Origin of the sequence: Mycobacterium sp. B14F4 (assembly GCF_039871645.1) — a bacterium.
Classification (GTDB): Bacteria; Actinomycetota; Actinomycetes; order Mycobacteriales; family Mycobacteriaceae; genus Mycobacterium.
On record NZ_JBDPMF010000004.1, the window covers coordinates 451216 to 508133 of the forward strand.

The window sequence follows — 56918 nt, forward strand, 5'->3', positions numbered from 1 at the left end:
GCAGTAGTCGATCAGCTCGGTGGCGAGTGCAGGTCCCGGCGTCACGCCGTCGCGCGGTTGCACCACCGCCTTGACCTCCTCGCCGAATTCGTCGTTCGGCACACCGAACACGGCCGCGTCGACCAGTTCTGGGTGCATGACCAGGAGGTTCTCCACCTCCTGCGGGTAGATGTTCACCCCACCCGAGACGATCATGTACGTCGACCGGTCGGTTAGGTACAGGTAGCCGTCCGCGTCGAGATACCCCACGTCGCCCAGCGATCGCCACCCCCGCGCGTTGGCCACCGACGCCGTCTTCTGCGGATCCTTGAAATACTCGAACTCGGGTCCGCCTTCGAAGAACAACTCGCCGGCCTCTCCGGTGGGCAGCTCCCTGCCGTCCTCACCCAGCACATGCACCGGCGTGTACGGCTTACCCACCGAACCCGGATGCGCCAGCCATTCCTGAGGGCCGATCGTCGATCCGGCGAAACCCTCGGTGCCGCCGTAGTACTCGTGGACGACCGGCCCGAGCCAGTCCATCATGCGGTGCTTGACGTCGACCGGGCACGGCGCGGCTGCGTGGATCACGCACTGCAGGCTGGAGACGTCGTAGGACTCCCGCACCTCCTCGGGCAGCTTGAGCATGCGCACGAACATGGTCGGCACGAACTGGGCGTGCGTGACGCGGTGCGTCTCGATCAGCCGCAGCACGGTCTCGGCGTCGAACTTGCGCATCAACACCGTCGCCGCACCGACCCGCTGCACCGCCATCGTGTAGTTGACGCCCGCCGCGTGATAGAGCGGGGCCGGCGAGAGGTACACGCTGTCGCTCGTCATTGCATAACGTTGGCGCAGAGCGTTTTCCAGAACGCTCTGCCCCCACGACCCTTCGCCGCCCGCCGGCAGCGGCCGGCGCACCGCCTTGGGCCGCCCCGTGGTTCCCGACGAGTACAGCATCTCCGACCCGTCGCAGCGCGGTGGCGGCGTACCCGCCGAGGCGAGCGCATCGCCGTAGGCGCACCACCCGGAAATCTCGCCGCCGACACAGATCCGGAGGTCGACGGCGCCGACGCGCTCGGCCAGCCCGGCCAGCGAGGCGTCGACGAACACCGCCTTGGCCTCGGAGTCGCCGACGACGTACGCGACGTCCTCCGCGGTGGAGTGGGTATTCACCGCCGAGTAGTACAGCCCGGACAGTTGGCAGCCCCAGGTGATCTCGAGGAATTCGCGGCGGTTCGGCAGCACCAGTGCGACGCCGTCACCGCGGCGCAGTCCCGCGTCGTGTAGCAGTGCGGCAACGCGTTGGCAGCGTTCGTACAGTTCGCCGTAGCTGACGATGTCGCCGTCGGCCTCGATCAGTGCGGGCGCATCCGGCGCGGCGGTGTACACCTACGTGGCGGCGCCATCGGTCGACGCGGCGGCCTGCCGCTGTGCCATCTCCGAGGGCAGGATCTTGTCCCGGAACACGGTCTGGATCAGCTCCTGGACGTCCTTGCTGATCGAGGCCAGCGCGACCAGGTCGTTGGAGCTCTGCCAGTGCACCCGCATGCCCATCAACTCCCATGCCCGTTTCAGGTTGGCCTTCGTCGCCAGCAGTGTCGTCATCGGCGCACGGGCGATGTGACGGGCGATCGCCTCGACGCGGTCGTCGAGATCCTCGCGCTTGACGACCTCGTTGACCAGACCCACCTCCAGCGCCTTGCGCGCATCGATAACCTCGGCCAGGAAGAGGTAGTAGGCCGCCCGGCGCCAGTTCATGAAAACCCATGGCTCGATGGAGCATTCGCCGGACGGCATCCCGAAGCCCTGCAGCGGCGGATAGGAGAAGTAGGCGTCCTCGGAGGCGATCACGATGTCAGTGATCAGCCCCATGTGCGTGCCGCCGCCGACGCAGTAGCCGTGCACCTGCGCGATCGTCGGCTTGGAGAACTCCCACAGGTTCAGCGTCGGCTTGACGAACAGGTCGGACTGCGGTTTCCACGGGTGGCCCATCCTCATCGCGCCCTCGACGAACGCCGGGTAGTCGACGGCGTTGTTGCCGATGGCGTGTCCGGAGCAGAAGCCCTTTCCGTTGGCCTTCAGCACCAGAACCTTGATGTCGTAGTCCCGGTCGGCGTCGAGCAGGGCCGCATCGACCTCCTCGGCGAGCTTCTGGTCCTGCGCGTTGGCCTTCTCGGGCCAGTTGAGGATGATGCGCGCGATCGGCCCGTCCTTCTGGTAGATGATTCTCTCGCGTGTCTCGTTGAGGTCCACTCGTCTCCTTCTTTCGTTATGTGGTGATCACACCGATCTCGGCGCCGATGTCGTAGGTGGTGCCGACCTCGCCCGTCCAGTGCACGGTGCCGGAGGCCCCGGCCTCGATCTCCTGTTCGGTCTTCTCGGTGGCGATCGTGTAGAGGGGCGTGCCCTCTTCGACGTGCTGGCCCGCCTCCACGAGGAACTCGGTGAGTTCGGCTTCGGAGACGGCCACGGACACGCGCGGGATTCGAATGACGAAGTCAGGCACGCAGACCCACCTTGTCGAGGGTGCGCTGCGCGGCAGCGACGATGCGCGCCGCCGACGGGTAGAGCTGGGCTTCCAGCGCCGGGGCCGCCGGCGTGGGAACGAACCGCGCCGCGACCCGTTCGACGGGGGCGGCGAGTTCGTCGAAGCACTCGGCCTGCAGCGTCGCGACGATCTCGGCGCCCGGCCCGGCGAACTGCACCGCGTCGTGGACGACCACGGCGCGTCGGGTCCGGCGCACCGATTCGGCGATCGTGTCGACGTCGAGTGGCACGAGCGTGCGCAGATCGATCACCTCGGCGCTGACGCCCCGCTCGTCGAGCACCGCCGCGGCGCCCAGCGCCTCATGCACGCTGCGCCCGTAACTTATCAGCGTGACGTCGGAGCCGGCGCGCTTGACGTCTGCCACACCGAGCGGGATCGAGAACCCGGGATCGGTTGGCACCAAGCCCTTCTGGGCCTGCAGGCGGATGGTCTCGACGAACAGGCACGGGTCCTCGTCGAAGATCGCCGACGTCAGCAGTCCCTTGCCGTCACGTGGCGTGGACGGCACGATCACCTTCATCCCGGGAATATGCATGAACCACGCTTCCAGGCTCTGCGAATGCGTCGCGCCCGTCGCGAGGCCGCCGTACACCTGGGTGCGCACGGTGATCGGTGCGGTGGTCCGGCCCGCCGTCATGAACCGCAGCTTGGCCGCATTGTTGATGAGTTGGTCGGCGGCGATGCCGATGAAGTCCATGATCATGATCTCGGCGACGGGGAGCAGCCCGTCGATCGCGGCCCCGATCGCGGCGCCGACGATCGCGGCTTCGGAGATCGGGGTGTCGAGCACACGTTCGTGGCCGTACTTCGTCGACAGGCCGGCGGTCGGCCCGGACGCGCCGGGGTCGGCGATGTCCTCCCCCAGCAGGAACACCCGCTCGTCGGCCGCCATCGCCTGATCGAGCGCGAGGTGCAACGCCTCGCGCATCGACATCTCTCGTTCGTCCATGTGTCGTCCTCAGACCGGATAGCGGATCGGGGTCGCGTAGACGTCGCGGTCGAGTTCGTCGGCCGACGGCGGACCGGCTTCCAGTACCGCTGCGAGCGCACGCTCGACCTCGTCGACCGCCTCGCGTTCGAGGCTTTCGAGGTCGTTCTCGGTGCAGACCCCCGAGTCGAGGAGGTGGCGACGGAACCGCGGCACCGGGTCGGCCGCCAAGGCCGCCTCGAGCTGCTCGGCCGGGATGTAGGGCATCCGGTCGCCGAAGTAGTGGCCGCGGAACCGGAACGTCACACACTCGAGCAGTGTGGGACCCTCACCGCCTCTTGCCTTTTCGACGGCGTCCTGCAGTGCGGCGGTGACGGCGAGCGGATCGTTGCCGTCGACGCGGACGCCGGGCATGCCGTAGCCGGCGGCCCGGTCGGCCACCCGGTCGAGCTTCATGGTGTCGGCGGTGGGGGTCATCTCCGCGTACAGGTTGTTCTGGCAGAGGAAGACCACAGGCAGGTTCCATAGCGCCGCCATGTTCGCGGCCTCGTGGAACGAACCGGTGTTGGTGGCGCCGTCGCCGAAGCTCACCACGGTGACGCGGTTCAGGCCCTTGCGCCGCGCCGCCATCGCCAGGCCGACCGCGACGGGCGGCCCGGCGCCGACGATGCCGGTCGACAGCATCACACCCCGGTCCGGCTTGGCGATGTGCATGGTCCCGCCCTTGCCGCGGCCGGCGCCGACGGTGCGCCCCATCATCTCGCCGTAGATTTCGGTGAGCGGAACGCCTTTGCCGATGAGATCGTGCAGCCCCCGATACGTCGTCACCAGTTGGTCGTCGACGCGCAGCACGACACCCATCGCGGCGGCGATCGCCTCCTGGCCGCGCGACGGCCAGTACACGCACATGAACTCGCCGGTGCCGATGCCCTTGCTCAGCCGGTCGTCGGCGGCCTTCATCAGCGTCATCGACGCATACAGGCGCCGCTGGACGTCATCTGGCTGAGTCATGGCCCGAGCGAACCGATCTCGCGATACACCCGAGGCACTGGCGGCGGGTCCATACCCAGGTTCTCCATCCCGGTCAGCTCACCGCGGGCGCCCAGCTCGCCCAGTCGGGCCACCGTCGCCTCGAGGTCGTCGCAGTCGAGTTCGTAGATCGCGATGAACGGGCCGGTGCCGTCCGTCGGCGCGAACCGCCGCGCCGACACGATGCCCTCGACCGAGAGGATCTGCGCCAGATGCGTCTCGTTGTACCAGGTGTGGTAGTCGGCTTCCCTGTCCGGTGACGGCGGCATGGTCTCGACATACATGATCCCTCTCGGCACGCTCATCCCTTCCTACGCGCCCGACCACGGCTTGACTTTGAGGAACCCGCCCGCGTCGACACGCAGCTGCTGCCCGGTGATGTAGCGGGCCGCATCCGAGGCGAGGAACAGCACCGCTTCGCTGATGTCCTCGGGCTCGACGTAGGGAATCGGCATTCCCTGGATCACCGGGAAGACGACTTCGGCATCTTCGCGGGTGGGGTTCGGCAGGTCCGGCCGGAACGCGCGGTACATGGGCGGGCTGTGCAGCATGTCGGTGTTGCAGTTCGTCGGGTGAATGGCGTTGACGCGAATGCTGTTCGGCGCCAGTACGTGCGCGAGATCGTTGACGTAGTGCGCGATCACCTGTTTGGCGAACGCGTAGCCGGCCCCTCCCGGTCCCCCGTCGATGCCGCTGGTGTTCATCGATGCCATGAACGCCGCCACCGATCCCGTCGCGATGATCGAGGCGCCGGCCTGCAGGTGCTTCATGCTCGCGTGGACGAGGTTGAGGACGCCGACCAGGTCGACGTCGACCGCGTCGACGAACGCCTGCGGCGGCAGGCCCGCGGTCAGCGGACAGATGCCCGCGTTGGCCACGACGATGTCGAGGTGCCCGAGTTCGGTGACCCCGCGATCGATCGCCGCCGCCAGCGCCGCCCGGTCGCGGACGTCGGCGATCTCGGTGTAGGCGCGCTGCCCCTCCTTCTCGACGAGGCGCGCGGTCTCGTCGAGGTCCTCCGGTCGTGCGAGCGGGTATTCGTTCGTCTCGATGTCGGCGCAGATGTCGACGGCGATGATGTCGGCGCCCTCGGCCGCCAACGTCCTGGCGTGCGAGCGGCCCTGCCCTCGCGCAGCGCCGCTGACCAGCGCCACTTTGCCGGCGACCCTGCCCATCGTTGCCTCCTGTGGTTCCCGCCAACTCTAAGGCCTCAACTAGCTATACTCATAAAAATAGATAAAAAGCCCGTATGATCCGACAGGACCCCGGTGGACTTCTCCGACCCTCCCGACGTGGAGCGGTTCCGCAAGGAACTGCGCGCCTGGTTGGCCGCGCACCTCGCCGACGAGGTGGTGACCGCCGGTCGTCGACGCGCCCGCGACGCCGATGCGTTCGACATCCTGCGGGCGTGGGACGCCTGCGTCGCGGATGCGGGTTGGGGCGCTGTCTCCTGGCCCGCCGAGTACGGCGGCCGCGGTGCGACGGTGCTCGAGCAGCTGGCCTACGCCGAGGAAACCACGCGTGCGCGAGCTCCCGTGCCGCTCAACGTGATCGGCTTGAACAACATCGCACCGGCGATCATGCAGTACGGCACCGAGGCGCAGAAGCGCGAGCTGCTGCCCAGAATGGTCCGTGCCGATGACATCTGGTGCCAGGGCATGTCGGAGCCGGATGCCGGATCCGACCTGGCCGCGCTGCGCACCCGCGCGGTGCGCGAGGGTGAGCACTTCGTGGTCAACGGGCAGAAGATCTGGACGTCGCTGGGCCATCGCGCCGACTGGTGCCAGTTGTATGTTCGCACCGATCCGGACGCACCCAAGCACAAGGGCATCTCGTGCCTGATCGTCGACATGACGCTGCCCGGAATCGAGGCGCGTCCGCTGGTCACCCTGAACGGGTCCGCCGACTTCGCCGAAGTCTTCTTCTATGACGTCCGCGTCCCGGCCGACTCGCTGCTCGGCCCTCTCAACGGTGGCTGGGCGGTCGCGACCACGACGTTGAGTCACGAACGGGCCGGTGCGGCACGGCTGTACGCCCAACTGCAACTGCAGTTGCGGGACCTGGTGGCCGACCTGGCCGGGGTGACCGTCGCAGGTCGCCCGGTGGTCGAGGACCCGTCGGTGCTGCGCCGCCTGGGTGAGCTGTCGGTACGCATCGATTTTCTCGAAATGCTCTGCAAGAGGGCGATCTCCACGACGCTGCACGGCGGCGACGGGCTGAGCTCGGCCAGCCTCGCCAAGAGCGTCTGGGCCGAGGCGGGGCAGGAACTCGCCGCGCTCGCCTACGACATCCTCGGACCGCTGGGCCCAGGCGCGAGCAGCGGATGCAGCAACCGGTGGGCCGACCAGCGGCTGTCGTCGCGCTCGCTGACGATCGCGGGCGGAACCACGCAGATCAACAAGGGCATCATCGCCACCCGCGTGTTGGGGTTGCCGCGGCGATGAGCGCTTGCGCGAAGTGGGGGCACCACCCGCCCGAAGGGCAGGGAGACGGATTATCCGGATGAACCTGGAACTCACCGCCGAGCAGCTCAGCCTGCGCGACACGGTCAAGCGCTACCTGAGCGAGAAGGCCTCCATCGCAACACATGTGCGTCCGATGCTCGACGACGAGACCGGCACCACCGATGCGGTGTGGAAGGGACTGGTCGATCTCGGTGTCGTCGGCCTCCTGGTTCCGCAGGACCACGGCGGTGCGGGTGCGACGATGGTCGAGGCCGGCATCGTCGCCGAACAACTCGGAGCGGCGCTGAACCCGGGTCCATGGCTCTCCTCGGCCGTCGCGGCGCCGCGCGCGCTGCTGCGGATGGGCGCCGAACGCGACGCGGCCCACCTTCTGCGAGCGATCGCCGATGGTTCGACGATCGCGACGGTCGCCGGGCTCGAGGGCACCCGCCCGCAAGCCCTGTCCGCCGCGGGGGGAACCGTATTGCGGGGCTCTGCCGCCGCGGTGCCGGCCGCCGCCGCGGCCGACGTATTGCTCGTGTTGGCCGAAAAGGCCGACGGTGCAGCGCTTTATGCAGTCGATTCACCGTCCGACGCCGTCACCGTCACGGCCCGCACGCACATCGACCCGACCCGCAAGCTGTTCGACATCGACTTCGACGACGCGCAGGCGCAGCCCGTCGCCGCCACGGCCGACGACGCGGTTCAGGCGTTACGCGACGACGTGCTCACCGCCTGTGCCGCCGATGCGCTCGGCGCGGCACACGCGGTGACGAACCTGGCCGTCGACCACGCAAAGGTACGCAGGCAGTTCGGCAAGCCCATCGGCAGCTTCCAGGCGGTGCAGCACCTCTGTGTCGACATGTACGAGACCGTCGAACTCGCCCGCAGCGGAGTCGTGTACGCCATGTGGGCCGCCGACGCGGCCGGGCCCGCCGAACGCCATCTGGCCGCCATCGGCGCCAAAGCCTTCGCGGGTCGACTCGCGACCGTCGGCGACACCGCCATCCAGGTGTTCGGTGGCATCGGGTTCACCTGGGAGCACGACGCACACCTTTACCTCAAGCGGTTGCTGAGCTTCGACGCCATGGCCGGAGGCACCGACCGCCACCTCGAGGAAGTGGGCAGGCGGCTGGTGTCGTCGGCCACCGGGCGCGACGAAAGAGGAGATGCGCTATGACAGGGGTACTCAACGGCATTCGCGTCGTCGAACTGGCGTCCTGGACCTACGTGCCGTCCGCCGGCGCGGCGTTGGCGGACTGGGGAGCCGACGTCATCAAGGTCGAGGACGTGAAGGCCGGCGATCCCGGGCGGGCGTTGGTGATCGGCGGATTCACCAAAGAGGCCGCCCGCGCCAAGGTGGATTTCATCCTGGAGATCGGCAACCGCGGGAAGCGCAGCATCGCCATCGACCTCAAGTCCGACACCGGGCGCGAGTACTTCGGCCGGCTGCTCGCGACCGCGGACGTGTTCCTGACCAACTGGCTGCCCGGCCCACTCGAACGCGCCCGGCTCACCGTGGACGACATCCGCTCGTTCAATCCGGACATCATCATCGCCCGCGGCACCGGCACCGGAGTCCGCGGGCCGGATCGCAACAAGGGCGGCTTCGACGCCGCGACGTACCTGTCGCGGGGCGGGGTGTCCTACACCATGACGCCATTCGGTACCGAGACACCCGCGGTGCAGGGCCCCGGATTCGGAGATCTGCAGGGCGGCATCACCCTTGCGGGCGGTGTCTGCGCCGCGCTGTTCCACCGCGAACGCACCGGCGAACCGTCGATCGTCGATTCATCGCTGCTGGCGCAGGCGATGTGGAGCATCGCGCCGTCGATCTCCGTGGCCGACCTCTTCGACATCGACGGCATCCCGGGCGCCCCACCCGGCCTCGCGATCAACCCGCTGGTGAACCGCTACAAGACCCGTGACGAGCGGTGGATCCAACTGGTCTTCCTGCAGCCGGACCGGTTCTGGGCCGGCTTCTGCGAACGCATCGGACTGCCCGAACTCGCCACCGATGAGCGGTTCGTCCCGTCGGCCAACCTCATCGCCAACGCCGAGCAGGCGTGCAAGCTCGTCGGCGACCGCATCGCCGCCGAGGATCTCGCCCACTGGAAGGAGGCGCTCGCCGGCGAGCCCGGGGTGTGGGCGGCGCTCGCGACGCCGAGGGAAACCCTCAACGATCCGCAGGTCCGGCCCAACGGCTACGTCGTCGGCAACGTCGACGACCACGGCAACGACTACCAGATCGTCGCGGCGCCAGTGCAGTTCGACGAGACGCCCCCCACGCCGGCACGGGCGCCCGAGCACGGCCAGCACACCGAGGAGATCCTGCTGGAGCTCGATCTGGACTGGGACGACATCTCGGCGGCCAAGGACCGCGGCGCGATCCTATGACTGAGCGACGCGAGCTGGGCGCGGTGATCTACGAGCGCGAGCCACCGGTCGCGCGGATCATCCTGAATCGGCCCGAAAAGGCCAACACCAAGGATGCCGCCCTGGTCCAGGAGGTCGACCAGTGCCTGCGGGAGGCCGACCGCGACAAGGACATCAAGGTCGTCATCCTCAAGGCCAACGGAAAGGGGTTCTGCGGTGGGCACGTCGCGCGCTGGGGCCCCGACGAGAACCCCTACCCCGACTTCGGGACCACCTTCGAGGATCTCTACAAGGGCACCGCCGATCTGTTCCTGTGGCCGACGCTGTACCTGTGGGAGTTCCCCAAGCCCACCATCTCTGCGATCCACGGCTACTGCATGGGCGGCGGCATCTATCTGGGCCTGCTGACGGATTTCTGCGTCGCCTCCGACGACGCGTACTTCCAGATGCCGCTCGCGCAGAGCCTGGGCGAGCCCGGCGGCCACACCATGATCGAGCCGTGGCTGCTGATGAACTGGCACCGGACGATGGACTGGCTGTTGTTGGCGCCGACGCTGTCCGCGCAGGAGGCGCTGGAGTGGGGTCTGCTCAACAAGGTCGTGCCCCGCGACGAGTTGGAGGACACGGTCGAGGACATGGCCCGCAGGATCGGCCAGATCCCCCTGACCACGCTGATGGCCGTCAAGAACAACGTCAAACGGGCCTACGAGCTGATGGGCATGCGGGTGCACCTTCAGGTCAGCCACATCCTGACGAACATGGTCGGCGCGGCGACCGACGTCCAGGAACGTCGCGCCCAGCTCATCCAATCCGGCCGCACGCCACGCGATTTCATCGAGGACAGCCCACCTTCTTCCCGCGAGCAGACGTAAAACCGCCGGCCCGAAAAGGTCAGCGTTGCGTCTGCTCGCTTAGAGAAATGTCAGCGGCAGGCCGCGTGGCGCGCCGCGACGTAGCCGAAGATCATCGTGTTGGCGATGCTGCCCCCGGCCCCGAGATAGTTGCGGCCCATCACCGTCGCGGTGATGTTGCCGGTCGCGTAGAGGCCGTCGATCACCCGGTCGTGCTCGTCCAGCACCCGCGCGTGCTCGTCGGTGATCAGTCCTCCGCACGTCCCGACGTCGGCGGGAAACACCCGCGTCGCGTAGTACGGCGCCGAATCCAGCGGACCCAGCGCAGGATTCGGCCGGAAACCGGGGTCGCCGAGGCAACGGTTGTACGCGGACTGGCCGCGGCCGAAGTCCGGGTCGAGGCCCTCGACCGCGAACTGGTTGAAGCGCGCGACCGTGCGCTCGAGATCGCCGGCGGGCACGTCGATCTGGTGTGCGAGGCCGGCGACGGTGTCGGCCCGTTTGACCGCGCCTTGCCTGATCAACTCGTCGGACAGCGTGCGCTTCCTCAACGGGTTGGCGCCCGACACGTAGCGACCGACGTACCCGTGGTCGAAGATCTGCCAGCACGGTACGGCCTTGTTGGCGTACATCGCCTTGCCGACTTCCACATACGAATTCGACTCGTTGCAGAAGCGCCTGCCCCTCTGGTCGACGTAGATGGCGCCCGGTCTTTGCCGTCCGGACCCGAGCGACGCCGCGCCCGGGTCGGCGAGGAAAACCATGGGAAGCCACCATGCCTCGTCGAGCAGATCGGTCTTCGCGCCGAGAGCCATCGCGGTCTGCAGCACCTCACCGGTGTCACCGGCGTTGGCGATCGACCACTTCCCGTCGTTCGGCTGATCGGCACTGTAACGCCGACGCATGTCCGCGTTGCGGCTGAAACCGCCCGCGGCGAGCAGCACTCCCCTGCGGGCCTGGACGTTCACCGTGGCGCCGTCGCGGCTGATCCGTGCGCCGACGACGCGGCCGTCCTCGACGATGAGGTCTTCCATCGCAGCATTCGCCCACACCGGCGGCTCGCCGGCGCCATCGAGGAGGACCTTCAGCATCTGACCGATCAGCGATGCGCCATTGGTCATCAGCTCGCGGCGCCGCAACTTGGCGATCCTTGTGCGCGCGAACACCCGCATCGCGACGGCGAACGCGCGTGGGGAACGGTTGAAGTACTGCACCGCACGCAACTCGTTGGTCATGACGACGAAACCGTAGTTCTTGGCCATCGACGGCTGGACCCTGTCAGCCCAGGCGCCCAGCGCGGCGGCGTCGAACGGAACCCCCTCGACCGAGCGGCCGGTCTCGTTGCCGCCCTTGTGGTTCGGGTAGTAGTCACTCCAGCCGGGGCACCTCACCAACCGGACACCCTTGCGGAGCAGGAAGTCGACCATGTCGTAGCCCGCGGAGAGGAACATCTCACGGCGGGCGGGTGTGGAGACCTCACCGATGTCTCCCACGACCGCGTCGAAGTACGCGAGCCCGTCCTCGCGGGAATCCGGGATGCCCTCGGCGCGCATCAGCGGGTTGTCCGGCAACCAGATCATGCCGCCCGACATGCCGGTGGATCCCCCGATCAGCGCCTGCTTCTCCACCACCAGTGGTTCGATGCCCGCGTCCAGTGCCGCGAGTGCCGCGACCATCCCCCCGCCGCCGCTGCCCGCGATGAGCAGGTCGACGGACTCGTCCCAGGTCACCACGCCGGAACCCGTTCCGTCAGACCGAGGTCGACGATCGGCACGTCGATGGTGGTGTTGGTCTTCTGGATGGCAGGTGTCAGCCGCTCGTACGGCAGGCCCGCCAAGAAGCCGTCGATGACGCGTTCGAAGTTGGAGATCAGGCCCTCGATCTGGTTGGACAGCCGCATGTACTCGAATCCCCTTGCGTGCAGCCCTTTCTGCTGACGGGGCAGGTTCGCGAAGTCCTGGCCGGGGATCGTCGGCCAATTCGGATCGTCGGGCGCCAACGGCTCGGGAGGTGTCGGCCGGCCCGGTGACCGGTCACCGGGATATCGGGTGAGCGACCAGATCTCGAACAACGTCTCCTCCGGCCCCAGCGGACGGATTCGGTACGACGACGCGCTGCTGTACTGCGGCAGCAGGAAATAGTGCGGGAAGCAGAAGCCGATCGGATCGATCACGCCGCGGCGATCGAGATCGTTCAGGTCGGGAAAATCGCAGCCGCGCGCCCGGTGCCACCGGGTGACGGCGTCGTTGACGGCGCCGCGCCACGCCGCCATCGCCTCGGCCGGATCGTCGGGCAGCGCGATGTCCTGCAGGCCCTCGGCGACGCGCACGTCGTTCTCGTGCGTCATGCCGCCCATCCCCGAGCCCAGCGTCCGCATGAAGTGCAGGCTGGCCTGGACGACGGGATGCACCGACTCCGACTCCGGGCTGAACGACGACGGAAGCAGTTGCGGATGCGTCTGCGGAACGTGGTAGCCCTCCATGAATGCCGCTGTCGCGAGCTTCCAGTTCACCGGCAGCAGGCACGACTTCCACCATTCGGTGCGCAGTGCCTCCACCTTCCACTCGTCGTGGCGGGACGCGAACGGCTCCACGCAGTCCCGCAGCGGCGGCGCGGCGTCGTCGAGGTTGATCCAGGCGCAGCCGCCCCATGTTTCGCACCGCACCGAGGCGAGCGCGAGATCCTCTGCGCACAGGTTGGTTTCGTCGAACACCTCCGCCCGCAACACGAACGTGCTGGCGCCGTCGAGACCCCAGCACCAACCGTGGAACGGGCAGACGAAGCTGCGCCGCGAACCGCGGCCCTCGACGAGTTTCATGCCGCGGTGACGGCAGGAGTTGTAGTACGCCCGAACCGTGGACCCGTCGACCCGGACGACGATGACCGACTGGTCGAGGATCTCGTATTCGACGAAGTCGCCGGGCGTCGGGATCTCCTCCAGCCGGCACGCCATCTGCCACACGCGGGGCCAGAACCTGTCGGTCTCCAGGGCGTAGAAATCCTGGTCGTAATACCGCTGTTTGGGGATGCGGTCGGCGGCCTGAACCGCCCACGGCACCGGAAGCGGTGTCCAGTCCACTGAGTGGGCGTCCATCGGCTGCACCGTCCTGACACGGAGTTCGGGAGTCTGGCCGCTCTAAAATAGCAAAAATAGCAAGACAGCAGAACGCGCAGTCTCAGCCCAGTTCGGCCATCTCGTCCGCGGGCCCGGACGGCTCGGTATGACCCGTGCGGTCGCGGATCTCGCGGAGGTGCGCGGCGACGTCCTCCATCGACAGCGCGGGATGGTGGTAACCGCGCGTCCTGCCGATGAAGAACCGCGCCACATGGCCTGCGCCCGCCGTGTAGATCTCCCCGGACACCGGACAGCTCTCGTGGGCGAGATAGCCCACCACCGGGGCCACCAACGCGGGATCCAGCCGGGCGAGGAAAGGCCGCATCACCTCCTCGGCCGCCGCCGCGGCCGCCGGGTCGGCCAGTTCGGCGACGCTGCCGATCGAATGGTCGAGCATCCGGGTCGCCGCGATCGGGGCGATCGCGTTGACCTTGATGCCCAGATGCTCGCCCTCGGCCGCCAGCACGCGGGTCAGCCCGATGAGCCCGGCCTTGGCGGCGCCGTAATTGCTCATCCTCGGTGCGCCGAGGATCCCGGCCGCCGAGCAGGTGTTGACGATCCGGCCGAAACCGCGCTGGCGCATGGCCTTCCATGCGGGCCGCGTGACGAAGAAGGCACCCCGCAGATGCACATCGAGCAACGGGGTCACGAGGTCGTCCGACATGTTGTCGAACGGTGCGTCACGGACCGTGCCCGCGTTGTTGACCAGAACGTCGACGCGCCCCCACGCCTGCAGCGCCGTCTCGATGATCGCCAGACCACCCTCGGGTGTTGCGACGCTGTGCGTGTCAGCGATCGCTTCGCCGCCGTCGGCGGTGATCGCCGCCGCAGTCGTATGCGCGGTCTCGCTGTCGGATCCGTCGCCGGTCACCGAACCGCCCAGATCGTTGACGACGACACGGGCGCCCCGCGAGGCCAGCAGCAGCGCGTACGCCCGGCCCAGCCCGCGGCCCGCCCCGGTGACCACCGCGACTCGATCGTCGAACCGGAGTTCTCTCACTATCGTGGCCAATCCTCAACGCGCGGTTGGTATTGCAGTGCCGCCGCCGGCGGCAGCCTGCGCGGTGTCCTGGTGGTCATCGCATCGAGAATCAGATGGACGTATCGCCGCCAGCCGTCCGAGGCCGGATCCATCGTGGTCAACACGCCGTTGAGCATGGCGATCACCCGGGGGAGGTCGGCGGGCACCAGATCTGCGCGAACGAGCCCGGCTTGTTGCGCGCGCGTCGTCAGGTCTTCGAGTGCGTCGTCGAGTCGTACGGAGACGTCGGTGAGCGTGCCGGCTTTCAACGCTGCGGCCAACACGTGGTGCTCGCGCGCACCCAGGGCGATCGCCGCCTCGATCAGCTCGGTCAGGCCCCGCAGCGGGTCGCGGTACCGGCAGGCCCGCTCGATCACCGGCGTCAGGTGCTCGGCGATGCTCTCGTCGATGACGGCTCGAGCCAACTCGCCCTTGGTGGGAAATCTGCGGTACAGGGTCCGCTCACCGACCCCGGCGCGCCGGGCGATGACGTCCATCGGGACATCCGGCCCGAGTTCGGCGTAGGCCACACGGGCCGCCCGCAGGATCCGCTCGGCGTTGCGGGCGGCGTCTGCGCGCAGTGGTCGATCGGCTGCCAGTGCCACGCGCCCACTCTAACTGACAGTTGACTGCCAGTAAGGCGGACTCTAGAGTCGCGTCCAAGTGGCAGCAGACTGCCGATTACGGGAGCGGCAATGACGACTTCGATGCGAAGCGACCCCGACGAGCTGCCGGTCGTGCCGGTACCCCGGGAGAGGGGGTGCCCCCTGCGGCCGCCCCCGGTGTTCGCGCAATGGCGAGCGTCCGACGGACTGGCACAGGCGCTCTGGCGCGGGCGGCCGACGTGGGTGATCAGCCGGTACGAGGACATCAAGGCGGCGTTGACCGACCCCCGCCTCTCGGCCGAGACGCTGCCCGAGAACATGCGAGCCCGGGCGGCTGACGACAGCGTGCCGGTGGTCTTCGCGCGCATCGACGATCCCGAGCACAACCGGTTGCGGCGCATGATGACCCGCCACTTCACCTACCGGCGGACCGAGGCCATGCGGCCTCAGATCCAGGCCATCGTGGACGGGTTCCTCGATGACATGGTCGCCGGCGGACCGCCCGCCGACCTGGTCTCCTCGTTCGCCCTGCCGGTGCCCTCGCTCGTCATCTCGGTGCTGCTCGGCGTGCCCTACGAGGACCACGACTTCTTTCAGCACCACAGCACCAAGGGCCTCGATGCGAGATCGACGCCCGAGGAGAAGGCCGCGGCGATCGGGGCGATGTTCGACTACATGTGGAAGCTCGCGGCGCGCAAGGAACGCGAGCCCGGCGACGACCTCATGAGCAGGTTGATGACCGACTACGTCGCCAACGGCGAACTGAGCCGCGAGACCGCCGTGATGAACGGGGCGATACTGCTGCAGGCCGGTCACGAGACCACTGCGGGGATGATCTCGCTGGGAACGGTGGCGCTGTTGCAGCATCCCGGACAACTGCGGCGGCTGCGGGAGTCCGAGGATCCGGCGCTGATCGCCAACGCCGTCGAGGAATTGATGCGTTACCTGTCCATCGTGCACAGTCAGGTCGACCGGGTGGCGCTCGAGGACCTCGTCATCAACGGTCAGCTGATTCGCGCGGGCGAGCCCGTGCTGATGAACCTGCCCGCGGGGAACTGGGACGCGGCGTTCGCCGATCACCCCGACGTCCTCGATATCGACCGAAACCCGCGCGGGCACCTCGGGTTCGGCTTCGGCGCCCATCAGTGCATCGGGCAGAACCTGGCCCGCGTCGAACTGCAGATCGCACTCGCCACTCTGGTGCGCCGCCTGCCGGGGTTGCGCCTGGCGGTCCCCGACGACGAGCTCGGATTCGCCGACGAGCAGGAGATCTACACCATCCACGAACTGCCGGTGACGTGGTGAGTCAGGCCAGCGCGTAGAAGCGCTCCGCATTCGCGCCCGCGATCTTCGCGCGGCTCTTCTCGTCGATGTCGGTGCGGGTGCGCAAGGGCTCCGTGCTCCGCGGCCATTCGCCGTCCCAGTGCGGGTAGTCGCTGGCGAACATGATGAAGTCGTCACCGAGGACGTCGATCACCGCGGGCAGGATCGGCTCCTCCGGTTCGCACGTCGCCCAGATGTTTCCGGACGCCAGGTACTCCCGCGGGTCACGCCGCCAGCCACCGTCGATCCAGTCGCCGCGCTTCTCGAAGTGCTCGTGCAGGCGATCGATGAAGAACGGCACCCAGCCGACGCCTGCTTCGAGAAACGCGATCCGCAGTCGCGGATGCCGGTCGAACACCCCGCCCGAGACCAGGGCCGTCATCGCGACCATCTGATCGAACGGGAAACTGACGCAGTGCACCTGGATGTAGTTGGTGAACCGGTCGACGCCGATCTTCGGCATGTGGATGCCCGGCGCGCCGTGGACGCCGAGCGGCATGTCGAGGTCGACCGCCGCGGCGTAGAACGGGTCCAGGTCGGGGTGGTCGAGGTTGCGGGTCTTCAGGGCCGGCGGGATGTGGGTGGCCACCAGGCCGAGCTCCTTGGCCTCGCACATGATGTCGATCGCGGTGCGGCCGTGCTCGATCGGCGTGACCGCGATCCCGCGCAACCGGCCGTTCGACGATGCGCAGTAGTTGGCGATCCACCGGTTGTACAGGCGGGCGAAGCCGGCGGCCAACTCGGGATCCCGCAGCGTCGGTGTGCACAGCCCGAGGCTCGGATACAGGACCATCGTGTCGATGTGGTCGCGCTCGGCGTCGCCCAGCACCCCGTCGGCGGTATAGCAGTTCAGTCCGGGTGAGGAGCTGAGCCCGTGCTCGGTGGGGCACCCGGCGCCGAATCCGGAGGATTCCGGGTAGTTACGCCCCTCGATCACCAGGCCGAGGCCGTCGGTACGCGGCGCGATGTGCCGCGGCCACCGTTGCATCGCCTCGACCGCCAGCGATGCACCTTCGGCGACGTGCCCATCGGCATCAATGATTCGCATAGATGTTTGCCAAAACTAAGCGATCGGGCGCGAAAAAGTCGCGCATTCGATGCGCGTGTCACATCTCCAGGCGAAACGGGCCCCGGCCGCGTCCCCGCGGCTTCCGTGCCGACACCGGTCGGCGAGTTGCTGGCAGCGCAGTGCGGTGCGTGGCCCCCGCCCGGGACCCAGGGCGGTCGCCGCGGCCGCTAGTACTGGCCGAGCGGCCGGCAGACGTTCGAGATCGGATTCCAGTATTCGCCGGGTGCGCAGGCCAGCGGGACGGTTGCCACCGGCCCTCGACACACGTTGGCGACGGGATCCCACCACCCGTTCGGGCAGTTGAGGGGTTGCGCTGAACCGGATGCCGACATCATGAGGGCGACTGCCGTGATCGGTGCTGAGGCGGCGGCCACCAGCACCGCGCGCCGAATGATCTTGCTCATGACTGAATCTTGCCCCACCGCACGAGTTTCAAACCATCGGACGGCGGTCCGGGCCCTCAGGACAGCACGACATCCAGGCGCTCCCATCCGCGGACCGTCGACGTCGGCGCCAGTCTGGCGGTGTCGTAGTCGATGCCCCACTCGGGCCAGCGGTTGAGCAGCTCGTCTAGTGCGACGCGCCCCTCCAGGCGTGCGAGGTTGGCACCCATGCAGTAGTGCACTCCCTTGCCGAAGGTGATGTGGCTGATGTTGTCGCGGTGAATGTCGAACACGTCCGGGCGGTCGTACCGGCGCGGATCGCGGTTGGCCGACCCGAACATCAGCAGCATCGCACTGCCCGCCGGCACGGTGCGTCCGTAGGCCTCGAAATCCCTTGTGACCAAACGGGCGACGTTGTGGCCGGTTGGCTCGAACCGCAGCGTCTCGTCCACCACGCGTTGGAGCAGCGACCGGTCCTCGACGACTTCGCGGCGCTGGTCGGGATGCTCGGCGAGCACCTTGGCCAGCCAGCCGATGAGCCGGCCCGTCGTCTCGTTACCGGCGCCCGCGACGACCTGCGTGTAGTGCAGGACCTCCTTGCGGGTGAGCTTGCGCGTCACCCCGCTCTCGTCGGTGAACTCGACGTTGAGCAGCGCGGTCATCAGGTCGTCGGAGGGGTTCTTGGACCGCCAGTCGACATACTCGGCGTAGATGCTGCCGTCGGCGATCTTGTCGGCCCGCACCACTTTCATCGGGGAGCCGGGCTTGGTGCGCAGGCTGGCGTCGTTGGCGTCGCGTACCGATACCTGCTCGGACTCGGGAATGCCGAGCAGCATGCCGATCACCCTCATCGGCATCATCGACGCGAGCTCGGCGATGATGTCGAAGCGGTCCACGCCCACCAGCGGGTTCAGGCAGTTGACGCAGTACTGCCGGATCTGGTCCTCGATCTCGGCCATCCGGCGCGGGGTGAACACCCGCGACATGAGGCCCCGCAGCATCGTGTGGACGGGCGGATCCTCCATCATCATCACGCCCTTGGGCATGTCGAACTCGGACTGGATGAGTTCGAGGATGTCGCCGCGGCTGTTGGAAAACGTCTGCCAGTCGAGCAGCGCCCGCTCGACATCCTCGTGCCGGGACAATGCCCAGAAGTCGTAGTCCGCGTTGTAGTAGAGCGGCGCTTCCTCGCGCAGCCGCGCATACGTCGGGTACGGGTCCGCGACGATGTCCACGCGATACGGGTCGTAGTAGACGGTGCTGTCGTTGAGGATGGCCATTGTCTCTTCCCTATTTCAGGCAGCTGCCGGCGTCGACCGGCAGCGGAACACCTGTGACATAACGTGATTCATCGGAGGCCAGGAACAGCACGGCGTTGCTGATGTCCTCGGCCTCGACCCAGGGGATCGGCAGCATGTGGAAGGTCTGGCAGACCGGGGCGAGATCGTCGGGCCCCGGGTTCGGCAGGTCCGGGCGGAACATCCGGTAGGTCTGCTCGTTCATCAGCAGCGGCGTGTTGACGTGGGTGGGGTGCACGGAGTTGACCCGGATCGAGTGCCGGCCGAGTTCGACGGCGAACGTGCGCATCAACCCGACCACTCCGTGCTTGGCGGCGGTGTAGTGCCCGGTGTGGGGGTAAGCCTTCAGTCCCGCAACCGAACTGGTCAAGACGATCGACCCGCCGCGCCCGCCGGAGAGCAGGTGCGGAACGCCGGCCTTCACCGACTTCCACACTCCGCTGAGGTTGACGTCGATCATCTCCTGCCAGATGTCCTCGCGCATCTTGTGCAGCTTGGTGCCGACGGTCCCGATCCCGGCGTTGGCGACGATGATGTCTAGTCGCCCGAGTTGCTCGACGCCTCCGTCCACGGCGGTCTTGAGCGCCTCGAAGTCGCAGACGTCGACCTCGGCGGTGACGATGCGCCGATCGAGATTCTTGACCAGGTCGGCGGTGTGCGCGAGATCTTCCGGCGTCGAGCCCTCCGCGGGTGAGTCGGCGAACGGCCGGCACACGTCGACGGCGATGATGTCGGCCCCCTCCTGCGCCAACCGCACGGCGTGACTGCGGCCCTGGCCGCGGGCCGCTCCGGTGACGAACGCGACCTTGCCCTCTACCCGACCTGCCATCGACGCCGCTCCCCTCGCTTGTTGGGCGATCGCCCAACACCTAAGCTGGCGCCATGTCTAGCAGCCCTGTCGAGGAGGGGTCAAGGGGTGGACGCGAGTCGGCCACGCGTGTCGCGCTGATCGAGGCGACCGCCCAAGTCATGCTCGACGAGGGCTACGCCGCGGCGACCTCACGGCGGGTCGCGGCCAAGGCCGGGGTCAAGCCCGCGCTCGTGCACTACTACTTCCCGAGCATGGACGACCTGTTCCTGGCAGTGCTGCGCGCCGGCGCCGAGACGAACCTGGCCCGCCAGCGCGAGGCGGTGGCCGCCGACCGACCGCTGCACGCACTGTGGCAACTCAACAGCACGCACGGGGCGCGGCTGTTCATGGAGTTCATGGCGCTGGCCAATCACCGCAAAGCGATCCGCAGCGAGATCGCCGCGTACGCCGAGCGCTTCGGCGATGTCGAAGAGAGCGTCGTGACGCTGGCGATGCGCGCCCACGGCGCCGACGTGGAGGCCTTTCCGCCGGTCGTGATGTCTATGATCGTCACCAGTCTGGCCCGCATCGTTCTGCTCGAGCGCGGACTCGGCATCACCCGAGGTCACGCCGAGGCCGAAGCGTTCATCGAGCGCTACCTCAACCGGTTCGAAATGCCCTCGAAGTGACCCGGGTCACAGGGCCGCCGCGCTGGTGACCAGCAGCACGATGACTTGAGCTAACCTATGGCTCAGTGAGAAGTTATACGGGCTAAGTTACGCACAGCTAAACCACAGCGACGGATACGAAACTCGAGGGCGCAAATACATGGGTGGCATTGGGTCGGGGCGGTCGGTGTGTTCCGACTAGCGAAAAAAGTGTGGATCCCGCTCGTCATCGTGATCGTGGTGGCCATCGCCGGGTTCACCGTCCACCGCATCCGCACCTTCTTCGGCGCCGAGGGCGTCATCGTCACCCCCAAGGTGTTCGCAGAGGATCCCGAACCGTTCGACCCGAAGGTCGTCACGTACGAGATCTTCGGCACCGGTTCCTATGCCGACATCAACTACCTGGACCTCGATGCCCGCCCGCAGCGCATCGACGGCGCCGCGCTGCCGTGGTCGCTGACCCTGCAGACCACGGCGCCGTCGGCGGCTCCGAACATCGTCGCCCAGGGCGACGGCGGAAGCATCACCTGCCGGATCACCGTCGATGACGAAGTCAAGGACGAGAGAACCTCCACCGGCGTGAGCGCTCAGACCTTCTGCTTCGTGAAGTCCGCATGAGCACGCCGACGAGCGAGGCTGCGACCGAAGCCTTCCCGCCGGTCCGGCACGCGAAGCGGCCGTTCATCCCGCGTGCGATCCGCCTGTTCGCCGTCCCGATCATCATCGGCTGGATCGCCCTGATCGCGCTGCTGAACGTCGTTGTGCCGCAACTGGAAACCGTCGGCCAGATGCGCGCGGTGTCGATGAGCCCGGAGTCTGCGCCGTCGATGATCGCGATGAAGCGCGTCGGCCAGGTCTTCGAGGAGTACAACTCCGACAGCTCGGCCATGGTCGTCATCGAGGGGCAGGAACCGCTCGGCGACGACACCCGCGCCTTCTACGACCAGATGGTCGACAAGCTCGAGGCCGACACCAAGCACGTCCAGAGCGTGCAGGACATGTGGAGCGACCCGCTGACCGCCGCCGGCGCACAGAGCAACGACGGTAAAGCCGCCTACGTCCAGGTGTACCTGTCGGGCAATCAGGGCGAGGCGTTGGCCAACGAGTCCGTCGAGGCGGTCCAGGACATCGTCAACAGCCTGCAACCGCCGCCAGGGGTCAAGGCGTACGTGACCGGCCCGGCGGCCCTTGCCGCCGACCAGCACATCGCGGGCGACCGCAGCATGCGGATGATCGAGGCGCTCACCTTCACGGTGATCATCGTGATGCTGCTGCTGGTCTACCGGTCGATCGTCACCGTGGTGCTGACGCTGGTGATGGTGGTGCTGCAGTTGGCAGCGGCCCGCGGTGTCGTGGCGTTCCTCGGCTTCCACGAGATCATCGGGCTGTCGACATTCGCAACCAACCTGCTGGTGACGCTGGCGATCGCGGCGGGCACCGACTACGCGATCTTCTTGATCGGCCGATATCAGGAGGCGCGCGAGGCCGGCGAGGACCGAGAATCGGCCTACTACACCATGTATCGCGGCACCGCCCACGTCGTGCTCGGGTCGGGCCTGACCATCGCGGGCGCGACGTTCTGCCTGAGTTTCACGCGGCTGCCCTACTTCCAGTCGCTCGGTGTCCCGCTGGCGATCGGCATGACGGTGGGTGTGCTGGCCGCGTTGACGCTCAGCGCGGCGATCATCGCCACCGCGAGTCGGTTCGGCAATCTGCTCGAACCCAAGCGGGCGATGCGGGTGCGCGGGTGGCGCAAGATCGGCGCCGCCGTCGTGCGCTGGCCCGGCCCCATCCTGGTCGCGACGATCGCGCTGTCGCTGGTGGGCCTGCTGACCTTGCCCGGCTACCGCACCAACTACAACGACCGCAACTACCTGCCCGCCGACCTGCCGGCGAACGAGGGGTACGCGGCCGCCGACCGGCACTTCTCGCAAGCCCGGATGAACCCGGAACTGCTGATGATCGAAAGTGACCACGACCTGCGAAACTCCGCGGACTTCCTGGTCATTGACAAGATCGCCAAGGCGGTCTTCCGGGTTCCGGGCATCTCGCGCGTGCAGGCGATCACCCGCCCCGACGGAAAACCGATCGAGCACACGTCGATCCCGTTCCAGATCAGCATGCAGGGCACCACCCAGCAGATGAACCAGAAGTATCTGCAGGACCGGATGGCCGACATGCTGGTGCAGGCCGACGAGATGGCCAAGACCATCGAGAACATGGAGCGGATGTCCGCGCTCACCACGGAGATGGCGGCGACGACGCACAGCATGGTCGCCAAGATGAAGGACATGACCGTCGACGTCGCCGAGTTGCGGGACCACATCGCCGATTTCGACGACTTCTTCCGGCCGATCCGCAACTACTTTTACTGGGAGCCGCACTGCTACAACATCCCGATCTGCTGGGCGTTCCGGTCGGTGTTCGACACCCTCGACGGCATCAACACGATGACCGACGACATCCAGAACCTGATGCCCGACATGGAGCGGCTGGATCAGTTGATGCCGCAAATGGTCACGCTGATGCCGCCGATGATCGACACGATGCGCACGATGCGCACGATGATGCTGACCATGTATGCCAGCCAGAAGGGCATGCAGGATCAGATGGCCGCCCTGCAGGAGAATTCGACTGCCATGGGCGACGCGTTCGACGCGTCGATGAACGACGACTCGTTCTACCTCCCGCCCGAGGTCTTCGAGAACGAGGAGTTCAAGAAGGGCATGGAGAACTTCATCTCCCCCGACGGCAAGTCCGTGCGCTTCATCATCAGTCACGACGGCGACCCGATGACGCCGGAGGGCATCGAGAAGATCGAGGCGATCAAACAGGCCGCGAAGGAAGCGGTGAAGGGCACCCCGCTGGAGGGTTCGACGATCTACCTCGCCGGCACCGCCGCGGTGTTCAAGGACATGGCCGACGGCAGCAACTACGACCTCTTGATCGCCGCCATCGCCTCGCTCGGACTGATCTTCATCATCATGCTGATCATCACCAGAAGCGTGGTCGCCTCCGCGGTCATCGTTGGCACGGTGGTGATTTCGCTCGGGGCCTCGTTCGGGTTGTCCGTGCTGTTCTGGCAGCACCTCCTCGGCATCGAGCTGCACTGGATGGTGATGGCGATGTCGGTCATCATCCTGTTGGCCGTGGGCGCGGACTACAACCTGCTGCTGGTGTCGCGGTTGAAGGAGGAACTGCACGCCGGCATCAAAACCGGCATCATCCGCGCGATGGGTGGCAGCGGTTCGGTCGTGACGTCGGCGGGCCTGGTGTTCGCGTTCACGATGATGTCGATGGCGGTCAGCGAACTGACGGTGATCGGCCAGGTCGGCACTACCATCGGTCTGGGCCTGCTCTTCGACACCCTGGTGATCCGGGCGTTCATGACACCGTCCATCGCGGCGCTCATGGGCAAGTGGTTCTGGTGGCCTCAGCGGGTGCGGGAACGGCCCATCCCCGCACCGTGGCCCAAGCCGAGGGAACTGACACCGGCCAGTCAGGAGGGAGGCCAGTCATGAAACGTGTGATCGCCGGAATCGTAACGGTGGCAGCGGCTTTGGTGTTCGCTTCGCCGGCACGGGCCGATCCTGACAGCGACTTCGCCAAGGAGCTGCACAGCTACGGCATCTACGGGCAGAAGGACTACAACGCCTGGATCGGCAAGATTACCTGCAAGCGCCAGCGCAACGGCGTCGACAAGGACGTCCAAGCCTCGGCCCGATTCATCCAGGCCCAACTGCAGAAGGGCCAGGACACCACCGAACGGTCCTATCAGTTCCTGGCCGCTGCGCTGCGCTACTACTGCCCCGACCTGCTGCCGATCCTGGACCAAGCGCGATAGCGAGGAGTCGAGAAGTGTTTCGTAGAGCAACGATCGTCTTGGCAACGCTGGGCTGTGCGGCGATGGCGTCCCCGCTGACCGCGGCGGCAGATGCCACCGACGACTACCCGATCCCCAACCGGATGCTGAAGACCACGTGCACCGTCGACCAGTACATGGCGGCCGTGCGCGACACCGATCCGGTGTACTACGAGCGGTACATGATCGACTACAAGAACAAGTCGCCCCAGGTGCAGCAGGGCGCGCGTGACCGCATCTACTGGTTCTTCTCGATGGACTACGCGGGCCGGCGCCAGTACTCGGAGAACATCGCCACGGACATCTACTACGAGCAGATGGCGTTCCGGTGGCCGAACTGGGCGAAGCTGTTCTTCAACAACAAGGGCGTCTCGGCGCACGGCACCGACGTGTGCATGAACTACCCGCCGAGCCAGCCTTCGGTCTGGACCTGGTAGCTCGGCGGGTCGTCAGGGCAGGCCGCCGAATATCGGGCTGAGCGCCGCTGCGATCGGGTCCGGCGGCGCAACGGGATTCGGCCCGGGCACGGCGACCGGCGCCGCGGCGGCGGGTTCCGGTGCCGGTGGCGCGGGCACGGCCGCGACGGGTTGGACGACCGGTGTCGGTGGCGCGACGGCGGGTTGCGCCTCGACCGCCTCCACCGTCTCCTCGACGGCAGCGGCCGGTTCGACGATCGGTTGCTCGACGACCTCCGGTTGGGCCACGGGTGCGATGTCGTCGACCGGCAACGTCTCCGGCGGCGGCGCGGGAACGACGGCCAGCGGTTGCGCGGTCGGGGCGGCGGGCACCGCCGCGGGCAACGGGACGGCGTGGACCCTGACCGACGTCGTTGAGGAGTTCGACGCCGCCGACAGGGCGGACGCATCGGCGGACGGCCGGTTCTCGGGCGGAGCCGACTCCGACTGCCCGGCCAGTTCGGGCCCGAAGGCGAACAGGGCGATGACTCCGGCCGTCAGCACGGTGGCGGCGCGGGCGTGTGGCCCGAACCGGTAACGGCGTGCCGGCCGAGGCCGGTACTTGACCGGGCGGGTGGCGGGACCCTCGGCTTCTGACGGGGTGGGCGCGGCGCCTGCCTTGAGCGCGGCTCCGCGCGCCAGCACCAGCTGGGCGTCGTCGGATGCGACGACAGGGATGCGCAATGCCTCCTCCAGTGGGCCCGCGATCAGTTCGAGGTCCCCACGCGATCCCATCAGGTAGAGGCCCTCGGGTTGGGCGCGAAGGCTCTCGAAAGCCTCGCCCAGCCAGCGCCCCAGGCCGTCGGCGCTCTCCCGCATCTGGGTGCGTGCCGTGCGAGCGGTGTCGTAGAGGACCGACGCCACGGTCACTGCTGAGGACTCCACCACACAGACCGCGTACCGGTCGAAGCCGAGTGTCCGGCCGTGGGCCCCGGCCCACAGACGGGCCGCCTCGGGCAGCGGCACCGCCACGACGTTCTCGAACCCCATGTCCGGCAACGACTTCAGAAGAAGTGCCGCTTTGGCGTCGACGTCGTCGGTCCACGTCACGGCGATGGAGCTCACCTGATGGCCGCTGGCGGCCGCGATGGCCTGGGCCCCGCGCACCGCCGACTGATGCTTGGCGATGTCACCGTCGATCGCCGCGTCCGCGACGAGGTCGAAGTGGTCGTGGTCGAGTGTGGTGGCGTCGGCGTCAGCGCCGTCCAACAGCACCCACCCGATACTGTTCGAGGTCATCGACAGCCCCAGTACCGTCTCCATGCTGCCCTACCTTCGTCGAGCCAACCTGATGCCGCCCACTGCTTGTGCAGCCGAACCGTCGGCGAACCGAGCATAGTTTGCTCGGCCCCGGGGGGCACGCTGGAAGCCGAACGCAGCCCCGGCGCTATGCCGGATATCGCATTGTTGGGGCAGGTGTTACTCAAGTTGCGGGACTGACCGCCGAGACGTCCGGTTTCGCGCGCACGTGGGCCAGCACCGTCGGCAGCCCGATCACCGCTCGAGTCCCCGCGACGATGCGCTGTCCGGCCGCACGTCCGATGGCCCCCGTCCCGTCACGGTGGCCCTAGTTTGCTCAAGGAGAGCGTGGTTAACGCGAGGGTTAATTGTTCGAGGCGTCCGTGTGACATCTCGACCTTCCTGTGCGACGAAGGAGTATGACGACAATCGCGCGCCTCCTGGCCGTCGCACTGGCCGCCGTCGGGCTCTCGGCTTCCCCGCTGCGCCCTCCTGCCGCCGCCGCGGCGCCGTGTCCCGATGTGGAGGTGGTATTCGCCCGCGGCACGACGGAACCCCCCGGGGTGGGGGGCATCGGACAGGCGTTCGTCGATGCGTTGCGGTCCCGGCTGGACGGGCGGTCCCTGGGCGTCTACGCCGTCGACTACCCCGCCAGCAGGGACTTCGCTAGGAGCACCCGCGCCGGCGCGGACAACACCGCTGCGCACGTTCAAGGGATGGCGGTCGACTGCCCGAGCACCAGGATGGTGCTGGGCGGCTATTCGCAGGGCGCCGGAGTGATGGACGTGGCCACCGCCGGCCTGCCGCCGGCGGTTGCTGACCATGTCGCCGCAGTGGCGCTGTTCGGCGGGCCGCGCAGCAGTTTCGCCGACACGCTGTCGCCTGGCCCGCTGCCCCGCATCGGGCTGCCCTACGTCGCCAAGACCATTGATCTCTGCGTCCCCAACGACCCGATCTGCTTCGAGGGAGGCCGGGACATGGGCGCCCACGGCGCGTACGTAAGCACTGGAATGGTTAACCAGGCTGCCGAGTTCGCTGCCGGCCGGACATAGCGTTCGCGCTCGGCGGCGTCGATCTGGTAGGACTAAGGCGGACCTAACACCGTAGGGAGGAGCTCCGCCGAGGTGACTGCCTGGTGAGCGCTCCGACCCTGGAGCCGGGCACGCGGACCGAGCCCGCGAAGCGATCCGGCCTGGCCAAGTGGATCCGCCGGCTGGCCGTTCCGATCATCGTCGGCTGGGTGCTGCTCATCGGGCTGCTGAACACGACGGTGCCGCAGCTCGAGGTCGTCGGCCAGATGCGTTCGGTGTCGATGAGCCCGTCCGAAGCGCCGTCGGTGATCGCGATGAAGCGCGTCGGCGAGGTCTTCGAGGAGTTCGAGTCCGACAGCGCGGTGATGATCGTGTTGGAGGGCGAACAGCCGCTGGGCGACGATGCGCGGCGGTATTACACCGAACTGGTCGACAGGCTGGAAGCCGACACCGAGCACGTCGAGCACATTCAGGACTTCTGGGGCGACCCCCTGACCGAGGCCGGCGCGGTGAGCGCCGACGGCAAGGCCGTCTACGTACAGGCCTACCTGGCCGGCAACATGGGCGAGGCCCTGTCCAACGAGTCGGTGGAGGCCGTCCAGCAGATCGTCGACGGCCTTTCTACCCCACCGGGCGTGACGGTCTACGTCACCGGCGGGTCGGCGCTGGTGGCCGACCAGCAGATCGCCAGCGACCGCAGCGTGCGCATCATCGAATACGTCACGTTCGCCGTCATCATCACGATGCTGCTGCTGGTCTATCGCTCGATCGTGACCATGCTGATCACGCTGGTGATGGTCGTCCTGGCACTGGGCGCCACGCGCGGCGTGGTGGCGTTTCTGGGGTACCACGAGCTGATCGGGTTGTCGACGTTCGCCACCAACCTCCTCGTGACGCTGGCGATCGCCGCATCGACCGACTACGCGATCTTCCTCATCGGGCGCTACCAGGAGGCGCGGACGTCAGGTGAGGATCGCGAGTTGGCCTTCCACACCATGTTTCGCGGGACCGCGCACGTGGTGCTGGGCTCGGGCATGACGATCGCCGGTGCGACGTTCTGCCTGTCGTTCACCCGCCTGCCGTACTTCCAGTCGCTGGGCATCCCGCTGGCGGTCGGAATGACGATGGCGGTGTTGGTCGCGTTGACGCTGGGGCCGGCGATCATCAGCGTCGCGAGCCGCTTCCGCAAGGTGCTCGAGCCCAAGCGCGCCATGCGCATCCGCGGGTGGCGCAAGATCGGCGCCGCCATCGTGCGGTGGCCCGGTCCGGTCCTGTTGGCGACGATCGCGCTGTCCCTCGTCGGCCTGCTCGCCCTACCGGGCTACCGGCCCAACTACAACGACCGCAACTACCTGCCGCAGGACCTGCCCGCCAATCAGGGTTTCGCCGCGGCCGAACGGCACTTCTCGCCCGCTACGATGAATCCGGAACTGGTGCTGATCGAAAGCGATCACGACCTTCGCAACTCCGCGGACTTCATCGTCATCGACAAGGTCGCCAAGGCCATCTTCCGCGTGCCGGGTATCAGCCGGGTGCAGTCGATCACCAGGCCGAGCGGTAAACCGATCGAATTCAGTACCATTCCCGCCCAGCTCAGCCTCAGCGGCGTCAACCAGGACCTGAACCGCAAGTACCTGGAGGACCGCATGGACGACATGCTGGTCCAGGCCGACGAGATGCAGACCACCATCGACACCATGACGCGCATGATGTCGCTGATGGGTGAGATGTCGGCGACGACGTCCAGCATGGTCGCCAAGACCAAGGATATGACCATCGACATCGCCGAATTGCGCGACCACGTTGCCGATTTCGACGACTTCTTCCGGCCGATCCGCAACTACTTCTACTGGGAACCGCACTGCTTCAACATCCCGATCTGCTGGGCGATGCGGTCGGTCTTCGACACCATCGACGGTCTGAACACGATGACCGACGACATCCAGCAGCTGGTTCCGGATCTCGAACGGCTCGATGCGCTCATGCCGCAACTGATCGCGCTGATGCCCGAGCAGATCGAGTCGATGAAGACGATGAAGACGATGATGCTGACCATGCACGCCACCCAGGGCGGCATGCAGGATCAGCAGGCCGCGATGTCGGAGAACCAGTCGGCGATGGGTGACGCCTTCAACGACTCGTGGAACGACGACACGTTCTATCTGCCGCCGGAGATCTTCGAGAACGAAGAGTTCAAGCGCGGCATGGAGAACTTCATCTCGCCCAACGGTCACGCGGTGCGCATGATCGTCCAACACGAGGGTGACCCGCTCAGCACCGACGGCATCGACCGCATCGACGCCATCAAGCACGCCGCCAAGGAAGCGATCAAGGGCACGCCGTTGGAGGGCTCGACGATCTACGTGGGCGGCACCGCCTCGGCGTTCCGGGACATGCAGGAGGGCAACGCCTACGACCTGATGATCGCGGCGATCCTCGCGCTGGCGCTGATCTTCACGATCATGCTGATCATCACCCGCAGCGTGGTCGCGGCCGCGGTGATCGTCGGGACGGTCGTGCTCTCACTGGGTGCGTCGTTCGGCCTGTCGATCCTGTTGTGGCAGCACATCCTTGGCATCGACCTGCAGTTCATGGTGATGGCGATGGCCGTCATCATCCTGTTGGCCGTCGGTGCGGACTACAACCTGCTGTTGGTGGCGCGGCTGAAGGAGGAGTTGCCCGCCGGCATCAATACCGCCATCATCCGGGCGATGGGCGGCAGCGGATCCGTCGTCACCGCAGCGGGTTTGGTGTTCGCGTTTACCATGATCTCGATGGCGGTCAGTTCGTTGACCGTCGTCGCGCAGGTCGGCACGACGATCGGCATGGGCCTGTTGTTCGACACGCTGGTGATCCGCGCGTTCATGACGCCGTCGATCGCGGCGCTGATGGGCAAGTGGTTCTGGTGGCCGCAGAACGTCAGGCCGCGACCGAAACCCGTGCCGTGGCCCTCGCCGCGACAGCCGACGCCGTAAAGCAGCCGAGCAGCGCCCAGCCGGTCGCGCCGGTCAGCCCGTGCTTGGCCAGCAGGGTGAGTGCGACACCGGCGAACACGATCAGCGCACCCGCGACGGCGGAGCGGGCACCTGTCGCGTCCACCGCAGCGTCCCACCACGGCAGGCGCCGGTGCTCCAGCGGGGACAGCAGCCGGAACATCACGGTCATCACGAACGCGAACGCGACCGCCCGCAGCGCCAGCATGGCCCAGAAGTCGGGGGCGTGGACGTCGTAGGCGTCGAGTCCCACGGCGTGCAGCGAGAAGGCGGCGACCGCGATGGCGACGATGTGCCAGAGGTAGAGCGTCATGGCGCCGCCGTTGCCCGTGGCGACGACGTACCACACCCGGGGCCGCTCGGCCCAGCGGCGGATGGGACCGGCAGCGGCCACGAAGAGGCAGGACATCCAGGTGCAGTGCAGGGCGAGCAACAGCGTAGGCGGCGAGGTGTTGGACAGTTGCTCGGTGCCGGTCACCACGAGGGCGACCTCGTACGGTCCGCTCACCACGAGCAGTACCTGGGCGGTGAAGGCGGCCACAGCACCGGCGATCGCGGCGGGCAGGCTGACGAGACGGCGCGCGTAGGCCACCCCGATCACCATCGGAATCAGCCACACCACAACGAAATTCGCGAGACCAAACATGTCGTTGCCGACCGCGATACGGACCGCGTCGATGGCGGCGGCGGTGGCCAGCAGGGCGGCGACGAGGGCAATCACCGTGCGTGCCGAGGACAGCCGGGTCAGCGCCGGGACGAAGGCCAGCACGACGAGGTACACACCCAGGAACCACAGCAGCGCAACGCTTTCGCGGCCGAGATCGGCAGCGGATCCCGCGCCGAGCGTCAACCGGACCACGGCGAGGCCGACGGACCATGCGGCTAGATAGAAGAACAGCGGCCGGCACAGCCGTTGCGCGCGCCTGACGAGCCATGTCCCCCACGCCGAGCCTGGGTGCCAGCCGTAAGCCCCGGCCGCGCCACCGGCGAAGAAGAAGAGCGGCATGACCTGGACGACCCAGGTGATGGGGGCCAGTGCGGGCAACTCACCGAGCGAGTTCCCGATGCGCACGCCGGCGTCGTCGATGGTGGCCAGCAGCAGTGCGCAGTGGCCGAAGATGACGACCAGCAGGGCGCCGAGCCGGGCGACGTCGACAGCGCGGTCGCGGTCGCGCGGGGTGTTCGCGGCGAGCTTGTCGGCGCCGGACAGGGGTTTGGCGAGCGGCATGGGTCCAGGATGCCGTGCCGCGGGCCCGACCGGATGAGTAGGACTACGCGTTAGGGATGCGAGGAGGTGATGCTCGTGAACGATTCATTACCGTCGCCGTGGGGATCCGAAGATGCGCTCTCGCCGAGCAAGCATAACGAGACGGTTATTCACAACGCGACGACTAACTGTTACGCTACGCCTATGCCGGCGGCCCGTTTGTCCTGTGCCATTTGTGCGGGTGATTTTCATGGCCGCAAGGATGCGCGGTATTGCTCCACGGCGTGCCGCCAGAAGGCTTACCGGCGTCGGAATCGTAGCTCCAACACCGTTACATATCCGGCGTCCAGCGGCCCGGTGCCCGTCGGCGACGCCTGGATGCGTTCCCGCTTCGGAGACGGCCGGTACATCGGATACACGCCGATCGCGGAGCGCCCGTCGGACCGCGTTCGATCCGCGAGACACCGAGCCGCGGAGCAAGACGACGGCTCAGGAACAATTCGCGATTATGTGCAGGGCATCTGCTGTATCGGCCGTAGGCTCTGCGACGACGACGCCGATTATCCGACCGGGCAGGACCTACAAACCCCGTTGGGTGATTCGCTGCCTGCCCAGATTGATCCGATTACAGCGGCTCGGCTGGCTTCGGGATTAGAAGACGCCATCCCGCGGGTGATGGAACTCGCATCACTGCTCAAGAGGCGCGGGCGGATGACTCCGATCCCGATGGTTCCGATGAAAACACCCATCGCGTCCGCGATCTCGGAGGACGGGCTGAAGCAGTGCCAGACGGAAGCAACTGGCGAACAACCCAATGACGTCGCGGATGCGGCCTTCACTCAACAGGACGAACTTGGTTGACGAGCGCCAGCCTTCTGGTACGTAGGGGTCTCGGCTTTGGTCCCCGCGGTCGCACATGTGCTTTTAGCACATGGGTCGGCCCGCCACCGCCGCGGTGACGGGCCGACTGGGAGGGGGTCAGGGGGCCACGGTGAGCACAGGTGCGTTCCGATCGAAGATCGGCCGCTGGATGACGTTGCGCTTCGGCGCGGTGGTGACAGTGATCTGCCCGCCCTTGCAGGTGACCAGCTTGCCGTCGACGAAGACGGTCTGGCCGTCGTCGATCGGGATCTCGTAGCCGTCGGCGTCGGCGTAGGTGCAGCCGCCGCCGCCGCCGGGCGTCGGCTCGTTGTCGACGGCGTAGGCGGTCGCCGGGGCGAGCAGGAGAACCGAGAGCGCGCCGAAGAGCGTCGCTGCGGCCTTGATGCGGGTGAGCTTGCGGGTGGTGGTCATTGGATTTCCTCTCGGGGTGGTCGAGCTGTTGAGAGGAATACTTCCGCGGCAGCGGCTTCCGCGTAATCGCCCGCGAAGCCAGAATTCACGGCCGGGAAGGGAAGATTTTCCTATCCGGCCGGCAAGCATCGCTGCCGAGAACGCGGCTCCGACGACGTCATCCTCGGCTCTAAGCGCGTCCGGATGACCGATGCCGCTGACTCCGACCGGAGGCGGCCTCTTGTGAGACGTCAGTTCAGGGAAAACGCAGGCGTCGCAGGGGCGTTTGCTGGTTGCCGTACGTGTTGTTGTCTCGAGGACCTGGACGAAGTCACCTGAGAGAGTTGGCCGATGGCCGACCTCGAGTTACTGTTCCGCGAGCGCACGAGGGGTGGAAACCCCGGCTCAGGGGTGCCGGTGCTGCGCCGCTCCGACGGCAGTTCGGCCACCGCTCTGGCAGCCGGAGATGGAGAAATCAGCTCCATAGAATCTTCGCCAGCGGTCAGCCATCGAGGGTTTAGGACCCAGGTATCCCAGGGTAGCCAGAGACAGGGTCGTATCAGGGTCAGATAATCAGGTACCAACTGCAGAGCGCAATGCGGTAGTCCATTCCGGAGATCGGTCATCCGGAGACCGGAATGGGAGTGCGTGAGGAGGACCAGAACATGAAGAAGCTGCTAGGAACCGCCACCCTCGCCGGCGCGCTGTGCGCCGCGGCGCTCGGTTTCGGCGCGGGTACGGCGCAGGCCGACGATTGGACACCGTGGGAGCCATGGGTGCCATGGATTGACCACTGGGATGACTGGAACCCCGCACCGCCAGGCCAGATCAAGAACACGTTGTGCCCGGGCAATCCGCCGGGTCACTGGACCGGAGGCCCACACGGGATTCCGTGCACCTGAGCCGGTGATGGAGAACGACGGCCCGTCCCGCCACCTGGCGGGGCGGGCCGTCGTATTGGATAGTCGCGGTCCGTACGACGTGTAGCTCTCACTGCTCACCCCCTCACCACCGCAATAACGTTGTCGCCGATTCGGTCCGAGCGGAGATGGGTACATGTTGGTATCCGACAGTCATCGGGGGAGGCAGCAGTTCATGGTTCGGCACGAGAACGGTGAGGGTGGCCGGTGGGACGTCGGCTTCAAAGGCGATGCGGTGTACCTCGAACGGCGTAGCGAGGACGACGAGCAGCTCTTCAGCGACCGGCTGGAACCCGAGGAGGCGCGGGATCTCGCGGCGCTGTTGAACAAGTTCGCGGACAAGGCGGAGTCGGCCGACGAAGGCGGCCCGGCTGCAGGCGATGAGTCGGCGGACGACGACAAGGACTCGGACGAGGACTCCGACGACGATAAAGACTCGAACGACGATAAAGACTCAGAGGACGATAAAGACTCAGAGGACGACAAGGACGACAAGGACGACTCGGACGACTCGGACGACAAGGATGACTCGGACCGCAACTCCTGAGCGCATCCCCGGGTCAGCGATGAGTTGCGGAGACGCCCGGCGGGGGTCGTGTTAGTCGTGACGCCGGACACCGCGATCGGGTGCACCCATGTCTCCCGTTCCCGGAGTTCCATCCGCGAGCCCATAGCGCAGGTACACGGTGCCTGTCGGACCGGCCTGCGGCGGTTGGAGAAGCGTGAGGTTGGTGGGCACCGCGCCACCGTCGAACACCTTCTTTCCGACGCCCAGCACGATCGGGTGCACCCATAGGTCGAGACGGTCGAAGAGCTTTTCGCGAAGAAGGGTCTGCACCAGGTTCAGGCTGCCGACGACGCTCACCTGCCGGTGCCGGTCACGGATCTCGCGCACCGCGTCGGCCAGATCCGGACCGAGCTGCGTTGACCCTGCCCATGAAAGGTCGGGCCTGCCGCGGGAGGCCACGTACTTGGGGACGCTGTTGAACTTTGCGGCGATCTCGTTGTCCTGGCCGCCGTCCTGGTGCGGCCAGTAGGCGGCGAAGATGTCATACGTCCGCCGGCCGAGCAGGAGAGCGTCCGTGCCTTCGTACGCAGCGCCGACCTGTGCGCCGGACACCTCGTCCAGCAGGGGCGCCTGCCAACCGCCGAACGGGAACCCCGCCGGATCCTCGTCGGGGCCGCCCGGCGCCTGCCCGACGAGGTCAAGGGTTGCGAACAACTCGATGTGGATGAGGCCCATGCCTTGCTCCCGATGTCGATGGTCTCGGTCGAAAGGTAGACCTGGAGGCGACGACAGACTCATCGTGGATATGCGCCGGCCGCTTGGACCATCGTGGTGACGGTGCTATCCATCGGTGCTTCACCGCAATCGAGGCGGTGCCGGATCGCTCCGAAACCGCCTCTGACCTGGTCGGGCTGACAGGATTTGAACCTGCGACCACTTGACCCCCAGTCAAGTGCGCTACCAAACTGCGCCACAGCCCGCGGTGCCGCCAGGATCGCCGGCAGCGGACGAAATGCTACCGCAGCCAAGCGTCACCGTCTCAACCGCCGTGCGGGGTATACCCGTGCGGTGACCGGCACCGGACGCGACGACACCCCGCTCTGGCTCTTCGCCGATCAACTCGGCCCAGCCTTCTACGGCGGCGAGCACGCCCACCGCGAGGTCCTGCTCATCGAGTCCGACGTGGCGCTGCGCAAGCACCGCTACCACCGCCAGAAACTGCACCTGGTGCTCTCGGCGTTGCGCCATGCCCGCCGCGACCTCGGCGACCGCGCCACCCTGCTCAAGGCCGACACCTACACCGAGGCTCTCGAACGCTTCGGGTGCCCCGTGCTCGTACACCAGCCGACGTCGCACACCGCCGAACGATTCGTGCATCGCCTGCAGAAGCGGGGCCTCGTCGCAGAGATCCTTCCGACCCCCATGTTCGCGTTGTCGCGCAAAGACTTCCAGGAGTGGGCGGGCAACCGCAGCCGATTCCGCATGGAGAACTTCTACCGCGACCAACGCCGCCGCTTCGACGTGCTGATGGACGGTCTGGACCCCGTCGGCCACCGCTGGAATTACGACGAGGAGAACCGCGAGTCACCACCGAGGAAGCAGTCGACACTCGGTGTGCCCAAGCCCTACCAACCGCGCGAGGACGACATCGACCAGCAGGTCCGCCGCGACCTCGACGCGATGGGTGTCGACACCGTCGGCGCCGACGGCCCACGACTGTTCGCGGTCACCCCCGCCGAGGCGCGGCGCGCGCTCAAGCGCTTCGTCGAGCACCGCCTGCCCACCTTCGGCCGCTGGGAGGACGCGATCATGGGCGGTGACTGGGCGATGTCGCACTCGCTGCTGTCGGTGCCGCTCAACCTCGGCGTGCTGCACCCCCTCGACGCCGTGCACGCCGCCGAGCAGGCCTATCGAACCGGCGCCGCTCCCCTGGCCGCCGTCGAGGGCTTCATCCGTCAGATCCTGGGCTGGCGCGAGTACATGTGGCATCTGTACTGGCACTTCGGCCCCGGCTACCTCCGCAACAACAAATTGGACGCCCGTACCAAGCTGCCCGATTGGTGGGCCGACCTCGACGCCGACGCCGTCACCGCCGAATGCCTGCGTCATGCGCTGATGGGCGTGCGCGACCGCGGCTGGACCCATCACATCCAACGCCTGATGGTGCTGGGCAACTTCGCGCTGCAGCGCGGCTACTCACCCCGTCAGCTGACCGAATGGTTCGGGACGGCCTACGTCGACGGCTTCCGCTGGGTGATGCCCACCAACGTCATCGGCATGAGCCAGCACGCCGACGGCGGCGCACTGGCCACCAAGCCATACGCCGCGGGCGGCGCCTACATCAACAGGATGAGCGACCACTGCGGCAACTGCGCCTATGACCCCAAGAAGCGGCTCGGCGACGACGCGTGCCCCTTCACCGCGGGGTACTGGACCTTCGTGCACCGCCACCGGGATCTGCTCGCGCGTAACCGGCGCACGCAACGCTCGGTGTCGATGATGGAGGGGCTCAAGGATCTCGACGAGGTCCTCGAGCAGGAGCGGACGCGCAACACGTTCTGAACCTCAGCGACTGATGACGACCGTTTCCACGTCGTCGCCGGCCGGCACCGACTTCGGTGCGCGCGACGTCCGCCAGGCCACGAAAACGAGTGCACCCCAGGCGATCACGATCGCCGAGTACAGCGCCGTCGACCACGGCCACTCGATACCGAAGTAGTGCACCAGCTTCTGGCTGTTGGTCAGGACGATGACCCCACCGACGGCGCTGCCCAGCAGCGCCGGGTTGATCCGACTGACCAGCCAGGCCGCGATCGGCGCGGCGATCACCCCGCCGATCGCCAGACCGAGCACGATCGGGAGGTTCTGTACGAACTCCTCGCGCAGGCCTATCCCGAAGCCCACCGACGCCGAGGCGGCCACCAGGAACTCCGACGCGCTCACCGAACCGATCACCGTGCGCGGCGCGGTCTTGCCCCGCGACAGCAGCGTGCTCGTGGTGACCGGCCCCCACCCGCCGCCGCCGGACGCGTCGATGAAGCCGCCGAACAACCCCAGCGGGCTGAGGAACTTCGCCGAGTGCGGGGTCTCCCCGTGCCGCAGCACCGGAGGATTGCGAAGCGAGAAGCGCAGCAGCACATAGGCACCGATCACCACCAGGATCCCCGCCATCAGCGGCGCGGCGTGCTCGGTGGACAGCGACGACAGCACCGTCGCGCCCGCGAACGCGCCGATCGCACCGGGCGCGCCCAGCTTCAACACGATCGACCAGTCGATGTTCTTGAACCGCCAGTGCGACAACCCCGATGCCAGGGTGGTGCCGACCTCTGCCAGGTGGACGGCCGCGCTGGCCTGGGCCGCGCCGACACTGCTTAGGACCAGCAGCGTGGTGGCGGTGACGCCGAACGCCATCCCCAACGCACCGTCGACCAGCTGCGCCCCGACACCGACAAGCGTGAAGATCAGCAGCGAACGCATACGTTCTGCTTTCGAATAAGGGTGGTCACCGCGTGGCGGCCGACCGGACGGACAGTGGGCGCGAAATCAGATGCGCGCGCGACACCACTCGTCGAAGGCGATGACCCGTCGCGACGGCCAGAACGGCTCGAGCGCACAGAGGGCCGACGGTGCGGTGCGGAACCGGCGTTCGGCCACCCGTCTCCCCTTACCTAGTCACGACGTGTCACGCCACCTTACCGAACGGATCTACAAAGTCAGCAATCGGTAGAGCCCGATCATTCCCACGACCAAGATGAACGCGCGCAGTGCGTTCGGTGAGAGCCGTCGCCCGTAGTGCGCGCCGAGGAACCCGCCGACCAGCGAACCCACCGCGATCAGCCCCGCGGCCGGCCAACTGATGCGGTCGAACGCGACTGCCATGTAGGCCACCGCCGCGACGACGTTGACGATCAGCGACAGCAGGTTCTTCGCCGCGTTCATGCGCTGCATGTCCTCGGGAAGCAGCGCGCCCATGGCGGCGATCAGCATGATGCCCTGCGCCGCCGTGAAATAGCCGCCGTAGACGCCGACCGCGAACGTTGCGGCCACCAAGGCCGCCATCCGACCCGCCGAGACATGGTCGGCCGACCGACCGGCTGCTTCGGCCCGTTTCCGCGCGTACTCCTGGATCCGAGGTCCGACGACCACCAGCGCCAACGCGGCGACCAGCAGCACCGGCACCACCTGTTCGAACACCTTCTCCGGAAGGTGCAGCAGCAGCCACGCGCCCAGCGCCGCGCCGACGAACGACGCGGGGATCTGCCACTTGAGCCGGTCCCACTGGCCGCGCAGTTCGCGGCGGTATCCCCAGGTGCCGGACACCCCGCCCGCCACCAGGCCGATGGCGTTGGACATCGTCGAGGTGACCGGCGGATAGCCGAGCGCGACCAGCGTGGGGAAGGTGATGAGGGTGCCCGATCCGACGAGGGTGTTGACGGCGCCCGCCCCGAGGCCGGCCAACGCGATCAGGATCATGTCGACGACGGGCACCGGGTCAACGCTAGTCGTGGGTTCTCGCGGTCCGGATATTGCATCCATGGCTGCGGAGGCCCTGCGGTCGTGACCCCGGTCGCATATCCAGCGTGTCGAAGAGCGCCGAAACCGCAATCAACGTCGCTTGGCGCCGCGCCTCTCCCGCACCCGCACGTTGATGCGGATCGGGCTGCCCTCGAAGCCGAACGTCTCGCGCAGCCGTCGCTCCAGGAACCGCCGGTAACCCGCCTCGAGGAAGCCGGAGGTGAACAGCACGAAGGTCGGCGGGCGCGCCGTCGCCTGGGTGGCGAACAGGATCCGCGGCTGCTTGCCGCCCCGCACGGGCGGCGGGTGCGCCGCGACGACCTCCTTGAGGAAGGTGTTGAGCCGGCCGGTCGACACGCGGGTGTCCCACGACTCGAGCGACTTCTCCAGCGCAGGCACCAACTTCTGCACCGCGCGTCCGGTCTTGGCCGAGATGTTCACCCGCGGGGCCCACTGCACCTGCACCAGTTCGCGGTCGATCTCGCGGTCCAGCAGGTAGCGGCGATCCTCGTCGATCAGATCCCATTTGTTGAACGCCAGCACGAGGGCCCGGCCCGCCTCGATCACCATCGACAGCACCCGTTGGTCCTGCTCGGTCAGCGGCTGCGACGCATCGATCAACACGATCGCGACCTCGGCGGCGTCGATGGCGCCGTGCGTGCGGACCGACGCGTAGAACTCGTGACCGCTGGCCTGTCCGACCTTGCGTCGCAAGCCTGCCGTGTCGACGAATCGCCAGAGCTTGCCGTCCATCTCGATCAGCGAGTCGACCGGGTCCACCGTCGTCCCCGCGACGTCGTGGACCACCGACCGCTCGTCCCCGGACAATCGGTTCAACAACGAACTCTTGCCGACGTTCGGCTTGCCCACCAAGGCGACCCGTCGCGGTCCTCCCCCGCCGGAGGCCAGCTCCGATACCGCGGGCAGCGACTCCATCAACCTGTCCAGCAGGTCTGCCACACCGCGGCCGTGCATGGCGCTGATCGGATGGGGCTCTCCCAACCCCAGCGACCACAATTCGGACGCGTCGGCCTCCAACCGTTCGGAGTCAACCTTGTTGGCCGCCAAGAAGACCGGCTTACCCGAGCGCTGCAGCAGCCGCGCGGCCGCCTCGTCGGCGGTCGTGGCGCCGACCACGGCGTCGACGACGAAGATGATCGCGTCCGCGGTGCGCATCGCGACACTCGCCTGCTCGGCGACCAACTGCTGCAACCCTTTCGCGTCGGGCTCCCAGCCGCCGGTGTCCTGCAGCACGAAGCGCCGACCCGACCAAAGGGCGTCATAGGACACCCGGTCGCGCGTCACGCCGGGCACATCCTGCACGACAGCCTCGCGACGGCCGAGGATGCGGTTGACCAACGTCGACTTGCCAACGTTGGGCCGCCCGACCACCGCGACCACCGGCGGTGGTGCGGCCGCCTCCTCGATGGCCTCGGAGACCTCTTCGGCGCCGAGCTCCCAGTCGCTTTCGTCGACCCAGGTGCCGTCGTCACTCACTGCTGCGCTCCCTCACGCTCGTGCACGAGGCGCAGCAGATGCGCGATCACGTCCCTCTGCGCCATCTCGCTGGTGTCGACCACCACCGCGTCGTCGGCGGGCCGCAACGGCGACACCAGCCGCGTCGTGTCCAGATGGTCACGGCGCTTGACGTCGGCGAGCACCGCCTCGTAGTCGTCACGTAGGCCGGCGGCCATGTTCTGCTCGTTGCGCCGTCGCGCGCGCACCTCGGCCGAAGCGGTCAGGAAGATCTTGACGTCGGCATCGGGAAGCACCACCGTGCCGATGTCGCGGCCTTCCACCACGACGCTGCCCTGCCCCGATGCCAGCGACCGCTGGACGTCAACCAACCGGGTACGCACCGCGGCCACGGCCGAGACCGCGGACACCGCCTTGGTCACCGCGTCGCCGCGGATCTCGACCGAGACGTCTTCACCGCCCAAGTACGAGCGGTCCTCGTCCGGGTCGTACCCGACACTCAACTCCGCCCGGTTCGCCACCTCGGCGACGGCGTCGGCATCGGCGAGGTCGACACCGGCACGCAGCACCGCCAGCGTGGCGATCCGGTACATGGCGCCGGTGTCCAAGTAGCGCGCGTGCAGCTCGCGGGCCAAACCCCTTGACACCGTGGACTTTCCGGTACCCGCCGGTCCGTCCACCGCGATCACCATCGCACTCACAGCCCCACCGCCCGGTACAGCTCGCCCAGCTCCTTCTGCGTCAGCACCCGGATGCTGCCCGGCCGTTGGTCGCCCAGCGAGACCGTTCCGATGTCGGTGCGCACGAGCTCCTTTACCGGGAACCCCGCCGCGGCCAGCATCCGGCGCACGATCCGCTTGCGGCCCTCGTGCAGCGTCACCTTCACCAAGGTCTTTCCGGGCACCTTGTCCACCACCGCGAAATCGTCTACGCGCGCGGGGCCGTCGTCCAGCTCGATGCCGTCGCGCAGCTTGCGGCCGAATCCGCGCGGCACCGTGCCCTCCACCGTCGCCAGGTAGGTTTTGGGCACCTCGAACGACGGATGCATCAGCCGATGGGCGAGCTCCCCGTCGTTGGTCAGCAGCATCAGACCCTCGGTGTCGGCGTCGAGCCGACCGACGTGAAACAGCTTCTTGTTCCCCCGCACCCGGTGTTCCACGAGATCCCCGACGCACGGCCGGCCGCGGTCATCGGACATCGTCGAGTGCATGCCCTTGGGCTTGTTGATGGCGAGGTGCACCAACGTGTCGTCCAGCGTGACGCGCGCGCCGTCGACCCGGATGACCGACACGCTCGGGTCCACGCGGGTGCCCAACTCGGTCACCACCCGGTCGTCGACCTCGACGCGCCCGTCGCGGATCATCCTCTCGGCGACCCGGCGCGACGCTATCCCGGCCTGCGACAACACTTTCTGCAGCCGCACACCTTCCGGATCAGCCATTCGAATCGGTGTCCACGTCGAACGCCGTCGGCTGCGCGGGCGCCGGGGCGGCGCTGAGCTTGATGAAACGTGGTTCCTCGTCGAGGCTTTCGCTGAGATCGTCGATGACATCGACGTCGGGCAGCAGCGGCGCGATGTCGGGCAGATCGGCCAAAGACGTCAGCCCCAGCCGCTCCAGGAACAGCTCGGTGGTCGCGAACGTCACCGCGCCGGAATCCGGATCGGTGCCGGCCTCGGTGATCAGGCCGCGGGCCACCAGCGTGCGGATGACGGCGTCGACGTTGACGCCGCGCACCGCGCTCACCCGGGCGCGCGTGACCGGCTGCCGGTAGGCCACCACGGCAAGCGTTTCGAGCGCCGCGCGGGTCAACTTCGAACGCGCCCCGTCGAGCAACAGCCGCTCCACGTACGGCGCGTACCGCGCGCGGGTGTACATCCGCCAGCCGCCCCCGGCCTCCCGCAGGTCGATGCCGCTGTCGCGGGCCGCGTACTCCTGCGCCATCGTGGTCAGCTTGGCCGCCACCCGGTAGGGCGGTTGCTCGATGGCCACCGCGAGCTGCTCGACGGGCGCAGGGGTGTCGACGACCAGGAGCAGGGCCTCGAGCGCAGCTCCGAGTTCGCCGTCCTCCAACTCGGGGGGTTCGGCGACGTCGATGCCGAGCCCGATGTCGGCCGGGTTCTCTTCGTGGGTCTCGTCATCCATATTGGTCTTCTTCCACCGCCAGGTGCTCGTGCGTCGGGCGTTCGCCGGTCCATGAAATCTGCAGCACCCCAAGCGGTTCGGGTTGCTCGAAGGCTACTGCCCGCGCGCGGTATAGCTCGAGCAGCGCCAGGAACCGCCCCACGATCTCGATCGGCGCCTGGCAGTCGGCCACCAGGTCGCGGAACGACGCCCACTGCCCGATCCCGCGGGTCTGCAGCAGCGCCATCAGGTTACCGACCTGCTCGGGCACCGACACCGCCACCTGGTGCAGATGGTCGGTGCCCACCGTCGGCACCGGTCGCGGCGTGAACGCGGCCGCCGCGATGTGCGCGAACGCCTCGGCGTCGACGCCGATCATCACCTCGGGCAGCAGGTCGGAATACCGCTCCTCCAACGCCACCGACCGCGGGTAGCTGCGCAGCGCCGCGGCCTCCAGTTCGGCGAACATCTCGGCGACGTGTTTGAACGCCCGGTACTGCAGCAGCCGGGCGAACAACAGGTCGCGGACCTCGAGCAGCGCCAGGTCCTCCTCGTCGTGCACCTCGCCGGCGGGTAGCAGCCGTGCCGCCTTCAGATCGAGCAGCGTGGCCGCGATGACGAGAAACGCCGTCGTCTCGTCGAGCTCCAGTTGCGAGCCGATCGCCTTCGTGTAGGCGATGAAGTCGTCGGTGACCTGGTGCAGCGCAACCTCGGTGACGTCGAGGCGGTGCGCGAAGATCAGCTGCAGCAGCAGGTCGAAGGGGCCCTCGAAATTGCTCAGTCGGACTTGGAAACCTGCGTGCTGCGATTCCTCCGGCGTCGTCTCGGTCACGCGTCGAACCGGTTGATGACCTCGCGAGCCAGCGACCGGTAGGCTTGCGCACCACCGGATTTCGGAGCCCACGTGGTGATCGGTTCGCCGGCGACGCTGGTCTCGGGGAAGCGCACCGTGCGGGTGATGACGGTGTCGAACACCAGGTCGCCGAACCGCTCGACGACGCGGGCCATCACCTCTCGGGAGTTCACCGTGCGCGGGTCGTAGCGGGTGATCAGGATGCCGCTGATCGACAGCTTCGGGTTCAGCCGGTCGTGCACCTTGTCGACGGTGTCGGTGAGCAGCGCCAGCCCGCGCAGCGAGAAGAACTCGCACTCGGTCGGGATGATCACCCCGTCGCTGCACGCCAGGCCGTTGACGGTCAGCAGGCCCAGCGACGGCTGGCAGTCGATCAGCACGTAGTCGTAGCGGTCCAGCACCGGGTACAGCGCCCGCGCCAGAGACTGCTCGCGGCCGACCTCGTTGACCAGTTGGATCTCCGCGGCCGACAGGTCGATGTTGCTCGGCACCAGATCGAGGTTCTTGACCCGCGTGTGGATCAGCACGTCGTCGATCGACACCCTTGGCTCGACCAGCAGGTTGTGCACCGTCTGCTCGAGTTCGTAGTGCGGCACACCCAGACCCGCCGACAGCGCGCCCTGCGGATCGAGATCCACCAACAGCACCCGGCGGCCGTACTCGGCCAGGCTGGCGCCGAGGTTGATCGTCGACGTGGTCTTGCCCACCCCGCCCTTCTGGTTGCACATCGCGATGACCTTGGCGGGCCCGTGCGTGGTTCTGGGCTGGGGTTCGGGAATGTTCCGCGGCGGACGGCCCGTCAGGCCCAGCTCCGCCCCGCCGGCGCCGTCGGCCATCCCCTTGCTTGCGCCCGCGTCGCCCCCGGGGTCGGTCATGCCCGACCGTCGCTGGTCAGGCAAGTCGAAGGCATGGCGGGCATCCGGGCAAGTTTAACGGGACACCCCTGCCAGGTCTGCCAGACCCGCGGGCAACTTTGCGCCGATCAGCTGGCATATGGTGACGCCATGGGATTGAGGCAACGGATACCGCTGCTGCGGTGGTCGTTCCTTCGGTTGGCGGTCGGCGCCCGCAACATCTCCACCACCGGCCAGATCGGCGACGGTCGTGAGGCGGCCGCCGCGGACTACGTGGAGGCCAACGCGCGCCGCGGCGACGTCGACGACGTCATCGCCACCATCGACCGGTTCGCCTACGACGAGTCGTTCCTGATCAACGTCGGCGACGAGAAGGGCGCCATCCTCGACGCGGCGGTCGAGCGCGCGAATCCACGGCTGGTGCTCGAACTCGGCACCTACTGCGGCTACGGGGCGCTGCGGCTGGCCAGGGCGGCGCCCGCGGCGCGGGTCTACTCGGTGGAGTTGGCGCAGGCCAACGCCGAGATCGCCCGGCGCATCTGGGCGCACGCCGGGGTCCAGGACCGGGTCACCTGCGTGGTCGGCACCCTCGGCGACGGTGGACGCACGCTCGACGCGCTGGCCGGCGCGCACGGCTTCGCGCCGGGAGCGCTCGACGTGCTGTTCCTCGACCACGACAAGAACGCCTACCTGTCCGACCTGCAGAGCATTCTCGAGCGCGGTTGGCTGCACCGCGGATCCATCGTCGTCGCGGACAACGTCAAGATTCCCGGCGCCCCGAAGTACCGCCAGTACATGCGCCAGCAGCAGGGCAGGTCGTTCGACACCGTCGAGCACAAGACCCACGCTGAATACCAGACGCTGCTGGGTGACCTGGTGCTCGAGTCCGAATACTTGGGCTAACGCAGTTCCTGCGCGATGCGTCGGGCCATTCGCCCGGCCTGCTTCCCGATATATCCGATGAGCGACGGGCGGGTCTCGAACCCGAGGAAGCGCAGACCCGGGGCGGCGGCACGAACGCCCTGCGCTGCGGGCTTGCCGGCGTCATCCAGGACGCCGAGGTGACCGACCAGCGTCTCCAGGCCACGCTGATAGCCGGTTGCCAGCACGATCGCGTGCGGGTCCAGCCGCGAGGGCGCCTGTTCGAGACGCTTGACCCTCGCTAACGGGCCGTCGACCGGAATCGGCAACCCGAACTCACCGAGGTAGCCGAGGCCAGAGCGGCGTGCGCGCTTGCTCACTGCCTCGGCGAGCCGGACCGGCGCCCGAAACAACGGTCGCGAGAGCACATCACCCGGCAGACCACCGGGAAGCGAACGCAACATGATGTTCGGGGGCGCGGGTCCGCCGTACCGTATCGTTCAGCGCGTCCGCGTACGGGTGCCAAGCAAATTCGGTACGGCTTGCTGAACGACATCGCCTGGCCGCATCACCGATCGCTGTGAAGACTGTCCGGCCCTGTTGGCCTTTGTGTAATCAAGATCACAACGTGTGACCAGCAGCTATTTGGCGGGAGGATATTGACGCTGGTGCTGACATAGCTACTGAGTTGGGCTACCGTGATGCGGTGCCCCGGACAGATGAGAATGGACGGCAACTCGGTGCGTTGCTCACCTACCTCCTCGACGGCCGTGTGACGAATCAACAGATTTACCAGGCACTCGGAACCTCCAGCAGCTGCTACTACCGCCGGATCAAGCAGGACGACTTCCCCAACGCCGACGAGCTCTACAAGATCGCGGAACGGTTCGGGCTCAGCTTCACCGATCTCCAGGTCCGGCTCGGGTTCGTGACCCGGGAAGATCTCATGGGCTACATCGATTCGGCGGGCGTCGTCGTCGCCGACGTGCCGGGCGCGCAGACCGACATCGCGTCCTGACGTCCGCGACCGCCGCGACGCTAGCGGGCCCGCGGATGGGCGCCGGCCCACACCTCGCGCAGCGCGTTGACGGTCACCATCGTGTAGATCTGCGTCGTGGTGACCGAGGCGTGGCCGAGCAGTTCCTGCACGACGCGGACGTCGGCCCCGCCGTCGAGAAGATGCGTCGCGAAGGAGTGGCGCAGCACGTGCGGCGACACCGCTGCGGTGATCCCCGCGCGCTCCGCGGCGTCCTGCAGCACCTGCCACGCGCTCTGCCGCGACAGCCGGCCGCCGCGGGAGTTGAGGAAGATCGCCGCCGTCCCCTTGCCGCGGCGAGCCAGATCAGGCCTGCCCCGGACGAGGTAGGCATCCAGCGCCGTGACCGCGGGTCTACCTACCGGCACCAGCCGGTGCTTGCCGCCCTTGCCGCGCAGCAGAACCGACCGCGCGTGGGTGTCGACGTCATCGATGTCTAGGCCGACGGCCTCGGAGATGCGGGCACCGGTGGAATACAGCAGTTCGAGCAGCGCGCGATTGCGCAGGGTCAGCGCGCTGTCGGCCTCGCTGTCTCCGCCCGCCGCCTCCAGCAATGCCAGCACCTCGTCGATGGTCAGGCTCTTGGGCAGCCGCCTGCCGGGCGTGGGCGGCTTGACCGCGGAGGCCACGTTGACCTCGGTGAGACCCTCGGCGGCGGCGAACCGGTGCAGCCCCCGAACGGCGATCAACGCACGCGCCGCCGAAACCGCCGACAGCGGCGCGGTTCCCGCTTCGGCATCACCGCGGCGCAGCGCGACCAGAAACTCGCTGACGTCGGCCTCGGCCACCTTGGTGAGGTCGTCGATGTCCCGGGCCGCCAGATGCTCGGTGTAGCGGCGCAGATCGCGGCGGTAGGAGCTCAGCGTGTTGGCGGCGACACCGCGCTCGATCGTCAGGTGGTCGAGGTAGCCCTGCACCTGGTCGTCAAGTGCGCGTCTGAATGTCGTCACGGGTGACCCCTGCGGCGGCCTAATGCCGTGGGCCGGTCGCTCCACGGCGCGTCGACCGGCCGTAGCGCCGTTGCGTCACCCATCGCGCGGGCGGCCAGAATGCCGCCTGCGGCAAGCGAATTGACGATCTCGCCGGACAACACCATGCGAACCGCCTCGTCGAGCGGAAACCACTCGACGATCAGGTCGGCTTCCTCGTCGTGGGCTTCGGGCCGCCCCACCTCGGTCAATCCGGTCGCCAGGTAGATCCGCACGCTTTCGTCGCTGAAGCCGGGCGCGGAGTCCAGGTCGACGAGCACCCGCCACTCGGTCGCCGTCAGCCCGGCCTCTTCCTCGAGTTCGCGTGCCGCGGTGATGTGCGGCGGCTCCCCGCCGAGGTCGAGCAATCCGGCAGGGAATTCCCACAGTCGCCGGCCGAACGGGTGCCGGTACTGGTAGACGAGAGCGATGTTGCGGTGGTCGTCCATAGCGAGCACGGCCACCGCGCCGTAATGCTCGACGACTTCGCGCCGCGCGACATTGCCGCCCGGCATGCGCACGTCGTCAGCGCGCAGCGCGAAGATCTTGCCGACGTAGAGCGTTTCCGATGAGACCGTCTCGAACTCGTGTTCAGCCACGGGTGGCGGGCTCTTGCAGCAGTTGCCCGACCTCGTCGGGATGCTCGGCGCCGTTGGACCGCTGCTCGGGGATCTCGACCGGCAACCGCTCCTCGGCCTTGTACGTCAGCGCCGCGCCGACGAACGCGACGAACAGCGGATGCGGCCGGGTGGGCCTGCTCTTGAGTTCGGGGTGCGCCTGCGTGCCGACGATGAAGGGGTGCGCGCCTGAGGAGTATTCGACGAACTCGACGAGGTGGCCGTCCGGCGAGGTGCCGGAGAACCTCAGGCCACTCTCGGCGATGCGATCGCGGTAGAGGTTGTTCACCTCGTAGCGGTGCCGGTGCCGCTCGGACACCTCCGTCGCGCCGTAGGCCCGCGCGACGATCGAATCCTCTTCCAGCACAGCCGGATAGGCGCCGAGTCGCATGGTGCCGCCCAGGTCCGCCTCGCCGGCGACGGCGTCGCGCTGGTCGGCCATCGTCGAGATCACCGGGTCGGGCGTCTGGGGATCGAACTCCGCGGAGTTGGCCTGCGTCAGGCCGACCGACCGAGCCGCCTCGATGACGATGCACTGCAGGCCCAGGCACAGCCCGAGCACCGGCAGGCCCCGCTTGCGGGCGTAGTGGATGGCGCCGATCTTGCCCTCGATGCCGCGGATGCCGAAGCCGCCGGGAATCAGCACGCCGTGCACATCGGCGAGCGCGGCGGCGGCACTGGCGTCGGTTTCGCAGTCGTCGGAGGCCACCCAGCGCATCTCGACCTTCGCGCGGTGCTTGAACCCACCCGCGCGCAGCGCCTCGGCCACCGACAGGTAGGCATCGGACAGGTCGATGTACTTGCCCACCAACGCGATTCGGACCGTCTCGTGCGGTTCGTGCACCCGCTGGAGCAGGTCGTTCCACTGCGTCCAGTCGACGTCGCGGAACGGCAGGTTCAGCCGGCGGACCACGTAGGCGTCGAGTTCCTCGCGGTGCAGCACCTTGGGGATGTCGTAGATCGACGGCGCGTCCGGGGTGGAGATGACGCCGTCGACGTCGACGTCACACATCAACGCGATCTTGTTCTTCAGCGGTTCGGGCACATCACGGTCGCAGCGCAGGATCAACGCGTCTGGAGTGATGCCGATGCTGCGCAGCGCCGCCACCGAGTGCTGCGTCGGCTTGGTCTTCAACTCGCCCGACGGCGCCATGTAGGGCACCAGCGAGCAGTGCAGGAAGAAGCAGTTCTCGCGGCCAACCTCGTGGCGCACCTGCCGCGCCGCCTCCAGGAACGGCAGCGACTCGATGTCGCCGACCGTGCCGCCGATCTCGGTGATCACGATGTCGGGCCGTCGACCGGCCTCATCGGCGGCGGCCATCGCCAGGATGCGACTCTTGATCTCGTCGGTGATGTGTGGAATGACCTGCACCGTGTCGCCGAGGTACTCGCCGCGGCGTTCCTTGGCGATCACCGACGAATAGACCTGCCCCGTCGTGACATTCGCCGATCCGGACAGGTTGCGGTCGAGAAAGCGCTCGTAGTGGCCGACGTCGAGATCGGTTTCGGCGCCGTCCTCGGTGACGAACACCTCGCCGTGCTGGAACGGGTTCATGGTGCCCGGGTCGACGTTGAGGTACGGGTCCAGCTTCTGCATCGTCACCTGCAGGCCCCGCGCGGTCAGCAACTGTCCGAGGCTCGATGCAGTGAGGCCCTTGCCGAGTGAGGAAACCACGCCGCCCGTGACGAAGAGGTGCTTGGTGGCCGTTTGCGGGTGCTTGCGTAACGCTGGCAAGAACAACCTCCGTGACGACGGGCAGGGCTTACTTTTCTAGGCCGATTCCTAGCTCGGGGCCTGCCGACCCACGGAACCCCACCCTAACACCGACGCCGACAAGGCGTCGCTGACGCGCCGTGCGTACGCGGGGAGCGCGACCGCATCGCGGCCCTATTGCGGGACCGTCACCGATGTCGCGCCCTGCCCGATGCCGTACTGCCCGGGCCGGCCGCCGTTGATCAGGTCACTGAGTGCCAGTGCCGCGGTGATGCGACCGGACTCGCTGTCGACGTCGTCCACGGTGCTCACCGCCGACGACAGCGCGGCATCCGATCGGGTCACTGCGACGGCCGCGGTGCCCGAAGCGGAGCCGTCACGGCCGGCCAGGACCGTCCCGGAGCCGTGCGGGGCCAGGCCGGCGGCCAACCGCGCGACCGTCGAACCACGGTTGCCGGCGTCGTCGCCGAGCGCCCCGCCCGTCACGATCATCGCCGTGTTCGCCGCGCCCACGCGCTGGTCGCCGTAGGTGATGAAGCCCGTGTCGCGCAGCGTGGCCAGCACGGTCTCCCGCTGGGCGTCGTCGACGGCCTGCACCTTGGGATCCCTGTCGATCAGCAGCGCGATACCCAACAGGTCACCGGCTTGCGAACCCTGATCCACCGACGTCGTGCTCAACTGCTTGCCCGCGGGCACGATCGGCGAGTTCACCACCGACAGCAACTTCTCGGCGGCGTTGGCGTCGACGAACTGCTGCGTCAACTCCACCGACCCCGTCACGGTCCCACCGGCCTGACCGATCAATCGGGTCAGTGCCTCGACGTCATCGTCGGCGGCGTCGGGGGTGCGGAACAGCACCACGGACTTGTCGAGAAGCGCGTCACGCAGGATGCGGGGCGACATCAGCGCATCGAATTCGCCTGCTGCGCTCAGCTTCTCGGTGAGCGCGTTCTTGTCGTCGGTGAGCGTGTTGATCTGGTTCTGCAGTTCGTGCTTGTCGTCGCGTAGCCCGGACAGCACGGTGTTGGAGAGCAGCCCCGACCCCAGCGCGACGCCGACGGCCAGGGCCAGAAACACCGCGGCGAGCGAGATCGCATGTGTGCGTAGCGAAATCATGAGTTGATCCCTCGGTGGTCCTAGGTGACCCAGCCCTGGATCCACAGCGAGAAGCGGTTCCAGTAGTCGATGACCCAGTCGAGCAGCGCCGCGTCGACCCGGGCCACCCACAGCGCGACGATCACTGCCACCAGCATCGCCAGCACCAACAGCGCGATCGCGCCGCCCGAGACGCGGCTGCGGTACAACGTGGCAACGGCTTTCGCGTCGACGAGCTTCTCGCCGACCTTCAGCCTGGTCAGAAAGGTCGACGGGTTGCTCTGCTGGCGGGACCGGTCGAAGAACTCCTCGATGCTGGCGGTGTGACCGGCGGTCACGATGAGCGACGCGCCGTGGTGGTCGCACAGCAGCAGCGCCAGGTCGGCGGCCGACCCGGCGGCGGGGAACGTCATCGCCCCGACACCCAGATCCTGGATGCGCTCCAGCCCCGCGGCGTGTCCGTCGGCGTCGGCGGGCAGCACCACCTGAGCACCGCAGCGCAGCACGTCGGCACTGATCTTGTCCGGGTCGCCGACGATGAGTTGCGGGCGGTAACCCGCCTTGCGGAGCACGTCGGCGCCGGTTCCCACGCCCACCAGCACCGGCTGGTACTCCTTGATGAACGGCTTGAGCGCCTTGAGGTCGGTGAAGGCGTCGGCGTCCTCGGCGACGATCACGACATGGCGCCGGTTGACGTCGACGTCGATGTCCGGGATGCCGATGCCGTCGATGAGCAGTGGGCTCTCACTGCGGATGAACTCGATGGTGTTGCCCGCAAACGCCTCCAGGTGCGCCACCAGACCGCTCTTGGCCTCGTGCATCAGCTCGTGGATCTCGTGGTCGGTGCGCTCGACTCCGAGGATCAGGCGTCGGTCGCCGGAGTAGACGCCGCCTTCGTGCAGCCGTACCCGGGCGCCGTCCTTGACCTTTTTGAACACCTCGGACCCGGTGTCGTCGATCAATGTGATGCCGTTGGCGACCAGGACCTCGGGACCGAGGTTGGGGTAGCGCCCCGAGATCGACGGCGACGCGTTGACGACGGCGGTGACGCCGGCTTCGACGAGTGCGTCGGCGGTGATCCGGTCGAGATCCAGCACGTCGATCACGACGATGTCTCCCGGGGTGATGCGTCGCAACAGTCGATCGATGTCGCGGTCCACACGGGCCGTGCCGGTGACGCCCGGCCGTGAGCTGGCATTGCGGGAGAGCAGCGCTGACATCTTCATGCGCCGATTTTGTCGAGATCGCGTGGTGATCCGTCGGAGGCGCGCCGTAACAGCAGCCTCATAAGTACCTTTCGTCACATCCGCACCAGGCAGCGCCGGGCCACGGAATTTGCGCCGCAGCAAATTGGAGGTGGGGTAGTCGACTACCCCACCCGGCACTTTTACGAGGCGGTACGAATCGGGCATCGGTTCATGCGACCTGCAGCCTTGACCAGCCTCCGAGGAGATTTCGAAATGGCCCACTCCGCAAATCGGTCAGCAGAGCAAAAGCGATTCGTCGCGTCGGCGATGACTGTCGGCGCGCTCGCGGCCGCGGGCGCCGCACTGATATGGGTGCCGCCCGGAGACACAACTCCCCCGCGCGCGATCACCACGCCGGTCGCCCTGGTCGACCACGCCGTGCCGCTTCCGGCCGATTCGCCGTTCCGTGTGTGCACCTCTCCCACCGTCGGCTGCGGCGTCCCGGGGACCGCGAGTGTGAGCCGACAGTCGAGTCCGCTCGCCACCACGTTCGTCGGCGGCGGCTTCGACCTGATCGCCACCCGTCTGCTCGGGGCGCCGGCACAGATCCTGGCCAATCCGCTGAACGCCGTCGGGCCGGGCGGGTGGCTGATCGGCGACGCCGTCACCGCCGGTGCGCACGGCGGGCTGCTGATCGGCAACGGCGAAGACGGCGTCACCCCCGGACAGCACGGCGGATACGGCGGCCTGCTCATCGGCGACGGCGGCGACGGCGCCGACGGTGGGCTCGGCCAGGACGGCTGACGGGGCGGCTCGGGCGGGTTGATCCGCGGCGACGGCGGTGACGGTGGCGACGGCGGCGACGCCGACCCGCTGATCGGCACTGCCGGGGACGGCGGAAGCGGCGGCAACGCGGTCAACGGCACCGGCGGAAACGGAGGCGACGGCGGCGACGCGGGCCGCATCTACCTCGACGGCGAGCGGCGGATCGACGCTTCGATCGCCGTGCCGGCGGTCGGCGGTGACGGCGGCGCCGGTGGCAGCTCGTCGATGGGCGACGCCGGCCACGGCGGGGACGGCGGCACGGCCGCCACCACCGTCGGCAACGCCACCGCGGGCAGTGGCGGCGACGGCGGAAGCACGCAGGTCGGCGCCGGGGGCGACGGCGGGCACGCCGGCGAGCAGGCGGCCACCACCGGCACCGGTGCACTCGCGACCGGCGGCAGTGGCGGCGACGGCGGCAACAGCGTGTTCGGTGACGGCGGTGACGGCGGCGACGGCAGTCACGCGGTGACCAGCTTCGCCGGCGACGCAGTGGGCGGCAACGGCGGCAACGGCGGCGACGCGACGTTCGGTGACGGCGGCGACGGCGGGGACGCCGCATCGGAGACCGGCGACTTCACCACCGGCGTGTTCGCGGACGGGAACGCGACCGGCGGCAGCGGTGGCGATGGCGGCGACAGTGGCAACGTCGGTGGCGAGGGCGGTGCCGGCGGCAACGGCGGTCGGGCCGGCGCCGGTGGCTTCCTCGGCGGCTCAGGGGTGGTCGATCCGGTGTCGACCGGGGGCGACGGCGGCGACGGCGGCGACGGTGGTCCTATCGGAACCGGGGGCGACGGCGGCGACGGCGGCGATGCGCTCAACGGCATCACCGGCGACGGCCCGTCGTTCGGCGGGGACGGCGGCAGCGGCGGTGCCCCCGGCGGCCTGGGTGGTGCGGGTGGCACCGCCAGCGGCGGCGGCAACAACACCGATGGTCAGGCGGGCAGCGACGGCTGAGCCCGAAGGCGTCAGTCGTCCTGGTCGCGCAGGGTGCGGGCCGACTCCAACAGTTCCCGAGCGTGCGCCCGGCCGCTGTCGGACTCCCCCAGCCCGGCCAGCATCCGCGCCAGTTCGGCCACCCGCTCGTCGCCGTCGAGGCGGCGCACGCCGCTCGCCTTGCTTCTGCCCCCGCTGGCGACCGCCAGATGGACGTCGGCGTAGGCGGCCACCTGCGGCAGATGCGTGACGACGATGACCTGATGGGTGCGGGCCAGTCGGGCCAGGCGCCGCCCGATCTGCACCGCGGCGCGCCCGCCCACGCCGGCATCGACCTCGTCGAACACCATCGTCGTACCTTCGGCCGAAGCCGACAGCACCACTTCGAGGGCCAGCATGACCCGCGACAACTCGCCCCCGGACGCGCTTTTGGTCAGTGGCAGCACATCGGTCCCGTGATGCGCGGCGAAGCCGAACTCGACGTTGTCGACGCCGTCGTGGCCGGCATGCACGACATCACCGGAGGCCAGCCTGACCGGCGCGGAATCGTCGGCCCTCGCGAACAGCGGGCTGACCGTCACCGTGAACCCTGCATCGGCCATCGCCAGTCCCGCCAGTTCGGCGGTGACCGCCTTGGCCAAGCCCTTGGCCGCCTTGGTCCTGGCTTTGGTCAGGTCGGCGGCCGCCGCGACGACCTTGGCCTCCAGTTCGTGGACGCGCCGGTCCAATTCGGCGAGTGTCTCTTCCGACACGTCGAGTTGCGCCAGGCGGTCCCGCGATACACGCGCCCACTCGAGAACACCGTCGATATCGGGCGCGTACTTACGGGTCAGTGCGCGCAACTCGGCCTGGCGGGCCAGCTTGGCCTCCAAAGCGCTCGCGTCACTGGGCAATCCGGACAGATAGGTGCCGAGGTCGCCGCTGACGTTGTTGATCACGGCGACCGCTTCGGCGAGCTGTTCGGCCAGCGTCGTCAACGCGGTGTCATCCGCGGACTCGAGCGCGGACTTGGCCTGCGCCACCGCGTGAGCGGCCGAGAGTGCGTCGGACGAGGGATCGTCGGGGCCCGCGAGGGCGGCGCGGGCGAGCTGCGCCGCTTCCCGCAGTGCGTCGAGTTCGGACAGCCGCCGGATGTCGGCGACGAGCGCGTCGTCCTCACCGGGTTGTGGTGCTACGGCGTCGATCTCGTTGAGCCCGAACTTGAGCAGGTCAGCTTCCTGGGCCAGCTCCCGCGCCCGCTGCTTGCGGTCGAGCAGGTCGCGGCGCGCCGCGAGCCAGTCGTCGCGCACGGTCCGGTACCGCTTCAGCTGTGTCTCGACATCGGCGAACCGGTCCAGTGCCGCGCGCTGCTCGTCCGGGCGCATCAGCCGCAGCTGATCGTTCTGCCCGTGCAGTGTGAGAAGTTCGGCGGTGAAGCCGCTCAACGACTTCGCGGGAACGCTGCGCCCGCCGAGGTACGCCCGCGACGGGCCCTCCCGGCTCACGGAGCGGGCAGCGATCACGCTGCCGTCATCGTCGCGGTCGGCGCCCGACGAGTCGAGGATCTCGTCGACGACCGACCCGTCGACGAGTTCGGTTGTGGTAAAACGACCTTCGACCACCGCACGGTCGGCGCCGGAGCGCACCCGGCTCGCGTCGGCGCGTGCACCGCCGAGCAGGTGCAGGCCGGTGACCACCATCGTCTTACCGGTGCCGGTCTCGCCGGTCAGCACCGTGAACCCGCGGTCGAATTCGGCGGTCGCGGTGCTGATGGCCCCCAGGGACTCGATGCGGATCTCGGATAGCACTACTGTCCGCGCCACCCCGTGACCGGCAACCGGAACTTGCGCACCAGGCGGTCGGTGAACGGCGCGCTGTCGAGGCGGATCCACTTCACCGGCGTTCCGCAGCGCGTCACCTCCAGTCGGCCGCCCGCGGGCACGGTCATCTCGCGCCGCCCGTCGCAGAACACCAGTGCGTCATGGCCGTCCGCTTCGACCTCGATCGCGATCGCCGCGTCCGGGCTGGTGACCATCGGCCGGGCGAACAGGGCGTGAGCGTTGTTGGGCACCACCAGGATCGCCTCCAGGTCGGGCCACACGATGGGGCCGCCCGCGGAGAACGCCCACGCGGTGGACCCGGTCGGCGTCGCGACCAGCACGCCGTCGCATCCGAACGACGACACCGGCCGGCCGTCGACCTCCAGCACGGCACCCAACACGCCCAGCCGCGGGCCCTTCTCCAAGCTGGCCTCGTTGAGCGCCCACCCGCGGTCGACGATCCGACCCTCGACGCGCACGACGACGTCGAGAGTCATGCGTTCCTCGACGCGATAGTCGCGCTTGACGACGTGCTCGAGCACGGTGTCGATGTTGTCGGCCTCGGCCTCGGCGAGGAACCCGATGCGACCGAGATTGACTCCCAGCACCGGGATTTCGACGTTGCGCGCCAGTTCGGCGGCGCGCAGGAAGGTGCCGTCGCCGCCGAGGACGAGCACCAGTTCGCAACCTTCGGCGGCCCGGTCGTCGGCGTCGACCACCTCGATCTCGACTCCGAGCGCGCGCACATCATCGGGAGAAAGGTGCACCGGCCCGCGGTCGACGGCCTCAGCCGAGAGCACCTTCAGGCGAATTCCGTTGTCGCCAAGCACCTTCTGGACTCGTCGGGCCACTTCGGTTGCTTCGTCCCGGCCCGTGTGCACCACGAGGAGGATGGTGCGGACGGTGCTCATTGGGGCCCCTCCGCGACGGCTCGGCGCACCGCCTGCTCGAGCAGGTCGCCCTGCAGCGGTGCCTCGGTGCGGCTGCGCAACCGCAGGAAGTACTCGACGTTGCCCGACGGCCCGGGCAGCGGGCTCGCGGTGACGGCGACGGTATGCCAGTCCAGCTCGTCGGCCCGGCGCGCGACCGTCAGCACGGCGTCGGCCCGCAGGTCCGGATCGGTGACGACGCCACCGGCGCCCACCCGGTCCTTTCCGACCTCGAACTGGGGCTTCACCATCGGAACGATATCGGCGTCGGGTGACGCGCACGACGTCAGTGCCGGCAGCACTGTGGACAGCGAGATGAACGACAGATCGGCGACCACCAGATCGACCGGACCGCCAACGGCCTCGGCGGTCAGATCGCGCACGTTGGTGCGTTCCAACACCGTCACCCGTGGATCGGTGCGCAGCGCCCAGGCGAGCTGACCGTAGCCGACGTCGGCGGCGACCACCTCACGGGCGCCGCGGTCGAGCAGGACTTCGGTGAACCCGCCGGTCGATGCGCCGGCGTCCAGGCAGCGGCGGTCGTCGACCGCCACCTCAAAGGCATCGAGTGCGCCGATCAACTTGTGCGCGCCCCGGGAGACCCACGAGCGCTCGTCGGTGCCCTCGACGGTCAGGGACGCGGTGACCGTGACCGCGGTGGCGGGTTTGGCCGCGGGCATCCCGTCGATGCTTACGCGTCCGGCACCGATCAACTCGGCGGCCTGCTGCCGGGAGCGGGCCAAACCGCGTCGCACCAGTTCGGCGTCCACTCTCGCGCGCCGCGCCACGGGTCAGCCCTTCTCGACCGACTCGAGCGCCTGCACCAGCACGTCGTGGGCTTCTTCCAACCGTGCCGCGATGACGTCGATGTCGGCGTCGGCCAGGTCCCCAAGACCCGAGCCCTCCTGCGCGGGGTCGGGCAGGTCTGCCAGCAACTCCGCGATACGCGCGCGAATCTGATCGAGGTCCGTAGTCATGTCGGTGTTCACGCTAGTCGATTCGGCGCGCCAGCCAGGGACCACCGCTCCAAGGCCTGTTGCGCGGCGTCGTCACCGGCGCTCAGCGTGAACGCGGCGCCGTCAACCCCGGCGTCCCACACCGCGCCGGCGGTGGCGCGGATGACCGAGAGTGGGTCGTCGGTATCTCGGCCCGTGGAGTGCACGAAGACCGACTGCGGGTCTACGTCGATGCGCCACGCCGGGTGCGGGCCGATGCG

Annotated in this window: 58 protein-coding genes and 1 tRNA gene (2 of these 59 only partly in view); 20 read left to right on the plus strand and 39 right to left on the minus strand. The window is 68.0% G+C overall.

From position 1 onward, the window contains the following. The 7 genes in view from ABGB19_RS14630 to ABGB19_RS14660 are tightly spaced (at most 16 nt apart) and all read right to left on the minus strand, a layout consistent with a single transcriptional unit that may run on beyond the window. Positions 1-1371 carry the 5' portion of an acyl-CoA synthetase gene (locus ABGB19_RS14630; RefSeq protein ID WP_347686659.1) on the minus strand. It extends 138 nt beyond the left edge of the window, so the window shows 1371 of its 1509 coding nt (coding positions 1-1371); its start codon is at positions 1369-1371; its stop codon lies off the left edge, out of view. Beyond that, positions 1372-2235: an enoyl-CoA hydratase-related protein gene (locus ABGB19_RS14635; RefSeq protein WP_347686660.1), complete on the minus strand. Its 864-nt coding sequence runs from the start codon at positions 2233-2235 to the stop codon at positions 1372-1374. A gap of 16 nt (positions 2236-2251) precedes the next feature. Further along, entirely contained in the window at positions 2252-2488 is a 237-nt protein-coding gene (locus tag ABGB19_RS14640) for a biotin/lipoyl-containing protein (protein WP_347686661.1), read from the minus strand. Further along, a complete protein-coding gene (locus ABGB19_RS14645; RefSeq protein ID WP_347686662.1) occupies positions 2481-3479 on the minus strand; it encodes a transketolase C-terminal domain-containing protein in 999 nt (332 codons plus the stop codon). Before ABGB19_RS14645 ends, ABGB19_RS14640 begins: the two co-directional genes overlap by 8 nt. A gap of 9 nt (positions 3480-3488) precedes the next feature. Next, positions 3489-4469, minus strand: a complete 981-nt coding sequence (locus ABGB19_RS14650) for a thiamine pyrophosphate-dependent dehydrogenase E1 component subunit alpha (protein ID WP_347686663.1) — start codon at positions 4467-4469, stop codon at positions 3489-3491. Then, positions 4466-4792, minus strand: a complete 327-nt coding sequence (locus ABGB19_RS14655) for a hypothetical protein (RefSeq protein ID WP_347686664.1) — start codon at positions 4790-4792, stop codon at positions 4466-4468. Before ABGB19_RS14655 ends, ABGB19_RS14650 begins: the two co-directional genes overlap by 4 nt. Positions 4793-4798: 6 nt before the next feature. Then, positions 4799-5662: a mycofactocin-coupled SDR family oxidoreductase gene (locus tag ABGB19_RS14660; RefSeq protein ID WP_347686665.1), complete on the minus strand. Its 864-nt coding sequence runs from the start codon at positions 5660-5662 to the stop codon at positions 4799-4801. A gap of 93 nt (positions 5663-5755) precedes the next feature. Here ABGB19_RS14660 and ABGB19_RS14665 point away from each other — a divergent pair, with 93 nt between their 5' ends. The 4 genes from ABGB19_RS14665 to ABGB19_RS14680 are packed head-to-tail and all read left to right on the plus strand — an operon-like array spanning position 5756 to position 10179. After that, the gene (locus tag ABGB19_RS14665; RefSeq protein WP_347686666.1) at positions 5756-6931 is read left to right on the plus strand and encodes an acyl-CoA dehydrogenase family protein; all 1176 of its coding nucleotides are present in this window, start codon (positions 5756-5758) and stop codon (positions 6929-6931) included. Between the two features lie 58 nt (positions 6932-6989). Continuing rightward, complete coding sequence (locus ABGB19_RS14670; RefSeq protein ID WP_347686667.1) at positions 6990-8111, plus strand: acyl-CoA dehydrogenase family protein; 1122 nt, start codon at positions 6990-6992, stop codon at positions 8109-8111. Beyond that, on the plus strand, positions 8108-9328 hold the full coding sequence (locus tag ABGB19_RS14675; RefSeq protein WP_347686668.1) for a CoA transferase: 1221 nt from the start codon (positions 8108-8110) through the stop codon (positions 9326-9328). Before ABGB19_RS14670 ends, ABGB19_RS14675 begins: the two co-directional genes overlap by 4 nt. After that, positions 9325-10179 (plus strand): enoyl-CoA hydratase/isomerase family protein, encoded by an 855-nt coding sequence (locus ABGB19_RS14680; protein WP_347686669.1) that lies wholly within the window; start codon positions 9325-9327, stop codon positions 10177-10179. Before ABGB19_RS14675 ends, ABGB19_RS14680 begins: the two co-directional genes overlap by 4 nt. A gap of 50 nt (positions 10180-10229) precedes the next feature. Here the strand turns inward: ABGB19_RS14680 and ABGB19_RS14685 are convergent, their stop codons facing one another. The 4 genes from ABGB19_RS14685 to ABGB19_RS14700 all read right to left on the minus strand — a co-directional run bounded on the left by ABGB19_RS14685 (position 10230) and on the right by ABGB19_RS14700 (position 14899). Then, positions 10230-11891, minus strand: a complete 1662-nt coding sequence (locus ABGB19_RS14685; RefSeq protein ID WP_347686670.1) for an FAD-binding protein — start codon at positions 11889-11891, stop codon at positions 10230-10232. Beyond that, positions 11885-13252, minus strand: a complete 1368-nt coding sequence (locus tag ABGB19_RS14690; RefSeq protein ID WP_347686671.1) for an aromatic ring-hydroxylating dioxygenase subunit alpha — start codon at positions 13250-13252, stop codon at positions 11885-11887. The genes ABGB19_RS14685 and ABGB19_RS14690 overlap by 7 nt, the downstream gene beginning before the upstream one ends. An 82-nt stretch (positions 13253-13334) precedes the next feature. Beyond that, complete coding sequence (locus ABGB19_RS14695) at positions 13335-14273, minus strand: SDR family NAD(P)-dependent oxidoreductase (protein ID WP_347686672.1); 939 nt, start codon at positions 14271-14273, stop codon at positions 13335-13337. Next, a complete protein-coding gene (locus ABGB19_RS14700) occupies positions 14273-14899 on the minus strand; it encodes a helix-turn-helix domain-containing protein (RefSeq protein ID WP_347686673.1) in 627 nt (208 codons plus the stop codon). Before ABGB19_RS14700 ends, ABGB19_RS14695 begins: the two co-directional genes overlap by 1 nt. Positions 14900-14974: 75 nt before the next feature. Here ABGB19_RS14700 and ABGB19_RS14705 point away from each other — a divergent pair, with 75 nt between their 5' ends. Continuing rightward, a complete protein-coding gene (locus ABGB19_RS14705; RefSeq protein ID WP_347686753.1) occupies positions 14975-16204 on the plus strand; it encodes a cytochrome P450 in 1230 nt (409 codons plus the stop codon). Between the two features lies 1 nt (position 16205). Here the strand turns inward: ABGB19_RS14705 and ABGB19_RS14710 are convergent, their stop codons facing one another. The 4 genes from ABGB19_RS14710 to ABGB19_RS14725 all read right to left on the minus strand — a co-directional run bounded on the left by ABGB19_RS14710 (position 16206) and on the right by ABGB19_RS14725 (position 19801). Beyond that, positions 16206-17270, minus strand: a complete 1065-nt coding sequence (locus ABGB19_RS14710) for an amidohydrolase family protein (protein WP_347686674.1) — start codon at positions 17268-17270, stop codon at positions 16206-16208. Positions 17271-17458: 188 nt separating this feature from the next. Further along, entirely contained in the window at positions 17459-17695 is a 237-nt protein-coding gene (locus ABGB19_RS14715; RefSeq protein WP_347686675.1) for a hypothetical protein, read from the minus strand. A gap of 56 nt (positions 17696-17751) precedes the next feature. After that, positions 17752-18954, minus strand: a complete 1203-nt coding sequence (locus ABGB19_RS14720; protein ID WP_347686676.1) for a cytochrome P450 — start codon at positions 18952-18954, stop codon at positions 17752-17754. A gap of 10 nt (positions 18955-18964) precedes the next feature. After that, complete coding sequence (locus ABGB19_RS14725; RefSeq protein ID WP_347686677.1) at positions 18965-19801, minus strand: mycofactocin-coupled SDR family oxidoreductase; 837 nt, start codon at positions 19799-19801, stop codon at positions 18965-18967. Between the two features lie 53 nt (positions 19802-19854). Between ABGB19_RS14725 and ABGB19_RS14730 the strand changes: the two genes are divergently transcribed. The 5 genes from ABGB19_RS14730 (at position 19855) to ABGB19_RS14750 (ending at position 24729) form a co-directional block, all read left to right on the plus strand. Continuing rightward, complete coding sequence (locus ABGB19_RS14730; protein WP_347686678.1) at positions 19855-20451, plus strand: helix-turn-helix domain-containing protein; 597 nt, start codon at positions 19855-19857, stop codon at positions 20449-20451. A 168-nt stretch (positions 20452-20619) separates the two neighbouring features. After that, positions 20620-21048: an MmpS family protein gene (locus ABGB19_RS14735; protein ID WP_347686679.1), complete on the plus strand. Its 429-nt coding sequence runs from the start codon at positions 20620-20622 to the stop codon at positions 21046-21048. After that, positions 21045-23951, plus strand: a complete 2907-nt coding sequence (locus tag ABGB19_RS14740; protein ID WP_347686680.1) for an MMPL family transporter — start codon at positions 21045-21047, stop codon at positions 23949-23951. Before ABGB19_RS14735 ends, ABGB19_RS14740 begins: the two co-directional genes overlap by 4 nt. Further along, positions 23948-24274, plus strand: a complete 327-nt coding sequence (locus tag ABGB19_RS14745) for a DUF732 domain-containing protein (RefSeq protein WP_347686681.1) — start codon at positions 23948-23950, stop codon at positions 24272-24274. Before ABGB19_RS14740 ends, ABGB19_RS14745 begins: the two co-directional genes overlap by 4 nt. Before the next feature lie 62 nt (positions 24275-24336). Next, positions 24337-24729, plus strand: coding sequence for a DUF5078 domain-containing protein (locus ABGB19_RS14750; protein WP_347686754.1), 393 nt, complete (start codon positions 24337-24339; stop codon positions 24727-24729). Between the two features lie 12 nt (positions 24730-24741). On the opposite strand, the gene ABGB19_RS14755 is transcribed toward ABGB19_RS14750, so the two are convergent. Further along, positions 24742-26010, minus strand: a complete 1269-nt coding sequence (locus ABGB19_RS14755; protein ID WP_347686682.1) for a hypothetical protein — start codon at positions 26008-26010, stop codon at positions 24742-24744. A 395-nt stretch (positions 26011-26405) separates the two neighbouring features. Between ABGB19_RS14755 and ABGB19_RS14760 the strand changes: the two genes are divergently transcribed. Both ABGB19_RS14760 and ABGB19_RS14765 read left to right on the plus strand, forming a co-directional pair. Then, positions 26406-27038 carry a cutinase family protein gene (locus ABGB19_RS14760; RefSeq protein WP_347686683.1) on the plus strand — a complete coding sequence of 211 codons (633 nt, stop codon included), beginning with the start codon at positions 26406-26408 and terminating at the stop codon, positions 27036-27038. Between the two features lie 83 nt (positions 27039-27121). Continuing rightward, complete coding sequence (locus tag ABGB19_RS14765) at positions 27122-29992, plus strand: MMPL family transporter (protein ID WP_347686684.1); 2871 nt, start codon at positions 27122-27124, stop codon at positions 29990-29992. On the opposite strand, the gene ABGB19_RS14770 is transcribed toward ABGB19_RS14765, so the two are convergent. Continuing rightward, positions 29937-31238 carry an acyltransferase family protein gene (locus tag ABGB19_RS14770; protein ID WP_347686685.1) on the minus strand — a complete coding sequence of 434 codons (1302 nt, stop codon included), beginning with the start codon at positions 31236-31238 and terminating at the stop codon, positions 29937-29939. The two genes, ABGB19_RS14765 and ABGB19_RS14770, sit on opposite strands and share 56 nt — an antisense overlap. 66 nt (positions 31239-31304) lie before the next feature. On the opposite strand from ABGB19_RS14770, the gene ABGB19_RS14775 reads away from it, so the two are divergent. After that, on the plus strand, positions 31305-32078 hold the full coding sequence (locus tag ABGB19_RS14775; RefSeq protein WP_347686686.1) for a hypothetical protein: 774 nt from the start codon (positions 31305-31307) through the stop codon (positions 32076-32078). A gap of 117 nt (positions 32079-32195) precedes the next feature. Here the strand turns inward: ABGB19_RS14775 and ABGB19_RS14780 are convergent, their stop codons facing one another. Further along, positions 32196-32510: a hypothetical protein gene (locus tag ABGB19_RS14780; protein ID WP_347686687.1), complete on the minus strand. Its 315-nt coding sequence runs from the start codon at positions 32508-32510 to the stop codon at positions 32196-32198. Positions 32511-33154: 644 nt separating this feature from the next. On the opposite strand from ABGB19_RS14780, the gene ABGB19_RS14785 reads away from it, so the two are divergent. Together ABGB19_RS14785 and ABGB19_RS14790 are read left to right on the plus strand one after the other, a co-directional pair. Continuing rightward, entirely contained in the window at positions 33155-33391 is a 237-nt protein-coding gene (locus ABGB19_RS14785) for a hypothetical protein (protein ID WP_347686688.1), read from the plus strand. A 193-nt stretch (positions 33392-33584) separates the two neighbouring features. After that, positions 33585-33956: a hypothetical protein gene (locus ABGB19_RS14790; protein WP_347686689.1), complete on the plus strand. Its 372-nt coding sequence runs from the start codon at positions 33585-33587 to the stop codon at positions 33954-33956. Positions 33957-34007: 51 nt separating this feature from the next. Here the strand turns inward: ABGB19_RS14790 and ABGB19_RS14795 are convergent, their stop codons facing one another. Together ABGB19_RS14795 and ABGB19_RS14800 are read right to left on the minus strand one after the other, a co-directional pair. After that, complete coding sequence (locus ABGB19_RS14795; RefSeq protein ID WP_347686690.1) at positions 34008-34652, minus strand: dihydrofolate reductase family protein; 645 nt, start codon at positions 34650-34652, stop codon at positions 34008-34010. A 168-nt stretch (positions 34653-34820) separates the two neighbouring features. Then, a tRNA-Pro gene (locus ABGB19_RS14800) sits at positions 34821-34897 on the minus strand. Positions 34898-34985: 88 nt separating this feature from the next. Here ABGB19_RS14800 and ABGB19_RS14805 point away from each other — a divergent pair. Beyond that, positions 34986-36479, plus strand: coding sequence for a cryptochrome/photolyase family protein (locus tag ABGB19_RS14805; RefSeq protein ID WP_347686691.1), 1494 nt, complete (start codon positions 34986-34988; stop codon positions 36477-36479). Between the two features lie 3 nt (positions 36480-36482). Here the strand turns inward: ABGB19_RS14805 and ABGB19_RS14810 are convergent, their stop codons facing one another. The 8 genes from ABGB19_RS14810 to ABGB19_RS14845 all read right to left on the minus strand — a co-directional run bounded on the left by ABGB19_RS14810 (position 36483) and on the right by ABGB19_RS14845 (position 43720). Beyond that, positions 36483-37394: a sulfite exporter TauE/SafE family protein gene (locus ABGB19_RS14810; protein WP_347686692.1), complete on the minus strand. Its 912-nt coding sequence runs from the start codon at positions 37392-37394 to the stop codon at positions 36483-36485. A 228-nt stretch (positions 37395-37622) separates the two neighbouring features. After that, positions 37623-38405, minus strand: coding sequence for a sulfite exporter TauE/SafE family protein (locus ABGB19_RS14815; protein ID WP_347686693.1), 783 nt, complete (start codon positions 38403-38405; stop codon positions 37623-37625). Between the two features lie 117 nt (positions 38406-38522). After that, a complete protein-coding gene (gene der / locus ABGB19_RS14820) occupies positions 38523-39929 on the minus strand; it encodes a ribosome biogenesis GTPase Der (RefSeq protein ID WP_347686694.1) in 1407 nt (468 codons plus the stop codon). Further along, the gene (gene cmk, locus ABGB19_RS14825) at positions 39926-40600 is read right to left on the minus strand and encodes a (d)CMP kinase (RefSeq protein WP_347686755.1); all 675 of its coding nucleotides are present in this window, start codon (positions 40598-40600) and stop codon (positions 39926-39928) included. The genes der and cmk overlap by 4 nt, the downstream gene beginning before the upstream one ends. A 5-nt stretch (positions 40601-40605) precedes the next feature. Then, the gene (locus ABGB19_RS14830; RefSeq protein WP_347686695.1) at positions 40606-41349 is read right to left on the minus strand and encodes a pseudouridine synthase; all 744 of its coding nucleotides are present in this window, start codon (positions 41347-41349) and stop codon (positions 40606-40608) included. Next, on the minus strand, positions 41342-42052 hold the full coding sequence (scpB, locus tag ABGB19_RS14835) for an SMC-Scp complex subunit ScpB (RefSeq protein WP_347686696.1): 711 nt from the start codon (positions 42050-42052) through the stop codon (positions 41342-41344). Before scpB ends, ABGB19_RS14830 begins: the two co-directional genes overlap by 8 nt. Next, entirely contained in the window at positions 42045-42863 is an 819-nt protein-coding gene (locus tag ABGB19_RS14840) for a segregation/condensation protein A (RefSeq protein WP_347686697.1), read from the minus strand. Before ABGB19_RS14840 ends, scpB begins: the two co-directional genes overlap by 8 nt. After that, entirely contained in the window at positions 42860-43720 is an 861-nt protein-coding gene (locus tag ABGB19_RS14845) for a ParA family protein (protein WP_347686756.1), read from the minus strand. The genes ABGB19_RS14840 and ABGB19_RS14845 overlap by 4 nt, the downstream gene beginning before the upstream one ends. Before the next feature lie 168 nt (positions 43721-43888). Between ABGB19_RS14845 and ABGB19_RS14850 the strand changes: the two genes are divergently transcribed. Next, positions 43889-44641, plus strand: coding sequence for a class I SAM-dependent methyltransferase (locus ABGB19_RS14850; RefSeq protein ID WP_347686698.1), 753 nt, complete (start codon positions 43889-43891; stop codon positions 44639-44641). On the opposite strand, the gene ABGB19_RS14855 is transcribed toward ABGB19_RS14850, so the two are convergent. Beyond that, positions 44638-44979, minus strand: coding sequence for a hypothetical protein (locus tag ABGB19_RS14855; RefSeq protein WP_347686699.1), 342 nt, complete (start codon positions 44977-44979; stop codon positions 44638-44640). The genes ABGB19_RS14850 and ABGB19_RS14855 overlap by 4 nt on opposite strands. Before the next feature lie 326 nt (positions 44980-45305). On the opposite strand from ABGB19_RS14855, the gene ABGB19_RS14860 reads away from it, so the two are divergent. Continuing rightward, complete coding sequence (locus tag ABGB19_RS14860; protein WP_347686700.1) at positions 45306-45617, plus strand: XRE family transcriptional regulator; 312 nt, start codon at positions 45306-45308, stop codon at positions 45615-45617. A 20-nt stretch (positions 45618-45637) separates the two neighbouring features. On the opposite strand, the gene xerD is transcribed toward ABGB19_RS14860, so the two are convergent. The 5 genes from xerD to steA all read right to left on the minus strand — a co-directional run bounded on the left by xerD (position 45638) and on the right by steA (position 51255). Further along, on the minus strand, positions 45638-46585 hold the full coding sequence (gene xerD / locus ABGB19_RS14865) for a site-specific tyrosine recombinase XerD (RefSeq protein WP_347686701.1): 948 nt from the start codon (positions 46583-46585) through the stop codon (positions 45638-45640). Then, on the minus strand, positions 46582-47202 hold the full coding sequence (locus ABGB19_RS14870; RefSeq protein WP_347686702.1) for an NUDIX hydrolase: 621 nt from the start codon (positions 47200-47202) through the stop codon (positions 46582-46584). Before ABGB19_RS14870 ends, xerD begins: the two co-directional genes overlap by 4 nt. Beyond that, positions 47195-48955, minus strand: coding sequence for a CTP synthase (locus ABGB19_RS14875; protein ID WP_347686703.1), 1761 nt, complete (start codon positions 48953-48955; stop codon positions 47195-47197). Before ABGB19_RS14875 ends, ABGB19_RS14870 begins: the two co-directional genes overlap by 8 nt. Positions 48956-49108: 153 nt before the next feature. Then, complete coding sequence (locus ABGB19_RS14880; protein WP_347686704.1) at positions 49109-50050, minus strand: copper transporter; 942 nt, start codon at positions 50048-50050, stop codon at positions 49109-49111. Positions 50051-50070: 20 nt separating this feature from the next. Beyond that, positions 50071-51255, minus strand: a complete 1185-nt coding sequence (steA, locus tag ABGB19_RS14885) for a putative cytokinetic ring protein SteA (RefSeq protein ID WP_347686705.1) — start codon at positions 51253-51255, stop codon at positions 50071-50073. 288 nt (positions 51256-51543) lie between these two features. Between steA and ABGB19_RS14890 the strand changes: the two genes are divergently transcribed. Together ABGB19_RS14890 and ABGB19_RS14895 are read left to right on the plus strand one after the other, a co-directional pair. After that, positions 51544-52020 carry a hypothetical protein gene (locus ABGB19_RS14890; RefSeq protein ID WP_347686706.1) on the plus strand — a complete coding sequence of 159 codons (477 nt, stop codon included), beginning with the start codon at positions 51544-51546 and terminating at the stop codon, positions 52018-52020. Positions 52021-52038: 18 nt separating this feature from the next. Beyond that, the gene (locus ABGB19_RS14895) at positions 52039-52995 is read left to right on the plus strand and encodes a hypothetical protein (RefSeq protein ID WP_347686707.1); all 957 of its coding nucleotides are present in this window, start codon (positions 52039-52041) and stop codon (positions 52993-52995) included. 11 nt (positions 52996-53006) lie between these two features. Here ABGB19_RS14895 and recN read toward each other — a convergent pair whose 3' ends face one another. The 5 genes in view from recN to ABGB19_RS14920 are tightly spaced (at most 8 nt apart) and all read right to left on the minus strand, a layout consistent with a single transcriptional unit that may run on beyond the window. Next, the gene (gene recN, locus ABGB19_RS14900) at positions 53007-54761 is read right to left on the minus strand and encodes a DNA repair protein RecN (RefSeq protein ID WP_347686757.1); all 1755 of its coding nucleotides are present in this window, start codon (positions 54759-54761) and stop codon (positions 53007-53009) included. Further along, complete coding sequence (locus ABGB19_RS14905; RefSeq protein ID WP_347686708.1) at positions 54761-55684, minus strand: NAD kinase; 924 nt, start codon at positions 55682-55684, stop codon at positions 54761-54763. Before ABGB19_RS14905 ends, recN begins: the two co-directional genes overlap by 1 nt. Next, positions 55681-56490 (minus strand): TlyA family RNA methyltransferase, encoded by an 810-nt coding sequence (locus ABGB19_RS14910; protein WP_347686709.1) that lies wholly within the window; start codon positions 56488-56490, stop codon positions 55681-55683. Before ABGB19_RS14910 ends, ABGB19_RS14905 begins: the two co-directional genes overlap by 4 nt. Before the next feature lie 3 nt (positions 56491-56493). After that, positions 56494-56679, minus strand: a complete 186-nt coding sequence (locus ABGB19_RS14915; protein ID WP_347686710.1) for a hypothetical protein — start codon at positions 56677-56679, stop codon at positions 56494-56496. 8 nt (positions 56680-56687) lie between these two features. Further along, positions 56688-56918: the 3' end of an HAD-IIA family hydrolase gene (locus ABGB19_RS14920; RefSeq protein ID WP_347686711.1), read on the minus strand. Its footprint extends 792 nt past the window's final position; only the last 231 of its 1023 coding nucleotides appear in the window; the start codon falls outside the window, past its right edge; the stop codon is at positions 56688-56690.

Bases quoted from the DNA above. Each gene is read 5' to 3' on its own strand.
- ABGB19_RS14660 (WP_347686665.1), bottom strand. From the start codon at position 5,662: ATGGGCAGGGTCGCCGGCAAAGTGGCGCTGGTCAGCGGCGCTGCGCGA.
- ABGB19_RS14785 (WP_347686688.1), top strand. From the start codon at position 33,155: ATGAAGAAGCTGCTAGGAACCGCCACCCTCGCCGGCGCGCTGTGCGCC.
- ABGB19_RS14740 (WP_347686680.1), top strand. From the start codon at position 21,045: ATGAGCACGCCGACGAGCGAGGCTGCGACCGAAGCCTTCCCGCCGGTC.
- ABGB19_RS14710 (WP_347686674.1), bottom strand. From the start codon at position 17,270: ATGCGAATCATTGATGCCGATGGGCACGTCGCCGAAGGTGCATCGCTG.
- ABGB19_RS14790 (WP_347686689.1), top strand. From the start codon at position 33,585: ATGGTTCGGCACGAGAACGGTGAGGGTGGCCGGTGGGACGTCGGCTTC.
- ABGB19_RS14915 (WP_347686710.1), bottom strand. From the start codon at position 56,679: ATGACTACGGACCTCGATCAGATTCGCGCGCGTATCGCGGAGTTGCTG.
- ABGB19_RS14655 (WP_347686664.1), bottom strand. From the start codon at position 4,792: ATGAGCGTGCCGAGAGGGATCATGTATGTCGAGACCATGCCGCCGTCA.
- ABGB19_RS14830 (WP_347686695.1), bottom strand. From the start codon at position 41,349: ATGGCTGATCCGGAAGGTGTGCGGCTGCAGAAAGTGTTGTCGCAGGCC.
- ABGB19_RS14845 (WP_347686756.1), bottom strand. From the start codon at position 43,720: ATGGCCGACGGCGCCGGCGGGGCGGAGCTGGGCCTGACGGGCCGTCCG.
- ABGB19_RS14675 (WP_347686668.1), top strand. From the start codon at position 8,108: ATGACAGGGGTACTCAACGGCATTCGCGTCGTCGAACTGGCGTCCTGG.
- ABGB19_RS14905 (WP_347686708.1), bottom strand. From the start codon at position 55,684: ATGAGCACCGTCCGCACCATCCTCCTCGTGGTGCACACGGGCCGGGAC.
- ABGB19_RS14850 (WP_347686698.1), top strand. From the start codon at position 43,889: ATGGGATTGAGGCAACGGATACCGCTGCTGCGGTGGTCGTTCCTTCGG.
- ABGB19_RS14780 (WP_347686687.1), bottom strand. From the start codon at position 32,510: ATGACCACCACCCGCAAGCTCACCCGCATCAAGGCCGCAGCGACGCTC.
- steA (WP_347686705.1), bottom strand. From the start codon at position 51,255: ATGAAGATGTCAGCGCTGCTCTCCCGCAATGCCAGCTCACGGCCGGGC.
- ABGB19_RS14725 (WP_347686677.1), bottom strand. From the start codon at position 19,801: ATGGCAGGTCGGGTAGAGGGCAAGGTCGCGTTCGTCACCGGAGCGGCC.
- ABGB19_RS14680 (WP_347686669.1), top strand. From the start codon at position 9,325: ATGACTGAGCGACGCGAGCTGGGCGCGGTGATCTACGAGCGCGAGCCA.
- scpB (WP_347686696.1), bottom strand. From the start codon at position 42,052: ATGGATGACGAGACCCACGAAGAGAACCCGGCCGACATCGGGCTCGGC.
- ABGB19_RS14670 (WP_347686667.1), top strand. From the start codon at position 6,990: ATGAACCTGGAACTCACCGCCGAGCAGCTCAGCCTGCGCGACACGGTC.
- ABGB19_RS14880 (WP_347686704.1), bottom strand. From the start codon at position 50,050: ATGATTTCGCTACGCACACATGCGATCTCGCTCGCCGCGGTGTTTCTG.
- ABGB19_RS14760 (WP_347686683.1), top strand. From the start codon at position 26,406: ATGACGACAATCGCGCGCCTCCTGGCCGTCGCACTGGCCGCCGTCGGG.
- ABGB19_RS14755 (WP_347686682.1), bottom strand. From the start codon at position 26,010: ATGGAGACGGTACTGGGGCTGTCGATGACCTCGAACAGTATCGGGTGG.
- ABGB19_RS14720 (WP_347686676.1), bottom strand. From the start codon at position 18,954: ATGGCCATCCTCAACGACAGCACCGTCTACTACGACCCGTATCGCGTG.
- ABGB19_RS14645 (WP_347686662.1), bottom strand. From the start codon at position 3,479: ATGGACGAACGAGAGATGTCGATGCGCGAGGCGTTGCACCTCGCGCTC.
- ABGB19_RS14795 (WP_347686690.1), bottom strand. From the start codon at position 34,652: ATGGGCCTCATCCACATCGAGTTGTTCGCAACCCTTGACCTCGTCGGG.
- ABGB19_RS14745 (WP_347686681.1), top strand. From the start codon at position 23,948: ATGAAACGTGTGATCGCCGGAATCGTAACGGTGGCAGCGGCTTTGGTG.
- ABGB19_RS14650 (WP_347686663.1), bottom strand. From the start codon at position 4,469: ATGACTCAGCCAGATGACGTCCAGCGGCGCCTGTATGCGTCGATGACG.
- ABGB19_RS14810 (WP_347686692.1), bottom strand. From the start codon at position 37,394: ATGCGTTCGCTGCTGATCTTCACGCTTGTCGGTGTCGGGGCGCAGCTG.
- ABGB19_RS14750 (WP_347686754.1), top strand. From the start codon at position 24,337: ATGGCGTCCCCGCTGACCGCGGCGGCAGATGCCACCGACGACTACCCG.
- ABGB19_RS14890 (WP_347686706.1), top strand. From the start codon at position 51,544: ATGACTGTCGGCGCGCTCGCGGCCGCGGGCGCCGCACTGATATGGGTG.
- ABGB19_RS14770 (WP_347686685.1), bottom strand. From the start codon at position 31,238: ATGCCGCTCGCCAAACCCCTGTCCGGCGCCGACAAGCTCGCCGCGAAC.
- cmk (WP_347686755.1), bottom strand. From the start codon at position 40,600: ATGGTGATCGCGGTGGACGGACCGGCGGGTACCGGAAAGTCCACGGTG.
- ABGB19_RS14690 (WP_347686671.1), bottom strand. From the start codon at position 13,252: ATGGACGCCCACTCAGTGGACTGGACACCGCTTCCGGTGCCGTGGGCG.
- ABGB19_RS14730 (WP_347686678.1), top strand. From the start codon at position 19,855: ATGTCTAGCAGCCCTGTCGAGGAGGGGTCAAGGGGTGGACGCGAGTCG.
- ABGB19_RS14715 (WP_347686675.1), bottom strand. From the start codon at position 17,695: ATGAGCAAGATCATTCGGCGCGCGGTGCTGGTGGCCGCCGCCTCAGCA.